Origin of the sequence: Deinococcus humi, from assembly GCF_014201875.1 — a bacterium.
Lineage (GTDB): Bacteria > Deinococcota > Deinococci > Deinococcales > Deinococcaceae > Deinococcus > Deinococcus humi.
This window is the reverse complement of sequence record NZ_JACHFL010000021.1, coordinates 1-57671: the sequence shown is the minus strand read 5'-3', so window position 1 is coordinate 57671 and position 57671 is coordinate 1. Positions and strand designations below refer to the sequence as shown.

The window sequence follows — 57671 nt, the reverse complement described above, 5'->3', positions numbered from 1 at the left end:
CGGCCCATCACCTCACTCAGGACGCAGACGATCTTGCTCTTGGATTCGTCTGTGGCTTCGGCAGGCCGAGGCTTGGCCGTGCGAGCGGTGTGGGGGCGAAGATGGCTGGGGATGTTCGTTGAACGTGTCATGCCTCCACCGTAATTCCCAGTGCGGGGTGAAAATCGGGCGAGAGGCTGGCAGGGACGAGGACTGATAAAAGGGTAAAAACGAGAGTGTATGACTTCACTCAATCCGGTTGGGAAAGGCCATGGGTCTTCCCAACGGGGAAGAGGTACTAGGTCTTCCCCTGTGGGAGGGTAATGAAGATCAGTCGTCCTGGTGGGCAAAAACCATGGCGAAGACCCTGGATTGGCCAAGCGAAGTCTTGAACTGGGAAAGAGCACAGGAGATCCAGTTCCGGAAGCAATCCGGGGAGGCTGTCTCGCCGAAATGGGGAAGTTAAGCGGTAAGTGTGCCGACGAAATTTAACGCTGGAACGTGGGCCTTGTGAGGCGCTGACTGTCGGATGCGAAGGAGGCTTGGTCAGCGACCGGAGAAGCTCGCATCAGGTCCTGTGACGGGCTGCCTGAGTTTGGCCTGGCAAGAGGGCCCCGAGACTGACCAGCTTGCCAGCCCTGGCCGTTGTGAGCCGCACAGTCATGCAACGCCCCTGTCATGACAGGCGCGTCTGGATTCCCATCTAACCAGCCGTGCGCGCCCCGTCCCAGTACGCACAGGCCATCCCCGTAGGCGTCCGGCCCCTGCCACCGGCTGCAGCTCACGCAGCGCCCAGGTTGGCCTTCCAGTGCGCCCGTGTTCAAACGTCCATCAGGATGCTGGCCGCGTTCAAGCCGGCGGACCAGCAGGGCACGGTGGGCCCGAATCGCCACCAGCAGCTCATCCGGTGGGGGATGATTCGCTGTGGGGCGGAGCCTGCCTTCTGGCGTTAGGGTCAGCACCAAGCCGTGCTGGTCAAGTTGAGCGCACAGGCGGGCCAGCGTCATACGTCTGCCCCTTGCCAGCCTGTAGAGGGACAACTGACCACTTTGACACTTTCAGAGCCATTTTTTGAAACTTCTGCCTTTTCTCCTCTTTGCGAGAGAGAAAGAGAAGGGTTTTGAGAAGGAGCCGTCAAAGTTGTCAAAGTGGTCAGCTCAATCTCGTCTGGAGTGACCTCGCCGGGGAAGTCGGCAGGCTTGACCAGTCGCCAGCCGCGTTCCTTGCCGTTGCTGTAACTGTCGAGACCTACCGACTTGCAGGCGCGGTTGAACTTCTGGACTCCCAGGGGCTTGACGCCGCTCTCCTGGCACCAAGTGTCGTACGCGCGCCGCATGGCACTCACGCTGATCCCGCACCTCAGCTCCTCCTGGGTGAGGCTTGGCCAAAAGTCACGCAGCGGGTCCACATCGTTCCAAAAGGCCCGGGTCGCCTCCTGACAGACTGCGGCCCTGTGGATCTTCCCGGTTCGGTACACCCGCTCTGCGCCCTCAATGGCCCAGGCAACGAACCCCTGAACTAGGGCGCTGGTGGGGTCCTGGCGAACCTCTTCTAAGCGCTTGCCCTTCAGCAGTGGCCCCCCCACATTCAGTGGATGGCAGAAAGGCATTGCCAGTACGCGAGCTTTGAGTGCGTCGTCGTAAGCGTCTACCCGTGGTGGATCGTTGGCCACCATGAAAAGGGCGTGGGAGGGGCGCGCCGTAAATGCTTCGGCGTACAACATGCGCACGCTGAGCCGGTCACCCCCGCTTAAGGTTTTCAGCGTCTCGGCGTCCAGCCCCGCATTCCCCGCTTCTGCGCAGACCACGACGCTTTTGTTGTAGATGCTTGCGCCCAAGCGCTCACGGCTCGCGTTGGCTGCGAGGTGCTTGGGATCGAGTGTGACCGCCTTTTCCCCGAGCACCGTGGCGATCAGTTCAGCCACGGTGCTTTTCCCCGTGCCAGGTCCGCCATAGAGCCAGGGCACCACACGTTGGCTGGACGCGCCGCTCATCGCGTAGCCACACGCGTCTTGCAGCGTGTGTGCGAAGTCTTCATCCCCACCTGTGATCCGGTAGAGGACCTCCTTAAATTCGCTCTGGTCTGCATCTTTCAGGTACGGGACGGCTGCCAGGGTCAACAGGTGATCGTCTCGGCGGGCTGGGCGGAACTCGCCCCGCTCCCAGGTGCCATTCGGAAAGCCAATCACCCATGGGCGCGATTCGAAGTCGCATACGTCTTTGACATGCAACGTTTGGGCACTGTTAAGAATGGCCTGTTGACGTTTGTCGGCTTCCGTGGCCTTGGCCGCGCGAATATGCATGTTGTATGCCTTGAGGAGGGCGTCTGCGCGACGCTCCATGACTTTCACTTCGCGGGCATCCACGCCGTGTTCAGCGGCCAGACGTTTGGTGGCCAGGTCCGCTATGCCGTACAGCGTCAGCAGGCGTTCGATTTCCCATTTCATGCTGATGCCCAAGTCTTGTGCGAACTGCCGCGCCCTCACCTGACCTGCTCCATGTTTGCCGCCGCTCAGCCACTGCTGCCCGTTCCAGGCCACGTAACCGCCCAACTCGGGCACGAAGGCCAAGTCACCCCGCGCGTTGTCGTGCAGCCGGTGGGCATGGGCCTTGTCGCTGTTGATGGCCGTCACCGGCCAACTGAGGCCCAACAACGCCAGCAGCTGGGCATCGCTGTAGGTGCTGCCCTCGCCCTCTGGGTCCGGAAGTTCTTCTGCTGGGGGCAAATCACCGCAACAGGACAACGTGATATGCGCTGTCGCAGAACCCTCCTCTCCGCCCTCCATGGGACCGCCCTGTTGCGCAGCCTCGGGCAGGACCGGCATCTGGTGCTGCCCGCCCTTCGCAGGTCCCGTCTGCTGTGGGGCTGGGCGTTTCGCGCTTGGCTTTGCGAGTCGTTTTTCCTGCTTCTCTTGCTCCTCCTGGTCAAAACGTTCCGGGTCAGCCGGGTCCTGAGTTCCTTTCTTGATCCCGCTGCGGATGGTGGGCAGAATCTCGCCGTCGTCCAGACCTGCCTTTTGGGCAGCTTTGACGAGGGTCTGGGTCAGTTCGGCTTCGCTCAGTTCACCATGTGGAAGGAAGCGTGCCAGTTTCATGGCTGCCACGTTTAAGCAGTTGTTGCGCTGGCCGGAAGGCGCAGTAGCCACCTTCTCAGCTTCACTCCGCACGGCCGCTGTCACTTCGGCGCGGCGGCGCTTGGCAGCGCGCTGTGCCCCAGCTGTGTCCCCAGTGGACATAGAATTCACAGTCACGCTCGGAGCTGCCAGCACAGGCTGCACTGACGCCTGTACCGCTGCAGGCGTCAGCGCCATCAAGGCGGAGCGTGTGATGTCCTGATTAGGATTCAGATGCCAAATTCCTACGGGCAGGGGCCGCTGAGGATTTTTGAGATTCAAACTCCCGGGCAGCCTGAGGATGCGCTCCGCGTTCTTGGTGCTGCGGTCCGCCCCCAGATCTTTGAAGTGTTCGTATAGGGTGTGATTCAACGCTTCGGTTTCGGCTGTAGAGGTGCAGTCTTTCCGCCGCCACAAGATCTGGAGACCATGTCCACTGTTGACCACAGCCACGGGCGGGAGCTGCAATACCTCGCAGCGACGCATCACCTCGCTGTAGAGCTGGACTTTGGCCACGTGCAGGGCGTCGGGTGTCATCTCCTCTACCTTTGACCCTTTAGGCAGATAGGTGGGAGCGATTTTCAAATCCAGATCCATCCATAGGAGTGGAGTGGGATGGACGCCAGCGTCGCCGGATCTCCCCATCGCTATGCGCAGGGAAATGCCGTAATAGACATTAAATCCCCTCTTCTGCCAGCCCTGCACGTCGTCGAGTTGAATGGCGCCGAGATGGCTCGAGAGGCTGGAAAAAGGCATCCATTTCTGTTGAACCCTAGGGTTTTGTTTTTGGATCAGGCGAAATTCGAGCCAACCTCGGGGATGGCACTGCCCTGATACAGAAGCTTCATCCAGTCCAGTGGCTCAAGGCGGTTGAGCGGCTGCTCGGGCGAGGGATTGAGGTGGGCGAAGTGAGGTTCAGCTGGGGCCTTGTCCAGTGCCGCGCCGAGAGGAGGATGCTCGGGACTGTGGGCCGCTGAAGCACCAGGCGACTCGGAAAAACGCTGCGGCGAGCAAACTGTCTGGGTGGGCGTTACGGTACCTGTTTGAGGCGGTGTATGCATACCTCTGAGCGTAAGAACACTTGCGGGGTGAAACCGGCCCGGGAGTTCACGCGACAAGATTTACTTGGCTCAGCTCCGACGTGAAATCGATCCAGGAAATGGTCAAAATGAGCGCCACGCCCACAGAGAAATATGCGACTGGGCGGGTAAAAACCTGGATTCAGAATTGTGGGTAGAAGAGGTCAAAATGAGCCACAGACGGCTGTCTAGTCTGCAGCTTGCTAGGGCGCTCCTTTTCGCGTCCGCTGACACGTGCACCTTTTGCGCTGATCTAGCCGCCCCGGCCCTCTCCCAGAAATTGCGCGGCGGGCACCTGGCCTGAGACCAGCAGGTAGGACGCGATCAGGTCATTTTCGAGCTCCAACAGCTGGTGCCTCGGCGAGTCGAAGATGACGGTCCAGGACGCCTGTAGTTCGGGTTCCAGCTTGAAGATGGCGCCCTGAACGTGCGAGGGCGCTTTGGCGACATGCGCGGTCAGGCGATCCCGCAGGCGGCCCTGGCCGATGTAGAGCAGAGCGCCTGTCACTCCCGAGCGGATCCGGTACAGGCCCACCGCCTGGGCAGGCACTTGTGAGGCGACTGTCCCTGCCGCCGTCCAGGGAGACCAGGCATGACCGCCCCAGGACCCGTCAAGCTCTGCTAACAACGGGCCCATCGGTGGAGCACTCCCCAGGTGGCTGGCGTCGTCCTGATCGGTGGGTTGTCCCCGCTGTCTCTCCCGGCGCTGGGAGGACATGGTGTATCCCTTGGGCATGCGTCCGAAATTGAGGGCCGGCGAGACGCCGAAGTCCTCGCGGTGCTGCGAGATCGCGTAGGCTTCCACCGCCTTGCGGTGGGGGGCCGTCCCTTCGACGGCTGCGACAGAGACCTCGAATTCTGCAGCGTGCAGCTGACGTAGGGCCCACAGCGCTGGAGCGACGGTGTGCGGATCCCGGTAAGGCATCTCAGGACCGTAAACCCCTTGCAGGTCCCGCAGGCGCTGGTGAAGTGCCCGCCCAGTCTGTCCGATGTACAGGAGCTGGGCCTGGCCAAAACTCCGGATGCGGTAGAGCCCTGGACTGGATGGGAGAGTCCGGTCAAGCCAGCTTCGCCGGAGGGGCTGCCAGGGGGTCCAGGCCAGCATGGGAGGTCTGGGGGTGGCCGAGGACATCAAGTGGATCCTCGATCCCACGAACAGGCCAGGCGCGGGAGCGCCTGTTGAGCTGCGACATCGTCTGACTCCCGCAGCATGCGGCGATGCGAGGAGAAGTGCCAGGCGATCATGGACAGGCCCACTGTATCCCGTCAGACGTTCTCTCCAGGACGCAAGTCCAGCTTCACCCCCGGGCATGGTGACCTAAACTCCGGGCATGCGGCTGTTCGTTGGGGTCACGGATGACCAGTGGTTCCATTTCCTCGCTGGGTAGGCTGGGTGCGAGGAAGTGAACTTCTAGCATCCCAACGGCACGGGCTTCCAGGCGTTGGGGGAAGGCGAGCTGTTCCTCTTCAAGCTGCATGCACCACACCACTTCATCGTCGGCGGGGCTTCTTCGCGCGGGCGCTGCAGTTACCGCTGAGCCTGGTCTGGGACTGGTTCGGCACCGCCAATGGCGTGCCCAACCTGCCTGAGATGCGCCGCAAGATCGCGAAGTACCGCCGTGAACTGGAGTCGATGCTGGGCAACCCGCCCATCACCTGCCTGATGCTGGCCGAACCGTTTTTCCTGCCTCAGGAAGAGTGGATCCCCATTCCGGCGAGCTTCAAGTCCAACATCGTGGTGGGCACGGGTTATCGCACCGAGCAAGAGGAGGGCCGCTGGCTGTTCGACGCGGTCACCGAGCGTTTACAGGCCAGGTTGCAGAGCTCAGCAGAAGAGCGTCCAGCCACGGTAGCGGCCATGGAGACGCCCCGCTACGGTGCGCCGCAGATCGTGCGGCCCCGGCTGGGTCAGAGCACCTTCCGTGCCCTGGTGACCGAGGCGTACGGCCGCCGCTGCGCCGTGACTGGGAAAAGACCCTTCCAGTCCTGGAGGCCGCGCACGTTCAGCCGTATGCCAGCGGCGGCCCCCACGAGGTCAGCAACGGGCTGCTGTCGAAGCCCGCAGAAGTGCCGGGGTGTCGGCCTCGGCGAAGTCGGCGAACCGCTGCTGCCGGCGCCTTCCACAGGACAAAGCGTCCAGCATTGTGTCCGGGTTACGCGCTAAAAATAAGCCGCACCGCCGCTTGCACCGGCGCGTATTGCTCCGGAGTCAGGTGACCCAGGAGGCGCGACACCCGTGACGCATCCAGAGCCCGCGTCTGGTCCGTCAGCACGACGCTGGAGACCCGCAGTCCGCCGGCCCCCGCCGGCAGCACGGGATACAGGTCAGGCGCCACCGTCACCCAGGGCTGCCCCCGGAACGTCGTGACTGGGGCGAGCATCAGCACTGGGAAACGGGGGCGCCCAGCCTTCGTGGGCAGCCCCACCAAAACCGCAGGCCGAGGCCCCTCCTGTTCATGTCCACTGGGATCGTGCTCAGGAAAGTCGGCCACGAACACTGCGCCGAGTGTTAGGGTTGGCGTCATTCGCCCCCGATGACAAGTTCGCCGTCTGGCCCCACCCGCACCGGCTCGCCCAGGGTGTACGGATCACTGCCGCCCCAATCGTACGGCTCGAACTCGCCTAGGCGAGAGGCGTCCCCATCCAGCCATGCCCGCGCCTCGCGGTCTGGCCCTGGCACCGTGACCGCGGTCAGCAGATCAGCTGGGCTAACCGGCTCGCCGGTCAACTCCTCCAGGGTGCTCATGACAGCCCCCAGGGTGCCTAGATCCACGCGGCTGGTCTCGCCACGTGCTAAGGCGTAGACGGTGCGCTCACTGACCCGGCCACGCGCGGCCTGCGCGAGGCGGTACGCACTCAGGCCATGAGCGGCTAGGTAGTGCCTCAGGGTGAACTGAACGGTTCGCATAGTGGCAACATCTTACCAGTACTGGCGAGGACCCTACCAACCTAACGGCTTTAAGTTGCCAGAGCCGCAGCAACACATTGCGGTTCGCGCAGCGGCCAGTTGCGGGTAGCCCCTCTCAATAGGCGAGAGGGATCTCCCCTTCTCAGGACACTGACGTGCTGATGGACATGGCTAAAGTTACGTCCCAGGCCGCGCAGCCAGGACCGACTTGGCGAGTGCCAAGAAGTCAGCGGGATTGTGGAACACATCTCCCGCAGACTCGGACAGACAAAGAGAAAAACATGCAGCACAAACCGTGGAATTTGAAGACGAGAGGTGACTGGTGGAACACAACGTGGGTTGATTGGCGCACCCCCCAACACCTAAGAGCGATGACGCAGCGGGCCGCATGCCCAGCTCAGGTCCACATCATTTACTCGACTGTCCAGACTGACCTCGACTGCCTTCAATGAAAAAAATCATGTCGAGAAGCTTTGCCTTTGGGTAGGGCCGGTTGGTGTGCGCGCCAGTCAGAAAATCGTGGGTGTGAATCCGTTGGGACGACAGAAACTCGTGGTGCTCTCTGGCAAACGCTCCAACGGCTTCGAGAGCTTTCTTTCCCAGACTAGACGTCCCGAAGCCTGCCTTGAACTGCGTATCGAACGCCGGAACGTTGCCAAAGACACCCAACATGATTTTCGTCAGCAGCGTATCGGTCGCGTTGCCCTTTAAAGCTTCTTTGAGCGTTTCATTCAAGTTCAACAGCTCGTCAATTGCGGTGGGGGTGTAGTGATCGACGTCGATGTCCCATATAGATTTCGGGGTGTTGGCAATAAAGGCAATGACCGGACTGAGATGTCGCACGCTGCGCTGGAGCAATTCGGTCGAGCCGCGGTACATGCCCCAACTCGCTAAGTAGAAGCCCAGGTGCAATGCACTGACTTGAAGATGCTCTTCGCAGGCGAGCGTCTTCAGGGGGCCGCGCTCCCGGAAGTCCTGGAAGTAGTTGTAGCAATAGTCGAACGAGGCGTAGCGGGCGTCCGGTGACAGGCCAGCTCTGAATGCCTGCAAGTTGGCTTGGAGTTGGTCGGCGTTTAAGTCACGCATCTGCTCTCCTGTGGTTGAATCCTGGCCGCGTTTTCAGGGAGTCCATGGGGATCACTGCAAGTTCAATCCTGGTGGCGAATTCAGGTGACGGTTTCCCAGAACTGCGTTTTCGTGATTGCGTTGCTGGCATCTCGCGCTGAAGGGAGAAATTTTGAAGCCATCACCAGGATCGGATTTGTAAGGCTTCCCGTTACGCCTCCACGTCGTCCTCCCAGTTCAGCGGCTGGTTCTCTCTCACGCCCTGAAAATAGGTCCGGAAGTCATGGGCCAGCGGACGCGACGGCGTTTGCAGTGGTAAGTATGTGCCGTAACTCAGGCCCACATCCAGCTTTTTGATGTACTTATCGAAGCTGCTGGCGGCTCCCTCCAGGACGGCTTGCACCCGATCAGGATCTGCCCTCACGTAACGTTGGGCGGCCTGTTGCAGCCGTGTAATGAAGTCGGCCTGCCACGCCTCGGCATGCTCTTTGACTAGTTCCCCCATGGTAGTGCGCAGCTCACTGTTGAGCTCCTGGAGACCGTCCTGAAAATTGTCGTGTTCTGCGACGGGAACAGCAAACGAGAGACTACCTTTCAGCTTGATGGCCTGACCGGTCCGGCTACTTTGCAGACGTTTTAGACCGGCCTGAAGCAGATCGATGCCCTGCTTGCGGTTTTTCGCTTGTACAAAGTCCACGCGGGCAGGCCGGAACCCTTTCGTCCGTTCGTGGATCGGAATGCCCACCTTGCTCTCGGTCAATTCAAACGATCCGCGCAGCATCTGGGTGTCGATAAGAATAACTACGACGCCGCTCTCGATCAGCTTTTGCGCGGCGAGATTCTCGCTGAGCCGTTCCGCCTTCTCTTGTTCCTGTATAAGACGTGACATGGTCAGGCGATGCTTGGCGGCCGCGGCCCAGTGGTGGGTGAGATCGCGCATGAATCCGATGCTGAAGGTCTCTGGACCAGTCATGACTTCGTGGTTATGACGCTCGCCGCTGAGCGTCAGATTGGCAGAACCAGAAAAGCCCACAGCCTCACTGCCATGCATGCGCAAGTACACTTTGGCGTGCAGTTTCGGGAGAATACGGACCTCAGCGCCTCCTTCAAGCAGGGCAGCGAGTGCCTGGAAGGTAGAAGCGCCGCTGGCGAGCTTCGCGGGATCAAGGGTGGTCAGGACTCGAGATCCATGGATCATTCTTTCGGGAGGCGTGGTGGTGATGAACGGCGAGACGATCCAGAGTGTTCCATCACGCTTCCTCAGAAAGTCCATGGCGGGTTCCCAGCCTTGCCAGCGCGTCTGTGCAGTACTACCGTTTGACATAAAGGACAGTGTGACCGCTACGGGGATCCAGCGCCGACGATATTGCGTACAGGATCCCGGGGCTGAGCTCAGGGGGTTTGGAAACCTCTCGGAAACTTTTTCGAGAGGGCATCTAGTGTAAACACGCTGCGCAGTTTGCAGGCGGAATTCTGGTTGGCAAAGAGCCCCTTTTCCCAGAAGGCTTGGTCAGCGGTCAGGACGTCGAGCCACTCCACGGCAACCACCCACTCGCACAGGCTATCGTCTGCCTCGTCATGCATGGTTTCGGCTTTAAACGCTAGATCCTTGAACGTCGTCTCCTGTCCGTTGATGGTCACCCTGGCCGCCCGAGCGGGTGCAGCGGCGGAGATCACCTTGCCCACCCCCACATACCCCCGTTGCGGGATATGAACGCTGACCCGGTCGCCGGGCTTCAGACTTTTGAGTGAGTTGCTATACCATCTCCCCTTTCCGGCACTGACAAAGCCGTATTTGAGGGCGTCTTCCCAGTGGCGCCATTGATCTTCTCCAAAAGAGACGTAGTAATCAACCTCGTTCCATAGGGCTTTGGGTGCGCCAGGTTCAGCTTTACTGTCGGCGCGCTGTTCAGCGGTATTTGGGTCAATCAGCCAGGTGCGTGCCAGGTACTGGGTACCCTCCTGTTTAAACGCCCGAAAGAACACGACGTTAACCGGCACACCGAATTCGGATAGGTAGGCCACGATTCGCTCAGTAATCGCATCTAGCGAGGAGGCGACAATGATCATGCGCTGCCTGACGTTGATCGCATCAGGGTACTGATCGTTCGTGCCATACACGTCGGCGTAGCCAGCCCGGAGTTCTGTACCATTGTGGGCTTGGCGGTAGATGTCTTCGATCTGTTCTGCGCTGAGGGTCTTGACCCAGGCGGCGTAGTCGAGGGTCTGGGTCATGACTTCGCGCGGCGTCATGTCGCGCTTCAACTCAAGGATAACAATGTCGCCCTGCCGGTCCATCGCCAGGATATCGATGCGTTTGCCGTGATCGGTCTGGAGCTGTGTGGCGAGCATCATCAAGTCCGGATCAACGATACTGAGGTCGACTTTAAGAGCGTTTTCAAGAGTGCTTTCCTGGTCCAGTCCAGTCAGCGTGACCGGTTCAGGTTGAGCACCAAGTTTCCAAATGGCTATTTCTACAGGCATGGATTTAAAGTAGGCCGGACGACCTGTACAGGGTCATACACAACGCCATCTTCACAATGCTGCCACTCCTGCTTGATGAGCAGGATGGCGCTGTGCTTGCTGGCCACGTTCGAGCTGCCCGAGGGGCATCGGCACCAGTCACTGAATCTCGGTACTGCTCTACGGGCCCCCGTAGGGTAGACCACTTTTCAACTTGCGACTCTTTAATCCCAATACCCAATATCGGGGCGATCCCAGGCCGATGTCTGCTGAGTATCCTTCGTCGAGGCGGCGTAAGCAGACATGCTGGCGCGAATCCTGTCCGCCAGGCCCGGGTCAGTCGCGGGTAAAGGGTCCGCCGGACCTTTCCATTCGTAGGCATCGGACCTGACCCTCCCACCCGAACTGGTTTTCCGCGTTTTCCGGTGCGCCATTTGTACTGTTTTCTTCGGGGCCTTGGAGTTTTTGGTGACAGGCTGCTGCGCCTTATTCTTCGCATTCTTTGTTTTCCGACTTTTCTTCGCGCTTGCCAGTTGAGAAGGCGAGGGGATGCGGCGCAAGGCGCCTGTCTCCGTGATTTCGCAGCCAAAAGGCAGCATGGCGCGCAGAACCTCGAAGACCTGTGGGCGTTGCTCGGGGTAGGATTTGAGGACGTGCTGAACCGTGATGGCCTGCACCTGCTTGCCGCGCCGCAATAATAGGCGGGGCTGGGCATCAATGAGCTGAATGTATACGAGCCTAGCGAACTCCTGCCGGTCGAACGGGGCGGGCTGATTCAAGAAGGATCCTCCTGATGAGTTGCTGTCTTGGCAGCATAAGGTTCTCACCCGAAGTGTCAAGCAAATTTGCGGAATCAGTGCGAAAATCCCCCAACGCCCCCGCACATCTATTGAGAACGGCATACGTTCGCATTGGTCTTCTCCAACCCTGGTCACGCCCACACTGTCAGGCAGGCAGATTGTGGACAGCGATCAAGAGGTCTGCACCGCCCGGATACGCCGAGCCACATCCGCGAGGTCAAGCTCTTCGAGCACTTGATAGCTGATGCCCACCTCGTCGAGTCGCCAGCGGGGGATCACATGGACGTGGTACTAAAAGACATCCTGCCCTGCCGCGGCTCGGTTGCTCTGAAGGACGGTGATTCCTTGTGGGGCAAACGTCAAGTCAAGCAGTGTCGCGACAGCCGCGACGATGTGATCGCCTGACCTATGCTCTGAGGATAGGCGCTCTGATGGGCCGAATGAGCACCCGAACTTTGAGCGGATCGCCTTGCTGCAGGTCATTTTCCAAGCCACGAGGGTTAGCAATCCTGCCCTCTGGGTCGTAAACAAAGCAAACAAGTTGATCGCACTTTGGATGGCTACGGTAACGCTCAATATCTAAATAGGTTGTGTTGCCTTAACTGGCTCTGCAGCAGGGCGGGAGCAGGGGTGGTTTGAATCTCAGATCACCCCTGCCGCGACGATTGACCACGTCTGAAACGCTGTGTTCTGGTTGTTTCTTCGGGTGGCGGCGGTGACGCTGGTGCGGGAATGATGGTGGAGGTTGGTAATCCGGGCGTGGAGGCTCAGGAATTCTTGAGCGCGTTTCCGCCGATTGAATCCTTGCTGGCATCGCTCTTGTCGTCGTGTCGATCGATGCTCCTGCAAGGTGACGTTATTAAACCTACCCGTGGAAATCACCTGTTGGTGGTCAACGATAGCCAGACTTAGGATCTCTCGAAGCGCGGCTCCGTCACTCCTGAGGCGGCTGGTGTGAATGACCTGCGGGACATCGCCCCTCTCTCAGCAAGTGGGTCAGAAAGGTCTTCGCGGCCTCGGTATCGCGGTGACGCTGGAGGAGGATCGCAAGCACGAAACCGTACCCCAAGGCGGCCCGCCTCAATCAATGTCGGACACCATCAACACTCGTGGACACCTCGTCGAGATGCCACCGGGATCCTCGCCTCTGTTCCCGGTGGCGCAAGTCTTCAGCGAAGAGGGGTCCGAACTTGATGCACCTTTCGCGGAGGGTTTCGTGACTGACCCTTTGGGCCGCGCTGGTGCAGCAACTCCTGCACGTCTCAGTCACTCAGGGAAAAGCGGTGGCAGCGCCAAATAGCATGCTGGATGATGATCATGGGGAAACCACGGTGGTAAGGCTTGGCGTCGGTCACGGCCGGTCACCCTACCCCACTCTGGTTAAGGCAACACAACCCTCTAGAGTCCTTCCGCCGCCCGCTTGCCCTCTTCATTCAGTCGGTAGGTGGCCGATCCGAGGTAGTCCAGATACGGGTATGGAGCATTGGAAATGTCTGCCCGCATCTGATTGCACACATGATGCTGAACAGTCTGGGGTTTGCCAGCCCATCCAAGGCCGAGGGCCACTTCTACGATCTGCTGCGGACTAAAAGTGGCCTGCCCCTGTGCATGAAGGGTCTTTGCGGCTTTAAGGACATATTGCCAAGCGTGTTTCATAGGACGACCTCCGTGCTGGAGAAAAAGCGTTGCAGGTAGCCATAAAACCCTTCCCAAACGCCCGCTGAGGCAATTGGGGTGCATGTCCTGGGCATGGCCTGAATCCCAGGCTAGTCTAGGGAAATCAAAGGCGACCTCCGGGTCGCCTTCTTCGTTGGGCTGCTTTATCTGCCTCCAACAAGGAGAGAAGCCTGCTCAAGCCCGAATCAAAAACATCACCCGTGTCAGCGTCCCGCGCCCGCCTTCTTCGGCGTAGCGGGCCAACACCTCCGGGTCTTGAGTCCAGTGCCCCACCCGATACATGCCGCTGTAGAACCAGCGGCCTTCCCCCTTCATCACCTCTGGCCCCTTCATGAACACGGGAATGGCTTCGGCCTGTTGACACAACATCGCCGCAGACCCTTCGACGCCCGCCCCTTCCCCCACCAGAATTTCACGCGGCGCAAATGGCCCCTTCTTGACGCTGAAGCACCCGGCAACAACCCTGCCATCTTTATGCGGTAGATAGGGCTGGGGACTGCCTCCCAGAATCTTTGAAATTTCAGCGCGAGTGTACCCGCGGCCTGTTTCGACGAGTGGATGTGAAAGGGTCATACCGCATCCTAGATGCCGTGCCACACGATGTCTATGCACAGGCAGCCTTCACAATCAAGTCAGTAATGCGTATATAAATCGATTCGTATACGAATTATTGACAACGGCAAAAGTCTCCACACTCGCTGGGCGCTACCGCAAGACCTGCTGGACGCTTCACCAGTCTGAGCGGCTGACGACAAAACGCAGTTCCCATTGAGACGTTGGTTCATGGGTGGCCACAGGTACGTTACAACCTATGCATGACCCTTCGGGAGTTGCTCGCCCCCGCCCTCACCCAGCAGGATCAACCCTGAGAGTGGCGTTCATACGTGCATGTTCGCTGTATTTCCCGGCCAAGAGGTGTGTCCCAGACGTGTATCTGTGTGCCTGGAAGCGCCAGGGATCGCCGATGCGGCCAGCCTATTTCTGTCCCAGAGCTTTCTTTACCGCCTCCGGCATCTTCCCCATCCATTTATTGATTTCTGCTTGTTCCTTATCGTTCAGGCCTCTGATCCATTTCACGCTGCTCAAGGTGCGCCCCAGCCGGGCCACATCGCGCTCGTTCAAGGCGGTGCGGGCTGGCCGTTCCCGCAGTGTGGCCAGTCGGTCCCTGAGTTCCCGGAGCGTGGCGCCGCCGACAGCCAACTCCAGCAGCTCAGCCTGGTGTTCAGCTGGGGCCCCCACCACCACTCCGCCGAGGGTGTACGGCAGGCCTGCGTCCATTGCGTCCAGCACCTGCTGGGGCCAGGACAGGATGCGGAGTTTGTTCGCGGCGAAACTCTTCCAGGGCCCGAGCGACAGCCGCGAGAACAGATCCTCCAGCACCTCTACATCCGGCCCGCCATGGTTCATGGCCTTGTAAAGCCGCCCCTTAGCGCCGTCGGCGTCCGTGTCCAGGGCCAGTGCGACGAGCTGCACCGTGCCCCTTACCTCCTCATAGACGTTCAGGTCCTCGCGCTGTAGATTCTCGATCAGCGCGGCCGCGAGCGCAGCGCGGTTATCGAGCTCGCGGACCACCACTGGCACTTCCTTGAGCCCGGCTTCCTGCGCGGCCCGCCAACGCCGCTCTCCTGCAATGATCTCGTAGCCGCCCTCGACCGAACGCACAAGGAGGGGTTGCAGCACGCCCTGTTCTCGGATGCTGGTGGTCAGCGCGGCCAGCGCCGTGGGCGTGAACACCCGTCGGGGCTGGAGCGCGCTGGGGCGCAGCTCGGTGAGCGGGATGTTGCGGGCATCCAGTCCAGGGCGAGAAAGCGCGGAGGCATCCCCAAGCAGGACTTCCAAACCGACCCGAGGCTTTGGTTTCTTCGGACGGGTCATGCGGACACTTCCAGGCCTAGCGCGCGAACGACTTCCGCGGTCAATCGCTGGATGTCCTCGTGAACCGGGCTACCCGGTGCGTAGACCCCCACGGGTTCGCCGGACATAGTGCTATCCAGCCATACGGCCTCCCGCTGCGGCATCGGCTCGCTGAGTGGCGAGAGATAGGCGCGCAAGGAGTCCAGGACTGAGCGGTCATGCGTGCGACGGGCGTCGTAGAGGGTGGGCACGTAGAGGGCCACGGTCAACTCCGGGCGCAGTCGGCGGTAGAGCGCGGTGGCCCGCTGCAGGCCGGGCAGGGCGTCCAGACCTTTCTGCCGGGTGGGCATCGGCACAATCAAGTGATCGGCGGCTAGGGCCCCCAGGATGGCAAGCTGGCCCAGGCTGGGCGGGCTGTCGATCAGGCACACGTCGTACTGATCGGAGACCGCCTGCAGGGCCTGACGCAGGAACAGCTGTCCGCCCGGCATGCTGGTGATGCCGATCTCGGCCTGGGCGAGGTCCACCTGCGCGGGGATTAGGTGCAGGCCATGAACGCTAATCGGCGTGGGGAGTGCGGCCCCCTCGGCGGCAACTGGATAAATGGTGGTGGAGAGGTCCACCTCCGTTACGCCCAGCCAGCTGGACATATTCCCCTGCGGATCGCAGTCGATCAGGAGCACACGCAGACCCTGGCGGGCGAGCTCATGGCCGACATTGAGGCACAGGCTCGTCTTCCCGGCCCCTCCGGCGTGGTTGAACACGGTGGCGGTGATCATTTGTGGATGGTAGCGCGGGAATGTGCGCAGAAGCACAGCACTGGGGGCAGGGTCCGTGGGGGGGTGGATTCCATTATGCTTCAAGGTGGACTCGTGTTGGACGTAAGTTCTTGGTGATTCGGGATCTAACTTAGCGCTAAGTTAGACGTTCACGTCTTAAGCCACAGCTCCTGCCTCTGTCCAAGTTGGCGATAGCCGTACAGGGGCAAATTCGTGTCCAGCTTTTGTCATCGAGAGGCACGCCCCACTCGTCCAGGAGGCTCAAACAGTCGAGCTCAACCTCGGTGCCCCAACGGGGCTTACTACCCACACCGCCTTCAAGCCTCGCGTGATTGCTGAAGGTCCGTCAACCGCGCGGCCACCAGTTCGCCGGAAAGAGCCGCGCCGTCCTCAAGTGCCAGTAGCTTGCGCTCGGCGTATGAGCCGCAATGGCCAGAGTTATTGAACAGCTTCGTGCAATCCTGAGTAAGCCGCGGTGGGCCGCGAGACTAGCCCAGCCCGCCGAGAACGGGTTCATCACGAAGACACCGGTCTTGCGGCAATGCGGGCAGCGGCTGGCCTGCAGCATGAGGCCGTGCAGAGCGTCTCCAGGCACACCCCGCTCCTGGCTGCTGCTGCGGCGGGCTAGCGCTACTCAGCAGCTCAAATGGCTCCCACGCGTCGAGTCCGGGGAATGGGGAGTGCGGGATGTGGAGCCGCGCTCCTGGTAGGAAGCAGCGATCCAGCACCTTCGGAGCTGGGTGACTTGGTGTAGGAAACGCGGCGGGTCTTGAAGTTGGCTGCGTGGGCGCGCTGGACGCCCGCAAACAGACCCGACTGAGGAAGTTATTGCAGGAGGTCGAGCAGCTTCTTGAGTAACAGGGGAGAGGAGGCGCGCCCGTTCGCAGGGAAGGGGTAACGGTACAGAGGTTGCCCATAGGACAGCCACTTAAAAAGCTACTCCAGCACCCTCACCAGTCACCCACAGGCTTCTTGCGGCCCGCCCGCGCGTAATCCACGTAGATCTCGCTGCTGTCGACGGTGCGGTGTCGCAAATGGTCCCGTACGGCCAGCAGATCTCCACTCTCGCTGTAGATCCGGGTGCCCGCGCTGTGGCGCAGGCCGTGAACCTCGCGGCCCCCGTAGCGTACGCCTGCCTCCTGACACAGCCGCTTCAGCGCATTCTCCACGCTCTGACGGGTGTGGATGGTCAGCACCCGGGGGCCGTAATTGGGCGTCGCAGCTAGCCACGTGCGTAGCGCCTTGACCGCAGTAGGGGAGAGCGCCACCTCCTGGCGGCGCTGCCTCTTGCCGGTCACGGTCAGGTACGGCTCGGGCGCATCCAGGTGCAAGTCCTTTCTGAGCAGTGTCGTCATCTCCGTCGCTCTCAGCCCCACGTGCGCGCCAAGCACGACGATCACCGCGTCCTGGACTCCCGCATGCCGCAGCAGCAATGCCACATCCTCGGTGGAGTAGGGCTTGCGCTTTTCCCACCGGGGCACCGGATCGCTGGCGGCCCGCACGTCCAGGAAGGGCGCGGCCTCGCAGGCTCCTGTCCAGCGCAGAGCGGCGTACAAGGCCTTGCCGGCGCTCAAGCGCACGCGCACGCTGCTGGGGGCCAGGCCTGCGCCTTCCAGATGCCGGACGTACCGGAACCCGGCATTCGGCCCAGGACGGAGCAGGCTGATACCCGCCGGACCTGCCCAAGCCAGAAAGGTGTCGAGGCCTATACGGTACGCCTCCAGGGTGTTGACGCTCACGCGCGCGCCTCGGCCGCCGCGCGTCACTAAATAAGCCTCGAGCAGCGCCCACAGCCCCTCGACGTCTATGTCGCGGGCTGCCCGCAACGCGGACTTCTTCAGGCTGTCGGAATCTAGGTGCGCCACCCGGTCGGCGCGCCCCTGAAGGTCGAGGTTGGCAGCCATCAGCTCCAGGCTCATGGCTGCATAGTACACGGCCCTATTCGAAGGCAACTGCCAATAGTTGTGGTTGCCTTAACTTGGTCTGGGGTAGGCAAAGACCAGGAGTGGCCTGAAGTTTAAGCCACTCCTGCTCCAATTTCACGCCAGGTCTGAAAGGCCTGCTTCTGAAGGGTTCGTTGGGTGTAGGAAGGAACGGTGATCCGCATGTGCTGGTGAAGGTGGGTCGTTCGAGCATGCAGATTCAGAAACTCCTAAGCGCTCCTGAGGCCTGAATCCAAGGTGACTCCGTTTCTGTTGTCGTGTGGGCCGGTAAGACTGCTCGGTCAGGTAGTTGCAGCGGGCGGTAGCAGCGACTTCGCTCCTCAGTTGGGCGGTGTGCAGGGCCTCTGGAACGTTGTATTTCCTCAGCAAACGGGTCAAGAAAGACTTTGCGGCGTGAGGATCGCGTTGCGCCTGCAGAACGATATCGAGCACAGTAACGTATTAATCTACGGCTCTCCACAGCCAATGAGTCACCTCACTGACTTTCACGCAGACCTCGTCTAGGAACCGGCGGGAACAGAGGCAGGGATCAAGGTGCTGTAGCTTCTCAGTTTGCAGGGGAGCGAACTTAATGCAGCCATAGCGCGTACATAGCGCGTATCAGATGATGGTCATCGGGAAACGGTGGCGGTAGGGATTGGCGTCGGTCACAGACGATCAGCGTGCACGAGGTCTCCCATGCGGCTCAAGGGGCGATCCGCAGGAAGTGAACACACTTTGAAATGCTCGGTTAGATCGATAGCGTAGAGGACGACAGGTCTCGTTAGCTAGAGGCTAGGGAACAGGAGAGTTCCAAAATAAGAGGGACGACTCTGCTGAGGGCAAAATAAAGGCATGAACTGCCGTGCATACCCAGCGATGTGGACGACGATGAGAGTGCCCCGTTTGCGGTGCCAGCCAATTTGCAACTTTCAGCTTACTTCAGCCCGCCTGTTCCAGGCGGGCAAATGCACTCGGTGGCCAGACACCGAGTGCGGTGTACGGACGAATCTGGTTGTAATCGATTCTCCAGGCCGACAAGATGACGCGGGCCTATTCCAGGCTCTGGAACCATTGCAGATTCGAGCACTCATCCCTCAGTCGCCCGTTGAAGCTCTCGATATACGTGTTTTCCACTGGTTTTCCAGAGCGGGTGAACAGGTAAGTAATCCCGGTTTCGTGCGTCCAGAGATCCAAGGCCTTTCCCACAAATTCCGGTCCGTTATCGGTGATGATTGCCTGCGGCCGACCTCGGAATCGGACCACCGCTGCCAACTCGCGAACGACGTCGTGACCCGTGATGGAGACCCCCACGTGCATCGCCAGACACTCGCGGGTGAAATGATCCACTACGTTCAGCACCCGAAATCGCTGTCCTGAAGCCAACTGGTCCGACATGAAGTCCAGACTCCAGCGCTGATTTGCAGCAGAAACCACGGGTTTTTTCTGACGCTCACCCATGGCGAGCTTCCGGCGCACTTTCCAGCGTACAGCGAGACTTTCGGCGCGATACACCCGCCCCAGATTGATGGGCAGTTCATCGCGCTTCAGGAAGAGGTGCAACCGGCGGTACCCGAAGCGAGGTCGTTCCGAGGCCAGAGCGCGAAGACGCTCGATCAGCACCAGGTCTTTCACTCTTTTGGGGGTGGTTCTGGAAAAGCTCAATGCCCGACAGGCCCGTCGCTCACTGGTGTTGAACGTCCCCTTGAGGACGGAAATCATCTGTTTTTTGAGCGGCGTTTGCGCCTGGGACGACGTCCCAGGCCCTACCACTTTCGCCCCACATCCTTGAGCATGGCGTTGTGCAGTGACAGATCGGCGACGAGCTTCTTCAGCCGACTGTTTTCATCTTCCAGCTGCCGACATTTTCGGGTGTCGTCTCTGGACAGGCCACCGTATTTTGCCTTCTAGCGGTAGATCGTCGTCATCGCAACCCCATGGAGTCGCGTCAGATTCGTGATGGCGGTGCCCGCTTCGAGCTATCCAACGATGTCGAGGATCTGCTGCTCGGTATACCGTTTTCCCTTCATGCGTCTTCCAGTGTGCCCCTGAATTTGCACTCAGGTTGGCACTGGAAACGGGGGGAGGGTCAGCAACCTGTCCTACCAGAAATCAGGGCCGGAACTCCAGCCCGGAAAGTATCGGGTACTGAGGTCACCCCAGCCTAATAATTTGCCACTATCACTGGAGGACAGGTCGGACGAGGTGACGGCGAGAAGGCCCTATCACTTAAGACGGGGAAGGAGAGCAAACGCTATTTGAGCGAGATCCTCCAGAGTTAGAGTCCGCGATACCACCGCAGCGCAAGCACATGGACCCCGATGCATCGCCCCAAAGTAAGCCCGTCCTCGATAGCCGCACGGAAATGAATTCCGCCGTATAGGCGTGAGAGGGCAGCCTCGCTTGCAGCCTGCCTGAATGATGTAAAGCTTCGGGCTGGAAGACTGCGCGTTTCGTGAGTGTGGTCAGTAAAGGCTCGAGTTGGCCCGAAAAGGTCAGTAAGCACCTCGGCCGCCGCCGCCGATTGCACTGAATGCCCGCTGGGGTACTCCGGGAAAGGGGGTGTGTTCAATAGGGGTAACCAGTCTGCATCCTTAACCCTCTGTATGTAAGTGACAGGACGGAGCAGGTCGTAGTCGTACTTAGCTCGCCAGCAGGCAATAAAGGCGTCTGTTACCGCGATACCGAGCTTGGCATACGCTTCGACTGCCATGCCGAGTGGCACTCGCTGCTCTTTCAAGATCTGCGTGAGCAGTGCAATCCAGTGCCCTGCAGGTGTAGCTGTCTGACCCGGATCGTCCGACCAAAAGAGTGCTATTTCACGTTGCTCAGGCGTGAGAGTACGACTCACAGCGTATACCTCCAACGCCTGAGTGTGGAATGCACTCTCCTCCGCTTCGTTGTAGGGGGGGGGACCAGGTATGCGGCAATCGGCAGAGGTCGTCGGGACGAACAGCTGGTTGTGCCCCCATCCAGGTAGAAGTGGTCCAGCGTGCCCAGGGGCAGTAGATTGCCAGCTCCCGGAAGCGCTTGAGGGCGTGTAAATGCTCGTATTCTTTGCGCCATCTTCGAGTGACCATGTGTAAATTGCATCAGCTAAAACTCTGCCGTGTTGCGCTGATCTCTCGAACGTCGCTTCATCCACAAAACGACGGTGGACGGTCTGCATGTGGGCATCGAGAACTGCAATTTTAGCTGATTGCTCTGGTCCAGCGGACGTGAAGAAGCGCCCCATTAAGTGGGCGAGCGCGCTGTTCGCCACCGTAGACCAATGGTAGGTCTGGCCTAAATTAGGCTGTGGCAAGGTGTTCAGCCTGGGGAGTTGCCCCACCAGCGAGCTACGCTCGGGCAGGGAGGGAACCACAGCCTCATACATCAGAACTCCCAAGTAACCGAAGACGCGCGACGCGACGGGCGGGGAGAAACCGGGGGTTTTCTGCACTAATTCCAAAGCGAGGGACATCCAAGCGGTGGCGACAGTGGCATCAGGTTTCTCTAAAGCGACTGTCGCGGCAAGCACTGGGGTGGTGGCAAGTGGAAGCATGCAGATAAGCAGCAAACGTCGTAGTACAAGGAAGAGCCGCCGTGGGTGGGGTCTTTTCAACATACTGCCTCGAGAAGGGTGGAAGATTGGGCCAGGTCACCAGAGGGTGCCAAGAACGAGTTCCAACTTTAGAGCTTCAGTTTGTTATTTGCGTAAAAGCTACAGCTGTACGGTCTTTTCCAATGATGGACTCTTCGCCTCAGGTCCAACTATGAGCACGTTTTACACGTTGTACTGCTCTGCTGACGGAGGGGTCTCACGATCACGTCAAATCATGCTGTCGATCTTCTGCTGTCCTACAAAGGCTTTTCAGCTTTTATGTTCGCTCCCAACAAAAATTTGTACTCTTATTTAAATAGTCATCTTGGCACCCTCTAAGGGCCTACACGTGATGTAGAGCTCTAATTATAGCTGGTCCGTTGGTTCGTTGCCTCTGTACCGGACAACTTGACTTCAAGCCGCGCCTGGCGCATGAAATGGAGTACTCAGCAGCCTGATCAGTGTGGGTAGCTCGGGCAGTCCCTATCGCAGCGCATGGCCGAGCCGTTCCACGCCTTACCGCTCCTGGTCGGCGTCGATATACGGCCATATGTAGGGCCGCCGTGACCAACACGGTTTCCAAGCGTTCATGCATGGCCCACCCCACAATTTTGCGCGAGTACAGATCCATGACGGTCGCCAGGTAAAGCCAGCCGTCCGTATACGGTAGGTACGTGATGTCCGTGACCCATTTCTGGTTCGGTGCGGAGGCCTGAAAGTTACGGTTCAGGATGTTCTCGGCCACTGAATACGAATGCTTCGATTGCGTCGTGGTGCGAAAGTTTCGCTTACAGCGAACCCTGAGGTTCGCTGAACCCATTAGACGCCCAATTCGGCGGCGACTGACCTGCAACCCGTCCTCTTCAGCAAGGCCGGCCTTGAGCCGAAAGGTGCTATAGGTTTCCCGGCTCCGGTCAAAGTAGAACTTGATTTTGTTGGTCAGCCTGGCCTCCTCCTGACACCGCGCACTGTCCAGCCTTCCCCCAGGCGTAATACCCGCTCAGACTGACTTCCAAGAACTGGCACATCCGGTTGACTGTGAATTCGTGCCGGTGTTCAGTAATGAACTGGAAGATCAGGGCTGTTTGGCGAAGAAGGCCAGCGTCTTTTTCAGGATGTCGCGCTCCTGACGGGTGACGTCAAGCTCTCGTGCGAGCGCTCTTAGGCGGGCTTCCTAAGCACTGAGCGCGGCGTTGCCGCGCCCAGTGAACATTGGGCGGCCGCCCCACTCCTGCTTGTTGTGCTGCTATCGCCAGCCGACGACGTAATGAGGGGGAAGCCCGAGGTCACACGTGACCTCAGCACAGCTCTTACTAGTCGTTTTGACGAGCGGGACGGCTTCCTGCTTGAATTGAGATGTGTAGATTTCTCTAGCCTTGAGCGTGATCACCTCGAATGTGGGTCATCCTAACTCTCCCTCCACCGAACCTTAGCAACTTCACAAGGCTCATGACCGAACGGCCATAAGCCTTATGCGGTACGGCTCGGCCATGCGCTGCGGTGGGGACTGCCCGAGCTACCCACACTGATCAGGCTGCTGAGCACTCCATTTCATGCACCAGGCGCGGCTTGAAGTCAAGTTGTCCGGTATAGAGGTCGTGCTCAACTTTACGTAATGTCTTTCTAGGCGCGTATGCTGGAGCATGACTCTACGCATCGTTTCGGCAATGGTAGCGTTAGCACTGGCAAGTTGCTCTCTGGCCGCACCGTGCGAGCCGACGTCGCCAGCAAATGCCGGTTACGTTTGCGATGAAGTACGCCTCATCATACGTAACCAGAACAATACGCAGTTTGTCATCACCGCGCCGCCTAAAGTGGTGATTGTTGATATGTCTGCGTGGGACGCAAGAAGCGTTACAAGGGTCGCTCTTCCACCAATAGTGACCGCCTCATTGCGGACAACGTGGCAGCAGGAGCTCAGGTTGATCACTGACGCGTTGGATGAGACAGATGCTCAATCTCAGGCTGCGCTGTTAAGGTGGGGCTCAAATGTTGAACGCGTCCTTGCCGCGCTGGAACGCCCTCTTTGGCAGGTAGCCGCGTACGCCTGCGATCGGCAAACCTGTACTGTAGGGGGTGGAGCACTAGTGGCCCACATGATGTACGTTGGATTCAACGGGCGTCCAGATGATGTAAATAGCATTCTTAAAGCCGTTCAAGCGGCTCGGGATGCAGTCAAGACTGTCGTCATTCAGAATCAATGCGACGTGCCGGTCGAAGGCATGGTGGCGACCGTGGCAGAAGGCAATGGAACACAATTGGCGAGGTATACCACGTACCGTCTCAACGCGAACACGACTCGATCTTCTCAATTGACGTGGCAGCCAGCTAGGGAACTCCTTGCGCGAGCGAGCTTCGTCGACGCGGCCAACGAGACGACCAACAGACACTTGCAAGACGTAAACGGGCAAGCATTGTCAAGCCCCACGATGCGTGTTTTGACTTTTAACAACTCTACGCTCGGATTCACGCGGCTGTCCACGGCGCCGAACGTAATCATCAAATGCCCAAAATCCAGCTGAGGGAGCGCGCCTCCACCCATGAGGTTCTCCCGGTCGGTCCAGTCTAGAGAGGGTCTACGCCATATTGAGTCATTCTCACAGGACGCGCGATTGAAAAAGCGACTGATAGTAGCTGGCCACTTGACCGTAGCCCGTTCCGGTAGGACAATTACAATTAGGGCAGCACCACGTCTAACGGATTCAGCGTCGCGTATCCGTCTCACACTTTCCGATAGGGACGGGAAAGGAAGAGCATGAGCGAACTTCTACCGCCAGCGACTTTCGAAGTTCACGCTCTAGACGTGGGACGTGAAAAATACGGTGACTGCGTCCTCGTCCGGTTCGGTGACACCTGCGTCCTCGTCGATGGTGGACACGCGAGCGACTTTCAAGGTCAAGGGGACACGCCGTCCATTCCACAGCAACTGCGGGAAGCGGTCGGTGGTGATAGCCCCGTACACGTGAACTTGCTCATCGTGACGCACTGCCATGCGGACCACATCGGGTGTCTCCCGCGCATGGTTGAAGCGGGTGACCTCACCGCCGATGTGGCGCTTGTTGCCGACGAGTACTTGGGATTCGGGCGGACGTTCGATGGCGCGGAACCCGATGCAGTCGATGATCTGTCCTCATCGGCGCTACGCGTGCTCGCTGCTCTGCGGGAAGAGTCGCGCGTAGACTCATCCGATGAGGCCCTGCGAGCGTTCCTGCAGGACGCGGTGACGCTTGAGCAGCGGTACACGCGCATGTTGCAGCGCCTTGCCACACGGGGCACGCGCGTCGTGCGGTACGGTCGAGATGACCACTCGGTTGTGGAAGAGGCCTTCGCAGAGGTGGAGTTGAAAATACTCGGCCCTAGCATCGAGCAACTCCTCACGTGCGCGGAGTTGCTGCAACGCGAGCAGGGAGGCGACGCAGCCGTGCTTGCCCGCCTTTCTGACGCTGGGACCGAAGAACTCGCGTCGTACCGTGCGCTGGTTGAGGAGCGCTTGAGCGACGGTGAGCCATTGGCCGACCGTGTAGCGAGGGGTGCCGTGATCAACAACCAAAGTATCGTCGTGCGGCTCGGTCCGCCCGGCCGGCGCGTGCTGCTGACGGGTGACTTGCAGTTCGCGCGATCGGAAGTACCCTCCATCGACGAAGAGATAGGTGACCTGCTGGAGCGGGTGCTGGCCGACGCACCGTACAAGTTCGTGAAGACTGCCCACCACACGGCTGAGAACGGTTTCGACATTGCTACACTCGAGGCCCTCGCACCCGCTGTGGTTGTCCATACTGGGGGGAGCGATGACCCTAAACACCCCAACGCGAAGGTCCTCGCGCAACTGCGGCAGGCGGACGCGGCGTTCAAATTCGCACGTACCGACCGCAACGGCCGCGTCCGATTCGACGGTGACTCTGTAACTGTAGAGCGCGGACGCGTCGACGACTTCACTCCAAATTCGAGCGACGAACCGCAGTTCAATTCGACCTCCCCGCAGGAGGTGCACGTCCACGTTGATGTACCGAGTGGCGTCTCGACGGTACACATCCACGTGCACTTCGGTGAAAGCAGCGAACCCGCCGCCGGACGAACGTCGATCGCAGCGGATCCGCCGAGCGCGCCTCACCGAGAAGAGTTGGCGCAAGGTCGCGCGCTTCCGCACCTCATGTTCGTGACGAACCCCAGCAAACTCGAGCGGCGTGTGGGAGTGGAGGCGACGACTCGGGCAATGCGGCTCGTCGAATCGGCTGGGCATACCTTGCTGCGTGTTGGGAGTTTTGACGAGGCCATCACAGCGTTACGCGCGCACCATGACGTGAAGGGGGTCGTCCTCCTCGGCGGATACGAAGTGCTGCCTGCCAAGCGCGTGGACGTTCTCAGCGACCGCTTGCGCGCCGATCGACGCCTCGACCCGCGCGACGACGAAGACCAGTTCATCGTGTGGTCCGACGATCCGTACGGCGACCTCGACGGAGATGGGCTGCCGAGCGTTCCTGTCTCACGTGTCCCGGACGGTGGCGACGCCGCGACGCTGCTCGGCGCTCTTCTAGGGGCTCCCGTCGGTGGCGCGGAAAAATTCGGTGTGCGTAATGCCGCGCGTCCATTCGCAAACGCCATCTGGCAGAGCATTCCCGGGCAGCTCCCTCTGCTTGCAAGCCGACCGACAGAGGCGAGACACATTCGAAGTGCGAACGTGAACGCGAGCCTCGCGTACTTCATGCTGCACGGCAGCGATCGAGACACGACGCGCTTCTGGGGTGAAGCGGGCGGCGAGGTGCTCGAGGCGTTTAACGCAGCCCTCGTGCCCGACACGTTCGGGGGGGTGGTGTTCACCGGATGTTGTTACGGCGCGTTGATCGCGCAGCGGCGTGCACTTGAAACGCAAGGTGGCGTCGCGGACCTGCCGGCCGATCGTTCGATCGCCCTACGGTTCTTACGGGCGGGTGCGCGTGCCTTCGTAGGCTGCACGGGCACGCACTATTCGCCAGGTGAACGGCAGCTCGCGTACGGCGGGCCAATGCACCTGGCATTCATGCGGCGCCACCTTGATGAGCGACTCGCGCCTGCAGAGGCGTTGTTCCACGCACGGGGCGATTACCTTGCGGGGATTCCGTACGTGGACGGCGACGACGTGTTCGACCGCGCCGTGGAGCGCAAGATTTGGAGTCAGTTCACCTGTTTAGGACTCGGGTGGTAGTGCATACTACGGCTAGGAGGTGCGTCAATGTCTGACAACAAGCGCGAAGCGGAAGCAGTAGTCTCCCGGTCAATGCCTGGGTGGCGCGTCGTTTCAGAACGCCCGACGAGCGACACACCACGCCAGGCGGACGTGGCGTTGCCGAGCATGGCGACGTTGCGTACGAAGTACCTCGGCGCGCCGTCGCCTCGCCCGAGTGACTCGAGTGGCGATGGCACGGTGACCCAGGTCGTTACGGTCGAAAGTGACGTGAGCAGCGACGGTGAGGTACGAAAGCTGCGTGAACGCGTCGGCGTTCGAGGCGGCAAGGTTCGCTGGAAGACCGGCTGAACTTCAAGCGAACGGGGAACGCGTTTAACCGCGCGTTCCCCATTCGAATGTCGTCACAACAGTGCGGGAGCTGTGCGCCACCTCACGCCATCTCGTGCAGGCGCGTCTTCTGCTGCGCTCGTGGTGGTCAAGGCTGAGCGCATCGATTGGACCGCAAAGACCGCCATGCCGACAGCGATGACTCCCAGCGCAACTTTCAAAGCGGTTTCGCCGTCGTTCGCCGCCGATGCGTCCACGCCAAGTGACCGTACGATTCCCGAAAGCCGTGAAGCCAGGAGGAACGCCACCGTCAAAGCGAGCGTCGCGGCGGCGATGGTGATGCCCGAAGCGAGCAAAAAGGCGAAGCGAGGCGCGGACCCATTACGCACGAACGCGCCGTACACGAGTGGCGCGAACGCCAGCAATGCCACGACAAGCGCTCCGACAATGAGCAGCTGAACTTTATTCGCCGGGTCGAGCGCCAACTGTCCGACAATGGCTGAAAGGAGCGTGCTGATGAACGTGAAGCTCGTCAGCCAGGAATCCCCACTTCTCACCTCAGCCGCTTGCATACCGCCTGCTCTCGCGGGTGTCGTCGTCGCGACGAGAATGACAAGCAGTAGGGCCGCGAGAGGTGGAACCCAGTACAGCGAAGGTGAGCTGCTCAACACGGCCGCCTGCGCATGTACGGTCGTGGGCATGGTGCTGAGCAGCACGACTTCCTCTCCACCCGTTGGAGTGTACGAGAGGCGCGTGACGAGTTGGGCACGTAGGGTCGTCGCGCCGTTCACGTAATTCGCCTCCGGAACCGTCAACTTCACAGGAACGACCCGCACGGATTGCTTGGGAACTTCCTTGCTGGACACGAGGGAAAGGTCGAGGTTCTCGCCGACCAACCTGATCGTTGCAGTCAGTGGCACCGCTTGATCGTTGTTGATGGTCACTGTGACCAGTCCGCCCTGGTAGACTTCCGCCGTTTTCGGATCGGTCACCGTTGGGGCTGCGAACGCGACGCTCACCGCCGCAAGGACACCGAGCCACGTCCCCTTGAGCCATTCTTTGCGCATTTCTGACCTCCTTGAATGAGGGGGTGAAGGGGTTTTACGAGTCCACGAGTCTACTGGCAAGCCAGGCGAGTACTTGCGGATTCGTGGAGAAGCCGCCGTGCGAGTACTGCTCGATGACTTGTCCGTCGACGATGCCGGGCACCCAGGACACCTGTTGAAACAGGTCGTGTACATCATGTGGCACCGGAGCTTCCCAAAACTTCTGCATGCCGAGTATTGGAAACGCGGGCTGGTCTTCGAGGGCATTGGAGATGAGGTAGAGCAGGGTGCGCGGGTACAACGTCCCAAGCAGAGGAGAGAGTTCGTCAATTTCTTCGCGTTCCTCAGCGTCAGTGAGGCCCATCAGAAGCGCCTGGGTCCATACCGTACCTTGCCAACGGTGCACACGACGGAAAGACGCTAGCGAGTTTGCAGGAGCGAGCAACGCGACCGTGTCGACGTGCAAGTCGTTACCGGTTTCCCCGGCGCACGCGAGGTACGCTTCGACCCAGATCCCACCGAGGCTGTGGCCAATCAAGGAGACGCGTGCGTCAGGCTGGATGTGACGTACGCGCTGTACGGAGGCCACGATCGCCGCACCGGGATGTGGCGGTGCGAATGCGGCGTGGACACGTCGCTTCATTTCTCGCCATGCGGAGACCGGCGGTAGTTGGAAGCGCCGAACGACTTCTTCGACGAGGTATGCATCGAACTCGTTGCGACTCGCAGGCACTGGGCTCGCACTGTCGCGTCGCACTCGCCCTTTGACGACTACTCGCGCCGCTGCGCGCCTTTGCACGGCTCTTGCTACCTCGAGGAGGGCAGCTGCGACCTGTGGCTCAGGCAGTTGCAATAGTTTATTTGCGACCTCATCCACGATGCTGTCGGTAAGCGAGCGACTCTGAAGGCGGCCATGCAGCTCACGTGCGCGCTTAACTGCGACCTGGCTCGCATCCTCACGCACTTCGGGTGAGCCATCGTGTTCAGGCAGGGCGCTCGCGTCCTGCAAGGCACTCAACACGCTCGTTACGGCGCGGGCGAGCCACGTGAACGCGCGGGAGTTCGAGAGCTGATCGAGCGTTTCGAAAAGACCCGTGCGATTCAGGAAGCTGACATGGCAGATGTTAGGAGCGTTTGCAAACAAGCGCTGCTCAATGGTGTCGATAATGCTGTTTCCGACGGCTTCGCTGACGAGTCCGCCGTGGGCGTATACCACGATGTGCGGTGGCTCGGACGCTTGAGCGACGTGGCTTTCCCAAGCGAGAAGTTCGTTGTGGTCGCGTCGATCATGCCACCCGCCGTCGTCACCGAGGCGAACGCGAATGTTGTTTGAAGCTGTCGGTGAAAGTGTCACGATAACTCCTACGCGCGATACGATGCTCAAACAGGAACATCAAGCGGGCGGGAACGGAGTCTTCAGTATCTGACGCGTCGGTAGAAATGTCGCGGTTCGTCTCGCAACTACCCTCTCACATACTGATACGTTCGCCGTATAGCTTGAGAAAAACTCCTTTGTCAATCGAGAATACCAAGAGCCGTATACAACCAGGGGTTGAGTTTGCGGCAGATGCCGTTTAAGACTTAGGATAGGGGGCAACAGTGTACCCGATTCATAATAATTGAGGCAATGCGGATGCATATCGTCTTTATTACTATTTAGATTTAATAAGAGGGCTATTTGAAAAAGAGAACAACATTCTGTTGATCTACTCCCCATAATCGGATCTTAAAATGATTGAAGGAGTCTAGCACACTCAGGGAACACGTTCCCAGGATGATCAGCATCTGTGAAGTGTAAGAAGTTGCCATTATAAACGAGTAATCTCAGCAGATACATGGCTGAGACGCGATATGTTTAGTGCCCGTCATATCTCAAAGTGACAAAATCCTGCTACAGGCTGTCTTTATAACGGGCAATCTTTATGTCATTATTAGTACCTACACGTCCAAAACCCACAGTGACTATCTTATTATCAGCCGTAACTTTGGCAGAGCAAGTCACAAAGTCGCTGGAGGTAATCAAGCCCGACGATCCAAAGCTGGTATCAAGCCGACCATTACTATTCAATCTAACAATCATCTGATTACGACTCTCTCCGTCTTCGATCTCACCAGCAACGACTACCTTACCATTGCTTTGAAGCCCAACTGTGTATGCATAAGATTTCAAATTATTAATCAAAGGAGCCGCTATTCCCTGAAAGCCAAATGATCTGTCTAGCCGTCCATCTTCGAGTAATCGCAAAACAGAGATCTTGCTCCCCATACTACTTTCTGCAAATCCCGCAATAACAATCTTACCATCTTTCAGTAATACCAACTGATCAGCAGTATCGTTAGAAATATTGAATCTTGCAATTCCATCCTTTCCAAACATCTTATTCAAAGTGCCATCATTATTGTATTTTAGCACCGTAAAGTCGGTGTCAGTACCATTAAAACTCTTACCCGCTACAATTATAGCATTGTTGCTTAATACATCGACGGCACTAGCTTCATCAAATCCACTACTAACTGCAGTTAAAACGATACCTTGCTTGCCAAATGATTTATCAATTAATCCCTTAGAGTCATATCTAGTAACAAGAATATCCCTGTCATTGCCATTATTACTCCCGCCTACTACTATAATTTTACCGTCTTTCTGAATGGCTACATCAATTCCATAGTCTTCCTTCGGGCCAACATTAGTAGTAATAACTCCATTTTTCCCAAAGCTTTTGTCAATAGTACCATCCTTATTATAACGAACAAGCGCCACATTATCCGCAGTGCCATTCCTACTGCCATAGCCTCGTACTGTACTTGCATATCCAATAACAACTATTTTTCCATCTTGTTGTAGAGCTATGTCCATAGCAATGTCGTCACCGGGGCCAACACTAGTTACGCTTATTCCAGATGAACCGAATGAAGTATCAAGGACGCCCGAGGGAAGATATCTTGCTACAAAAAAATCGAAATCTGAGCCATTGTCGGTTTGTCCAGCAACATATATTAAACCTTCAGGGTCAATATATGTTGCGTTGCCACGGTCATCTCCTGATTCATCGCCTGAGATCGCAAGTGCACCTTTTGATCTATTATCTGACTTACTTAGTGCTGTGACCGTGAGTCCTCCTTTACCAAAGGTGGTATCAAGGTAGGATGACGGCGCCTGTACTTGCGCAATACTCTGAACCCAAAGAGTAGAGAATAAAACTGTTATATATAACAGTTTACCATTGGTTATAGTACCTGGCTTACTGTAAATCATGTTTGTCATCTATATCCACTCCTTCCCAAAAGCGATATACACTTCACCAAGCTATTGGTTTAGATACGCTGCTCGCCTTTTAAGCGAGTTGGAATAGCCGACTTAACAATGTTTATCTCATATTTATCACAAATTAACAACTTTGTCAATGTTGAAAAAAGAGCTAATTTGGCATGGTTGTCCAGTACGGATGACGTCATGGACAAGACTGGCTTTGCCAAGTATCTCCGAATAGGGGTGAGTAAATAGATCTGCGGTGCCTAGAGATCATCCGGAAATCCTACGCAACAGGATGAGGATGCAGGCGAGCTGGACAAAGCCGAGGAAGTTCTGAGCTTTGCGTTCGTCGCGGGTACGGACCCGCCGGAAAGACTGCAACCAGGCAATGGTCCGCTCGACCTTCCAGCGCCGCTTGTAACGGCGCAAGGGGCGTCCGTCTTGCGTTTTCCGCTTCCTGTTCTTGCGCTTGGGAGCAATCATCTCGACGCCCAGTGCAGCCAGCTCGGCGTCCAAGGGGTCACTGTCGTAAGCCTTGTCCCCGATCAAGCGTTTTGGGAAGTCCATACCGAAGGACGCCTCCAGGGTGGCGTGAACCAAGGTCACTTCACCTGGACTGGCACTCTCCGTGTGGACCGCGAGCGGCAGACCGCTCGCATCCACCATCAGCATGATTTTGGTGCCCTTGCCCTTCTTGGTGGGCCCGACATCGGCGCCCCCTTTTTGGCGGCACTGAAAGTGCCGTCAATAACGCTTCTCGCAGGTCCAGCAGTTCCTGCTCTTCCAACAGCTCGTACAGCTGTCCAAGAATGTTCGGAAACACCCCGCGCTCATTCCACTCCTGAAAACGCTTGAAGCAGGTGGACTTGGAGGGAGAGTCCGATCGGGGAAGGCGCGTCCACTGCGCCCCTGTCCGCAGGACCCACAGGATGCCTTCCAGCAACTCTTTGTCAGCCCGACGTAGTCGTCCACGTCGGGTCTTCTTTTCGGGGAGAGAAAGCAGGGGGGCCAGGATCGACCATTGCTCGTCTGTCAATCGCACCTTTTTATCGTGTCAGCCGTATCCCAACACCACCGTGACCAATTTCCGGATAGTCTCTAGCAGTCACCATGACGAAGACGATGTCCACGACACACTGCAGCGTGTCGTGGCGTAGAAAGGGCGCGCAGGCTTTGAAGTGGCGGGTGAGTTCGGTACGCTGGAGGTCGGCGGGTCTTGGCTTGGTCACACACCCAAGACATCGCCATTTGTCGTGTTCGTTCGCAACCAGTCATACGTTTAGGGGCTTGCCGTCTAGCACAGCATCAATGTGGATTTGTCCGATACAGAGGAGCACGACACAAAATTTACTTGTTCATTGCTTCAGCACCTGACACTTTAGGAAATTGATGTTCTAATTACAGAAAATAACGTCCGCAGGAGGTGTGATCTCAACGGCCCAGTGCAACAACGTCACGTTGCAGGACTATCAGTCCACCCGGCGATAGGAGCGAAGTCAGTAGAGAATTAAGAGACGGAGACGTGTTCAGGAATTCCTGAGCTACAGGCCCGCACTACAAATCTTCACCGGCATTTTCGGACGAATGTTCCAGACGTGGCCAGCCGTCGCGGTGAGGCAGGCATCCTTGACCTCCGTTTAAGGCTGCAGGATTGCTTTCTCCTAGGCTGCGACTTTTGCCTAATACCTGTTATGGAAATGAATCTGATCGAGCATTTCGAGGAGTGGATCAATTAGTGCAACTCGCAAAACACAGTTGGCACGACATGAGCAAATTCACGGTATGCTGAGCACGTCCCGGAGGTCACCGAAAACATGACCAAAGGGAACACCCCCCGCGCGGCTGGCAGGCCGTTTTTCGCAGAGGGTGTCCGTGACAGAAAACTAAATTTGTTTTGCGAACTGGGGAGTTCGCAGGCATCGCCCTATGCACAGGATACGCGCCTGAGCATGTCCGGTCAACAGACCAGAAGGCCCTGAGGGGCCAGGAAGGCGTCGGAGCTTCAAGATGAGCATCGATGGATTCGTAATCGCTCAACCCGCTGGCCAGCGCACATTGGCCTTACGGGAGTCCTACCTAGCGATTTGTGATGGGGACGCCTGCGAGGCGCACCTGCTCAATGCCCAGGAGCGCTGGTACGCCTATAAACTCAAGATCCGCAATGAGGCCCGCGGCCGCAACAAGAGCGCCCGTCAGGGTGCGGTGGCCCCCGACGCCGATGAAGCCCTGTGGGTGCGCATGAGCGCCACCCAGTGGGCCGAAGAACTGCTGGGCATCTACAACGAGAAGACGATTCGCACCAAACTCGCCAGTCTGGTTGAGCGCGGCCTTGTCACCACCAGGGCAAACCCGACAAGAGGCTGGGACCGAACCCCACAGTGGCTGTTCAATAGGGCCACAGTGCAGGAGGCAGTCAACCAGTGGGAGGCCTCTCGCCCAGTTCCAGACCTCGATCCGAGCGAGGCAGACGCTGAGGAAAATAGTGTTGGGAAGCACTTGGAAGATGAGGTAGAGAGCATTCGGAAAAATGTCCGAATGCAGTCGGACAAAGTTCCGAATGGAGGCGGACAAAGTTCCGAGTCCATTCGGACAAATGTCCGTAGCAATAACACAGGAATCCTTAACAGGGATCTTTTACAGGAATCCCCTACAGGTGTAAGTCACGTAACTAAAAACGCGCGCGAGAAAATTTCGCCTGCCACGCCAGTGGACGAGCAGAGCTTGGCAGCTCACACCACTTCTAAAGCTTCGCTTTTAAAAGAGCCAGAGACCATGAGCCAACCCAGGGCAAGCGTGGCCGTGTTGCCGCCTGACGGCGGGGCCGCTGGCACGGCCATCACGGACTCTGAATTGGAATTTCTGTTTGGCGCCGATGTCGAAGGCCTCCAGGAGACGCAACAAGTCAAATCTGGGAAAGAGGTTCCGGGCGGCGCGGCAGGTCTCGTGACCCAGCCGGTGGGACGCGGCAATGCCCTGCATCCGGTGGACCGGGAGAAGTTGTTGGAGCGCCCGCTGGCGCTGCCCGCAGACATCACGTACCGCTTGGTCAAAAGCCTGATCGGGGGCAACAAGGCAATCGACGATGGCATTCTCGACACCCTGACGCCGGCAGGAGCGCTGCCCCGCCGCGACTGGCTACGCCTGACCGAGGAGGAACTGATCGGGGCCCGTCGGGTGGCTCAGGCCGAGGCGCAAGCGGAGAAACTCAACTTCTATACCTGTGCGATCCGGGCACTGGATGTGCTGATCGGGGCGCCCGTTGGGCAGACTGGTCAGCGTGGGGCACTTACGAATGCTGTGGTGGCCAACGCTGGCTGTCACGCGGCGGCGCCGCACTTCGAGGAGACGGACCGGAGCGGGGACGTCGGCAAATTCGATGCGGGGGCCGACTGGATCCGCAAGGCGGACGGCGAGGTGGTCACCATCGAGCGGACGGAACTGGTCAAGCGGCGCAGTACAGAAGGACTGGTTTACCATCTGAGTGATGGACGGAACTGCAACGCCCTGCAACTCATGAACGGGTACGAATTTCAGGGGACGTGAACATGACCAGGCTAAAAGAGTTTGGCGAATTTTTGCGGGGCAATTGAGGGCGTGGCGAGGGTATGGACAGTGAAATCGAGTGATTCAGGTTCAATCAATTTTGAAGTCTAGGACGTGCCGCACGCCGTCCCGGGTGAAATCCAGCCTACAGAAACTGGCGTGGGCAAAGTCTGGGGGCCAGGACGTCGGCCCGTGGATGTCGTTCAGCCGCACCACAGCAGTGTGCCCCCGGTGAGGCGGCACACTGCCATCAAATTCCCGGATCACCCCTAAATCACCACAGACCCGCTTAGTTGTGCCCGTCTAACAGATCCTAGGTCGTCTGCGCGTTAGCAGCCTTCGACAGGTAACACCCGCCTGCCCCTCCCCCTTCGGCGTACATTCTTTCGCACTCGTTTTTCGTCGACATTACTCAAACTGCCTGAGAACGCCTCGGATGTCATTCATGACGTGTGTATCACTTATCGATTTCTCCTTGGGCACACAGACCGTCAGCAGCATCAGCGCCAGGAGGCTCTACGGCCTGACGTTCATGACTTCACGCTCGCCCAGATGGTTTTGAGGCGCCAAGACGAGTGGGAGCTTAGTTCTCTGGCCTCCACAAAGACCCGTACCATTGCTTCACTTTCACCAATTACAGAGGTGACCCAGCCTCAGCAAGGTGAAGCGTTTCGAACCCTTGGGCGATGTCCGTTACGGCTCTCTGTACGTCTTCCCGACTCGTGTTTTTGCCTAGGCTCATGCGGAAGGTTGAGGAGGCGATCTCTCCCGACAATCCAAGCTCCGTCAACACATACGATGGTTCCAGAGCCCCCGAGTTACAGGCCGAACCGAGACTGAGGCCGAGGTTCGGCAAGTGCATCAGAAGTGCGTCGGCCTCCACGCCCGGCACAGTGACACTGCTGGTATTGGGCAGGCGCTCTGCTCCGCGCCCATTGAAAGAAACCTGGGGCAGCGCCTCGCTTAAGCGCCTTTCGAACTCGTCCCGCAAGCCACGCTGGCGCTCGGCTTCGGCTAGCCCCTCCCCCGCCATCAGTTCGCAGGCGAGGCCAAAGCCCACCAGGGCAGGGACATTCTGCGTTCCTGCCCGCAGCTTGCCTTCCTGCCCGCCCCCTCGAGTCAGCGGGTCAAGCTTGCCCTGCCTGAGCGCACGGCGGGCGAGCAGAGCACCTGCCCCCTTAGGACCATAGATTTTGTGACTGCTCAGGGACAGCAGGTCGGCGGGCAGGCTACGCCAGTCGAGCGCTACGCGACCCACCGCCTGGGTGGCATCGGTGTGGAAGTAAGCCCCCACCGCGCGGGTGAGCGCCCCGATCTCCGCTAGCGGTTGCAGCGTCCCGACCTCACTGTTGGCGGCCTGAATGGAGACTAGCAGTGTGTTAGTGTCCACCAGCTCCACCAGCGCCGCCAGATCCACCTGCCCGTCCCGGTGCACAGGCGCGTACTGCACGTCGAAGCCCAGCACAGCGAGGTCGGCGACAGGCTCCAGCACCGCCTTATGCTCTGTGGGTAAGGTCACGATGCGTTGGCGGCGGTCGCCTTCCCGCAGCGCCGCGCGGGCCACGCCGTAGAGGGCGAGATTGTTACTCTCGGTTGCCCCCGAGGTGAAAATTACGTCCCGCGCACTGGCTCCGAACAGCCCTGCCACCTGCTCCCGCGCCTCTTCGAGAGCGTCCGCTGCCCTCCTTCCCGCCGGGTGAGTGGAACTTGATGGGTTAGCGAAATGTTCGGTGAAGTGGGGCAGCATGACCTCCAACACCCGGGGGTCGCAGGGCGTCGTGGCGTTGTAGTCAAGGTAGATGAATTCGCGCCGAGTCATTGTTAGGCCTGCTTGATGAGGGCTTCGTACTGCCGGTACTCGCTGTCGAGGCCGTACAACTCATCCCAGATGCCCTGCCGCAGGCGAATAGCAGGCTTGAAACAGTAGGCGTAGAAGTCCTCAGAAGAAACCTCGCCGTGCGGAAATTGAATTTTCATCAGCCCCGCCGCCATGCTGCGCACCGCTTCCTCGTTGCGGCGGTAGGGCATCTTGCCCCCGAGTTTGACGGCGCGGGACGCATAACTCTCGGCGGTCAGGTCTTCGCGCAGTGCGACGAGGGCGTCACCGAAAAAGTCGGATTTGAGGCCCACCGTCAGTGGCGAGTCGAGGCTGACGAGCAGACGGGAACTCAGCTTGGGCAACTCCCAGCCCGGAACCAACGCCTTGATGCGGTCGAGGAAGGCCGTTTCGCGCAGGAACTTCGGCAACTCCTCCACCAGCGAGTTTTTCAACGGGCGCTGCTCGTCGTCGAGCGTGATGTTCGCCAGCATCACGAAGCCGCAGTCGCTCGCCGTCTCGTGAAGGCCGCCGCGTGTGAGTTTGCCGTTGGCGAGGTAGCCCTTCAGGCCGCCCACAATTTCCTCCGGCTTCTCGAACTTTGAGGTCTGCACCTCGTCGAGCACGACGACCTTAAAGCGGGCGAGCAGCCCCCAGTTACCGCTGGCGTTGTTGACGAAAAGCACAGCGGGCGAGATGTTGCCCCCGCTGATCAGGCGGACTTTGGGGCTGATATTCTCGTACATAAAACTCTTGCCCGTGCCCTTGGGGGCAAGTTCCATCATGTGCATGTTCTTCTGAACGAGTGGCAGCAGGCGGCACAGCAGCCAAGTCTGCTGGGTTTCGCTGAAGGCCGAGGGGTCAAAGCCCAGTGTGGTCAGCAACACCGCACGCCACTCATGCAGGGTGAATTTCTTGCGGGCTTCCTTGTAGAGGTTCAGGTTGATGCTTGCCTGCATCGGCTGAAAGGACAGCACCGCGACACCGTCCGGTAGGGCACCGAGTTGCACCACGCCCCACATCCCCTGGCGCAATAGGTCGGGATACTCATCGAGCAGGGCGTCGGAAATGTAGGCGTCCGAGATGCCAAGCAGACTAAGTTGCGCGACCCGTTCTGGTTCCTTGCCCTTCTTAATCTGCACTTCGGCCTGAAGCGGGGTCAGCACCTTGACCGTTTGTCCCTGCGCAAGCCTGTGCTTAATGATGTTCTGCTCACTCGGCCCTGGAATGACTTTTGCCGCCCATTCGAGCACTTTGGTCGCCTCGGCGGCAGTCAGTTCACCCTGGCCGGGCACCACTTTTTCCAGCACCCACTCGGCCACGTACGCCGGAATGCCGCGCCCGCCAAGCTGACTGGCAGGCAGACGGCGCTTATCGATGGCGAGAGACTTGAAGACGGCGGCTACTTTTTCGTTCAGCGCCCTGAGTTCATCCGCGCCCAACAGACCTGCTTGAGGCGCGTCCACTGGGAAAAAATCCGTTTCAGAGAAAGTCACAGCAAACCGTCCAGAATGTCATCGGTGGAAGAGTACAGCTCTTCGCTCTCCAGATGGACTTGTGCACTTACGTTTTGCGCCGCGGCCTCACCCGCGCGAACACTCAAGCGCAGTTGCAGGGCGGCGAGTTCGGATTTTTTGGGCCAACTGCTCAGCGGGACTTCCAGTTCGGTGACGTCGTTGGCCGGGAGTGTCCAGGGGAGGGAGAGCGGCAGGCGCTCCGCCAGCATCCCCGCCGCTGCGGAAACGGTCAGTGGCAAGGCGTTGGCGTTGATGGCCCGGATTCGCAGCTTCCCTACTTCCTCTGCCATTCCCTGCCCCGTTACCTCGAAGGTCGGCAGACGGAAGGAGAGGTCACGGGCGTAAACAGCCCACGGAATTAGCACTTCTTCAGGGGTAATGCCACCATGCGGGCAAATCTCGCCGCCCGTCGCGCCATTTGACATCATGAACATCTCGTTTCCCCACATTACGGCTGCGTCCTCGTTCAGACCGAAACGGGTGCGCCCCAGCAAGGCATACTCCTCCCGCAGTTCAAAGCCAGAAGCGGGAATATCCTGCCACTCCCCAGAAGCGGCGCGGCCTTCAGGCTTGAAACCTGCGGGCGGAGGAGTAGTACGCCTCGCGGGGAGTAGCAGGCGACCGTGGTCGCTAGTGATGACCAGTTGGGCAGGCATGTTCTTAGGAATGGCGTTGAGCATCAGGCCTAGAATTCGCTCGGCCAGCCCCAGCAAGGTGGCATTGGCCTCGGTACGGGCCTGACTGAGGGTGCCAGCATCGTGATAGAGCTTATCGGTTCTGACGTAATTCCAGAAGACGATGTCGCCCTGCTTGCCTTCGCGCAGTGCCGCCTCCACCTTGGTCTCCTGTGTGTGACTCGGGCCGAGTGGCTGGGCATCACTGCTCAGAATAGGGGCAACTCCCCCCACCAGCGCAGGTTTGGCCTGATGTGTGATGGTCGGCAGGGCGGGGAACGCCACCTGCACGCCGCAGTCGCTCAGGCGTTGGTCAGTGTCCTGCTGGGCCAAGTGGCCTTGCAGCGTGGTGAGGTCGTAGAGGCTCAGGCCATCGGCAATGACCACCAGCGTCAGTGTCTGACTGTGGCGCAGAGCGGCGGTGCGCTGCCACACCAGATGCTCAGCGTGGATGCCGATGTTGAGCGCCGCAGAGTAGGACAGCAGGAACTGCTCGGCGAAGCTACGAAGAATAGGCGAGAGAGCCAAGAGGTCGGGATTTTGCGAGGTACGGTAAGGCAGATATTCTCGCGCCATCCACTCGCTCCACGCAGCAGGGTCGGCGGGAGGCGGAGCGGGGAGGCGCACAGGCAGACGGGCCGCGAGGTCCTGGGAAGTCTTAGTGGGCAGGTAGTCGCGCAAGCGTTGCAGGGCGGCAGGGGTGAGCTGTTCAGGGTGCTCTCTCAACCATTGTGCCGTGGCCACCGCGCCTAAGCGCAGCACCTGCACGGCTGCCCCATCAGCCTGCCAGCGTTCAAAGGCGGTCAGGCCTTGGGCGGCGACAGCGTGAGCGATGAAGTCTTTTACGCGCTGCTCGGCCTCGCCTGTGAGGGTGGCAGGAAAGGGAGCGGGCCAGTCTCGAGACATGCCTCCCAGGCCAATCCACGAAAACAGCAGGTCAGCGGCCTTATCAGGGGGGGCGAGATATACCGGACGCCACTCTTCCCAAACACTCTCGGTCAGGGCTGGCCCCAGACTCTCCAGCAGACTACGTTTTTCCGGTGCCGAGTTGATCCGCTGCAGGAGCCAGTGCGCGGCATGCTCAGCAGTTCCGAGCTGCAGCTCGTCTGCCAGAGCAGTTCCCAGCGTAGCGAGGCTCTGGCGGGTGTGCGGTTGAGCGAGGCTGGGCCACTGCACAAGTAGTTGCTCAGCGGTTTCACTGCCTATTCCCGGCAGAAGTTGCTGCAACTCGCTGGCCGGGGACTGAACCAGCAAAACCGTGATGTCGCGGCCCTCGGCAAACGCTTCGGCCCAGGCCGTCACCCTGCCACGGATGAGTAGCGGGGAATCGGTGAGAGCAAGGCGGAGAAAGTCGGCCTCTGTGTCCACCTCAACTGCCCCTTCGGGAAGGGCGGCATCTCCAGCCTTATCCAGAAAGTAGGGGCCGCTCACGCTGTCTCTGCCACAAGTATCTGCTGAAGGCGGGTGAGCAGGGAAGCGCGGCGTTGGGGCGACTCGATCTTCTCGAAGAGGGTTTCGATCTGCAGGGCCTGGTCTTCTTCCAAGCGGGCTTGCAAACCAGTACGCAGAGCGTCGAAGCGGCCCTTTTCAGTAGCGTCAAGGAAGGGTTGAGGCTGAGCCAGTTCCTTTTCCAGTTGGCTCAGGCCTCGGGCATTAAGGGTGGGCAGCGCTGCCTCATGCTTGCTGAGCCACGCCGAGGCCTGCTGGCGCTTGCCTATCAGATTTTCCACCAGCAAAGCCCGCTTATCGCCTACCAGTTGACGCTGCCGTTCAGACCACGCGGAAGCCTCAAAGAGAGCAGTGTACTTGCGCAGCAGGTCCTGTGCTTCCCCAATGTCGCGCCAAAGCTGCTGGTCCAGCGTGGCGAGCTCGCTTAGAAGCGGACGTAAGGCGTCACGCTGCCCTTCCAAAGCTTTCAGCTGGCCCAGGCGGTCTTCAGGCAAGCCCGCACGGGGAAAAGTGCCGAGTTCGACCTTGTCCAGGTCGGCCAGCGACCGCACGGCATCTAACTTGTCCTGGAAGGTGCTGAGGCGTGCATCAAGTTTGTTTATTTCCGTCTCAAAGAGTTTTGCGGTGTGTGCGGCGTCATTCGTCAGCAGTTGCTGTTGCGCGGGTGAAAGGGCTGGGTCGCCGCTCAACTTTTCTTGCTCGGTTCGCCGCTCGGTCAGGTCGCGCAGGCGCATGGAAGTGCTACCCCGCAGGTCGTCTGCCCGCCGCAGGATGCCCTGCACAGTTTCCACCCGTGTTGTCAGTTCCGTTACCGTTTCCTCGTCGCTTGTGCCACGCAGATAGGCTTCCTGACGGGTCAGGTCCTTGGCGAGACTACTGAGGGCCTGTACCGTCGTCGCCTCGCTCAGTACCGCTGTCCATTTAGCGGGTAGGCCACGCAAGCGGGCAAGTTCGGCCTCCGTTTTCTCGCGCTGCTCCTTCACCACGTCTTGCACACCAGTAGTCACTGACGTGATTTTTCCCAGTTCGCTTAGGTTGGCTTCTAGGGCAGATATGCTGCCCATGGTAGCGAACGAACGAATCAGCCGGAGTTGCTGAGCTTCTTGTTCTCCCTTACTGGCTTTGTCAATCAGGAGGCTTCGCAGTTCGCTGAGCGCTTCTTGTCCAGCGTCACTCAGGAAGCGGGGCGGCGCGTTGAGGACTTTGTCCAGGCCCTTGGTGTCCTCTGTGGCAAACCGTGCCTGCTGCTGTGAGAGCCACTCGGCCGCTTTGGCTTCCTCGTTGGCTTTCTTTTCAGACAGTTTGCTGAGGGCCGAGCCGACACCCTCCTGCTGGGCGGGCGTGAGTAGCCCGGCATACTCCTCTGCCAATGCCTGCAATTCTACCGAGCGCCGCTCCACGTCGGCGGGGTCATATAGTGGGCTGTTCTGACTGAGAATAGAGAAATAGCGACTTAGCGCTGCGGCCTTGCCCTGCAGTTCAGTGACGCGCTCGGCCTCGGGCGTGCCCTCGTACTTGGCGCTCTGGGAGAGCAGTTCATTGTTGAGCTTAACGGCACTGGAGACGTCTACGACGCGGCTGATGACTTCATCCCAGGCAGTCAAGTTACTTTCCAATTGTAAGATGAGATGCTCTACAGCTTCAAGTTTCTGAGCGAGCAACTCCTTTACTCGAAGAGTCGTCGGGGGGAAGGTTCGCAGTTTCTGACGAGTCGCGCGCAAAGTGTCAAGGGTTCCAGAGGTGGGATAGCTGTTGACTATCTGCAGATGGGCATTTTCTGCTTTTTCTGCTTCTAGTCCTGCTTTGGCTTGAATGAGTTCATTCACTGCCACATCAGTTTGAGCCTTCATTTCAGTTAGGCCCAACTTATTCAAGGTCTTGGCGACAGAAGTGATACTGTCTAGGTTCTTTTCATAGGACGATATGTCATGCAGCTTTATAGCACTCTTCAGAAATTCATCCAGGAGTTCTTGAGTCCTATTAATCAGCTTTTCGCTAAGCTCCTCAAGCCCCGCATTTTTGGACTTTACTAGTGTAAGCTCTGGCACGCCATTTCTGAGACGCTCATGCAAGCTACCTACATTGTGGATAGAAGCTTTGTTTAACTCGGCGATAAATTTATTAAAGAATTCGTCATGCTTTGCCATATTTGACAAGCCATTTTCGAGTTTTTCAATCGCCTTTTCTATCTTTTCAATATAATTAGAGTCATATTTCGGATTTTTATCTAAGAAATCTCTAAATAATCTGAGAACATCAAGGACCGCTGCTTCGCTCTGCTGATTTCTCATCCTACTAAGAAGTAGATCAATGTGTGCCCGTTCTTCCTGAATATCTCTTTTCTCAATAAAGGCAGTCGAGATTATTTTGAGAAAGCTCCCCGGATTCTTGTAGACTTTCCTATCGCTGAGAGCCGCACGGCTAACGTTAGCCCCAGACAGGGTAATGCTGTCGCTGTTTACTCCATACCAGGCAGAAAAAATAAGCGATAGGGTATTCTGATCATAGCCATAAGGTGGGCTTAGCAGTTCTCGGAACACCTCTTCTGACGTTTGCCTCTTGAGTTTTGCTGAGAAGACGTTATCAAGCCTTTGCCAGGCGTGTTTCAGCTTCGTGAGTTCAGGAACGGCAAGTTGCTTGTTTAGCGTAATGACCTTCCACTCTTTTTGGAGCATCTTTTGCAGGTCTTCTGCCACCTTCTTGGCCCCACCAGTAATAATTTTCTCTTTGTCGAGAGAATTCTCCATTAAATCCGCTACGAGTATCATGGTTGCGGTGGACAGATTATTCGTAGACAGGCCGTATTGCGTGAAAAATGCATCCGGGTGGTACGGGTAGGCCAGCTCATACACGAACTTCAGCGCCTCGCCCAGCCGGTTGGCAAAGTTAGGTTTGGCGCGGGCAGCCCAGCCTGCAGTCATCATGGGGGGCAAAAGCATGGCGCTGTTGGCCCGTAAGGCAGTCAGCGTCTTTTTGGCCCGCCCAGAGAGACTCCCAGCCAGCTCAGTCAAGGCACTCGGGCCTACTTCGGACTGCGCCCGAACCTTGAACATTGGGTCCCCCAGCACTGCCAGCTTGAGCAGTTGCGTGTGCAGGTCGGGTTGTGCCTCCTGCGGAATCAGGAACAGCAATGGCGCGGTCTTGTCCTTATCGGAGGACGATAGAAGCTCGTTGATTTTCCCTGCAGCTTCATTCGCCTCTTTTTGAGTCTTGGGGATAACCAGCACTACCGCGCCGCGTCCTTCTGGAGCCTTGTCCACCTCCACCGCGTACTTGGTGCGGAGGGCAGCCAGGAGTGAGGCATTCACGGCACTCGCCGGGACAAGGATCTCCTGCGCGGCCCAGTCGTCTTCGTGGCCCCAAGAAATAGAGACTTTGTGCTTGTTGGTCAGGCCCAAGCGGTTGACGGGATTGGTGCCGCCCGTAAACGTCTCAAAAAGCTGGCCTATCGTCTTCTTCTCCTCGCGGTGGGTAATCTCCTCGCTCAGGAGACGGTCGAGGGTCATAACATCGTTGGAGCCGACGAAAAATGAATATGTTTTATTGACGCTATCGTGGCGGATATAGTGCTGCTTCTCCAGGCTTTCCAGCGTCTCCTGCGCTTCCTTTTCACCTAGCCCGGCCAGGGTAGCCACCACCGAGACATATCCCCCAGCCCGCTTGGTCGGCAGTTCGGCCACGTCCAGCAGCAGCATGGCCTTCAGCACTGCTTGTTGCTCATCCATCAGGTCGGGCTTAAAGACATTCTTGTAGTTCTTGAACTTCTCCTCGTGGAGCGCCTCGCCAAAGTAGTCCACCAGTCGGATGGGCAAGACCCAGTTGGGCTGGCCATCTTCCCTGACCGCTGGCTCGTCGAAGCGCGGCATGACGTAGCCTTCCTTGTCCTGAATAAAGCCCAGCACCGAGCGCACTGTTCCTGTGGAATGCAGAGTTACGCTGGCGAGAAAAGCGGTGGTAAGCGGATGCAGCGGGAAACATTGCTTGGCGACCTTCTCCATGATGGTGGTCAGGTTCCAGTTCAGTTGCTTGGGGCCATAACGTTCAGCGAACAGAGCGAGCGCTGTATCTGCTGCGCCACTGATGGTCATACCGATATGCGGGTCAGTATTCAACGTCTGCCATCCCCGCTCATCGGTCTTGAGTACGCCACCCAGCACATCTTCCAGCATCGTTTGCATCACGTGACGGTTGGGATGAGGCAGACGGTTAAGTTCTTTGACGAGTTCTTCGCCCGCGCCATAGCGCTCAGCGATCACGTTCGGGTCGTGTTGCGAGAGGCCGACGAACAGCGCCTTGCCGCGTGCTGCCTCGCTGCCGATGCCACTCAGGAGTTCTTGTAAGGGCGCACCGACGGGGTTGTTCTGGATGTAGTCCTGAATAAAGCGGCTGAACTCGTCAAACAGAACCAGCAGCCCGCCAAAAGGTTTTCCCGGCCCGCATAGATCGGTCACAATCCAGTTCACGGCGTCTGCCAAAGATGTCTCGCCGCCGAGGTTGGGCTGGACACCGTGGACGGCAGCAATAGCCTCCACGGAAAGGTGATAAGCCCGCGCCTGACGTTCGCGCACCAATTGGCGCAAGCTGGGCAGATCAAGGTCATGCGCTGCAAGGAATTTGTTCACGGTCTTGGTATCAGCCGCCTTGCTTTCCAGTCGCTCCAGAATCTCGTCGGCGCGGTCAAACCAGAAAGGCGGCTTGAGGTTTTTCGCCTTCTCGCTGCGACCCAGCGCCCGGTCAAGGGCCTGAAAAAAAGTGTCGCGCAGGCTGCCCGGTTTGTCGCCGCGCAGAATCAGCACCAGAAAGGGAGCCTTGCTTGCACGGTAGTCGCGCAGCATCTGAAGTTGATCGGCGGGAAGCGAGTAGTCCAGCTTGCCGAAAATAGATTCCAGCTCTGGCGAACCTGCTTCGGCCCCAAAAAAGTTGGCGAGGCTCAGACCGAAGTGACTCTTGCCGTGTCCATACGTCGCCATGAACACGAAGCGGTTGTCTTCCTTCTGCCCTATAGGCGTGACGCGCTGGTGCAGCAGCTTGAGCAGCTCCGCCGTCCCCTTGCGGTCGGCCCGCCCGCCCGTGCCTTTGGTGAACATGAACCGCTGCATCAAGTCGCGATTGAGCTGCAGCGCATCGTGGAAAGTGGAGAGCTGCACATCACTGATGAACTGGGTGGTGGTGTCGGGATGGGCGATGTCACTGACTTTCAGGGAACCTTTCATCAAGCTTCTTTTCCTTCTGTGGTGTAGAGGAGACGAATATGGGACGCTTACTGCTGAAGTAACCGAATCAGAGTGACCAGGCAGCCAACCGTCCCTCCGTTTGCCAACCTTCAGCCTCAGCAGGGAGGGCGAGAGTGGCCGCCTCGGGGAGAGCCAGCAGCAGGGCGCGGGGCCGCTTGCTAAAGCCCCCGCAGAAGAACTGCCAGAACTTGCTGCGCTCGGCGGGGTGCAGGCGAGTGAGTGGCAGATCAAGCAGCGAGACGAGGAGGGTGGTGTGCGGGTGGGACTCCAGACACAACTCGTCCAGCTCACCCAGAAGCCGATCGGCCGACAGGAGCAAAAAAGACTGGGGAGCGGGCAACTGTGCCGCCTTCCAGCCTGCGTAGTTCACATGCGAAATGCCCAGCCGCGCTGCCACCTCGCCCTCACGGCCCAGCCACTCGGAGGGCAGCAGCAGAATTCCTGTGCGGACATACTGCCCCCCGCTACTCAACAGCTTGACTAGGGTTTCGGCCTCCGCTGTCCCTGGATTGGGAGGGAGCGGCTCCTCAGGCTCCCAGAAAGCGGCGTGCCCTGACTCATTCTGCTGCATAGATGCCCTCCAACAACTGCTGCGGGGCGGGCGGACGGGTCACCTGGTAGGGCGGCGCGGCCATCCATAGCTCCAGCACTCCGCGCTGCGCGAGTTGCCGCAGGGCGCGGTTGAGGTCAAATGACCCCAGCAGCAGCGCACTGCTAAAGCCGCCCGGTTCGCTCAGCGTCTCTAGCGAGCAGGTCTGCTGCCCCAGTAGCTGTCCCTGCCAGTAATGTGACAATGCATACCCCACTACTCCAGCACTCGGTGCTTCGGGATAGTCGAAGGCGTACCCGTTCTCCTTTTCTTGCACAATCCCTAGCGGTCCCAGCGCATCCGATTTGGCGTAGCTGCCCAGAAACACCGTTGCCGTGCTTGCTACGCCGCGTTCCTTGAGTGCCGCGCCGTCGGTCCGCGTCGTCTCGGCAATCTGCACCGCCACGTCCTCCCTATCAAACCCGTCTCCCAGTTCGGGGAGCCGCTGCACCAGGTCATGCCAGAAGCGGGGGCCAGGGCCGTGCGGTGCGCTGAGGTGGTAGTGCATCAGCCACAGCGTTTCGGGCAGGTGGAGGTCAGGGTCGTGGGCGAGAACATGCTCACCGAGGGGGGTAAGGTGGGTGGAACCAAAGTCTAAGAAGCCGCAGCCTCGCGCATAGGATGGAACCGCTTTGGCCCAGTTGCGTCCCAGGTTTTCTTCCTCTTGAAGCCGCTCAACAAGCTCTTTGTTGCCAACTGTTTCGCTTGCCTGCCTAAGTGCCGCCGCAACCCCAGGACGGCTCAGAGCGAAAGTCTCGTGAAACAATGTGCCAATTCGTTTTGCCACAGGAACTCCCCTGCCTTCATCTTGTATAAGCATGAAAGAAATGCACCGAAGCTCTGAGCAGGCACAGCCTGCATCAAAGCTTCGTAGATGGAATCTTCCAGATAAGCAAGCTCTATAGAGCGTTTAACTCTGATTGAACCGCCGCCCAAAGTGGTTAAAATTGCGTAATAATCATTCTCCCCTGCCGTGAATTTACGTTTACGAATCTTGGAGTTTCTAAAGTGAAAAATGGACTCAGAAGGTTGGCCATGGTCTCTTGCATACTTGTATTGGCGAAGCCAATCCGTGAAATCCTTTTTTAAGCCCTCGACAAAATAAATTTGATTTGTCGTGATATAGCCCTTGCACATGCGATTAAGCACCGCTAGCCAGAGCAAGGGTTGATGTGGGCTCGATTGCTTTGCCCATGCGCTGCGCTTAAGCGTTGAACTGACTTTGGCAACCGCTGCTTCGCTCACTTCTAGCCTTACAGATGGCACACAAGGCAGGACATTTCTTCGTCTTCTTCGTCCCCCAAAATGTCAATCAGGTTGCTAGAAGCCGCTTCCTTTTGCCGCAATTGGGTTTCCTTGATAGCCGCCATGCGCTCGGGCTGCTCGAGTTCCTCCAGGCTTTCCTTCTGTGACCAAGTAAAGCGTTTGCCCGTTACCTCGTCGAACTTCTCAAATTCTTTGGCCTGGTCGTAAAGGTCTGGGTGGCGTTCCTTGAGGCCTACCCATTCGCGCCGCTGCTGAAAAAAGCAGAAGTAACAGCCTGAGCGTGAGCGCCATTCGTAGTATTCAGGCGCACCCATGCCGCTCTCATCCAGTATCTGAAAGACGTCCGCCTTAACAATGCCAGCATCGATAAAGGGGTACACGGCGTGCAGATTGGGTTTAGTGGAGATGTAGCCTTTGCGGTGTGTTTCGTCGGCGCGAATGGCGATGTAACTGATGGCCTCCGCGTTGCCAACATACTTCTCAAACGGCTTGATCTTCAGCATGCGCGTGCACCAGCGTGTACGGCTGTCAGGCAACACCCCCCGGTACAGTTCCAGGTAGTGCGAAAAGGGCCGGTCGGGGTTGAGCCTTACGATCGGTTTGCCCAGGTAGGCTTCCAGTCGGTCAAGGTACTCGTAGGTCTCAGGGAGCTCTTCGCCAGTGTCGCAGAAGATGTACTCCATCTCGGGCACTTTGTCGCGCATATAAATGGCGAGCGCTGTGCTGTCTTTCCCTCCAGACAACGAAAGGATGTGGCGCGGGGGAGGGGATGTCGACTCAGTCATGTTTGGCCTAACTGTAAACGCGACGTCAAACTCTTTTCATACATATTCCACAATTGAATCATTCGTCGTCCAACTCTTGAAGCAGCTGTAACAGGGCCAACTTCACGGCGTCCTTCTGCCCCGCCGAGCTCTGAGCTGATAGAAACGCGCGCAGTTGCGTGGCCACCATGCGACTCGCTTCCTCCGCCGCGGGCGTGCTGTACCCGAGTTGGCGCGCAGATAAGCGGTACATACGGCCTAAATCGGCCACTTGAGAGGGGTACCGCGCCGCGTCAGCGTCCGTCCACGAGCGCGGCGACCGGCCGGCCACCAGAGACAACACCCCGTCAAGGACCGCACTTGGTTCACCGACTGTACACAGGCGGTTTACAAAGACGACCAACGCGGTGGGCAGCGGACGCCCCTGGAGTGCCTGAGCCTGTTCGGTCAGTTGGGCCCAGCCTTGATCCGTCGCCGGAAAGTCGAGGGCTTCAAGCAGGATCCGCCGAGCCTGCGTGACTTGCGCAGGGCCGTGCGCTGCCCAGGTTTGCAGTGCTTGGTTCAACGCTTCAAAGAAGACCGTGATTTGCTCTCCGTCCGCCGGGCCGCTGCCAATCGCCGGTAAACCCAGTGCCTCGGGCACGTCCTGGAACAGCAGCCGCTCCGGACTTCGGGCCCGTTCAAACGCGTCCCGCAGCCGTACGACGGGGTCTGGCAGGCTCCGGGTGCGCCACGACGTTTCCGGCAAGCCCTTGACCATGCGGATCAAGGCCCGGACGACTGGCACGAGCGCGTCAGGCGTTTTCAAGCTTCCGGCCAGTCGGGTCAGCACGGCGGCCCGTTCGCCCCGCACCGAACTTCCCACCACCGCAAAGAGTTCCGGGCGGCGTAGCAGCACCTCGAAATCCGCAATGTTCGGTTCCGCGACAAACACGGCTTCGCGGTACATGCTGATTTCGTGCGGGTGCACCTGTAAGAACGCCACAAGTAGGACGGGGGCAAGTCCGGCAGTTACGCCGAACGGTGGAGCCGCCAGCGCACTGAACAAGGTGTTGATCGCGATCGGCTCGTCGGCTTCGAATACCAAGCGGCTCAGCTCGGCCCACGCGGGGGCGAGATTTGCGCTTCCTTCCTCCTGCGGGGCGCGGAACTCCCATGGCCCCGCCTCATCGTCAGGGTCGACCGGGCCGTGCAACTCCGCAAAGCGCAGCACACTTTCATACATGCTTCGCTCCGGCGGGAACAGCTCTGGATCCAGGCCCAACAGAGCCTCGTCGCCGCGGTTCAACATCAGCTCAATCAACGACCGCCGGGCCGCGGCGGCCGCCGACGACAACATGCGGCGGTTAATCAGTTCATTGATGACGTGCGGTGAAGCGGGGTACACCGCGTCCAAGGCGTCGGACAGCAGTTGAGTCGCCTGGCGCGGCGTCCGCACCGCCTGGGCAACGCCGCGATGCCAATACTGCGTGCCGCTCCCCACCGGGACCGGTCGGGGGTCGAGGAGGTGTTCAGTTGCGCTGATTAGCACTCCTTCCAGGTAGGCGAGGCGTTCGGCCACCTCGCGGCGCGCCACCCGGTCGTCCCGCAAGTCCGGGGTTGACTCCCTTAGCCAGTAGAGCGCCCTCAGTTCTGTAGCGGCCTCACGTAGGGTCTGCAAGCCAAGCGGCACAGCTAGAAGCAGGTTAGGCCGTTGCGCCACGCTCTCGTCTTGTGCCCAACGCGCAAAGGCCTCTGCCTGCTCCGGCGTACTCGGCAAGGCGCAGACCAGAATGCCGTCGGCGCCCTCTGTCGCTCGGAGCTGGTCTGCGGAAACCGGGGCATCCACATACCGCACTTCGACAAACCGCAAAGAGCCAGTGTGAAAGGAGTGCCGGCGCGCCACGAGGGGGCGCCGAGGCAAGTAATTCTCGAGCACCTCCGATAGCGCGAGCTGCGCCCCGATGGTCCGGCGTCCTTCTTCTAACCGCTCCTCAATATCAATGTCGCTGCCCTCCCACACCCGATAGGTGCGGTTGTAACGGCGGTACACGATCAACGACCGGTGCTCCAGGTGCTGCAAGGTGCGCAGCACTTCAGCGTCGTCCACCGTATCAGTTAGAGCCACTGAGACGAGTTCGGCGCTCGCGTGCAAGCCCGTCATGTCCCCAAGCACACCCAGCAGGCCCACCGTCTTCAACGCCTGCACTTCAAGCAGGCTCAGATCTGGGTAACGCTCCACAGCGTCCACCACTTCCAGCCACCGCCGCGCGAACGCTTGCCGCGACAAGCTCCCCAGCAAGTTAATACTGAAGTAGTCAAACAGGTCATGCATCCGGACAAGGGTGTGCCCCGCCGTCCACTGCGCAGGAACCGCATGCGGTTCCCCGCTCAGCAGGTAGGCGAACAGCGAGCGCTCATTCTGCGCGAATCTCCTGAACAGATACGGCAGCGCCATCAGCGCGGCCGGATGTAAGGGGGCCGCCTCGACCGCTACAGTTTCGAACTCCGCAGCTTCGAAGCCTAGAGGCGCCTGCTTCAGCTTGATCAGGGCCTGAGCAGCGTTCCGCGCGGACGCCCGCACGTCCGCGCCAGGTAAGGGGTCAAGCGTGGCTGTCGCGTGCGCCGCCAGGCGCATCTGCTGCTCCGGAGGCTCAATAAAAGCGATGTCAGCAAAGCGCCCCTGCACTTTCGCCCACTCTTTGCGAGCGCTGGCCAGCAATGCCTCACCGTACTGCTCGAACGCCTGATGCAGTACCCCTACGAACAGCAAGGGCTGTGCCCCGCTGCGCGCCGCGCTTTCTGCGAGTTCCTGCAGCAGGTAAATGTCCGCCCCCTCGAATCTCGCCTCGTGCTCCAGAGCTTTGCCCAGCTCATCGAACACAATGGCCACCCCGGCATACCCAGCGGCTTCAGCATGTGTCTGAACGGCTTGCACGGCCTGGAGAAGTGCCCGGGTGTCCAAAGTCTCCAAATCTGCGGCCGGCATCACCGCCTGCAACGTCTCCAAGAGCGCTGCAGGATCCGGCAGGCTCTCTGCGGCGGCAACGAGCCCCTCATGCAGCGTCACGCCGAGGCGCGCGCGCCGCAGCGTGAGTGGAACAGTCAGAAACGGGGCCTGCAGCACGCGCTGAACCTCCAGCGCAAGTGCCCCATCCACCCGCTCAATTAACGCGAAGGCCGGCCCAACCGGATCATGCAGAAGTTCAGTGAGGAACAGCGCAAACGCCGATTTCCCTGTCCCATACGGTCCTGTTAGCGTCAAAGCGCGTTCGGTGCCGCCCTCACTCAAGGCCGTCAGGATGCGGCGCAGCACGATCCGTGCCTGAGGGGTCAGTATGTACCCCTGCAGCGACTCTGCATGCCCAGCGTCGCGCTCTAACCGCACGGACCGCAAAAACCGGCCGGCAGTGGCTGCCGGCACCGTGAGGCTCATGCGTTCTCCTCGTAGAACCGCTCGAGCAGCTCCGTACCATCAAGGTCTTCTCGTAAATACAACTGTTTTAGGCCAGCCGTGTCATCAAGTTCAATGGCACCACCCGTAAGGACTTGCACCGCCTCCACAAGTTCCACCAAGGCATTTTCGGACAGCTTGAAGGCCAGTCCTGGGCTTCCGACGCCGTAGAGCGTGTCATGCAGTGCTACCGTACGCCGCTCGCCCCTCACTGCATTCATGTATTCCACCAGGGCGTAGCCAAAAATCGCTGCAGGCAGAGTCCGTTTAGGCCCCACCACAAACGTATACCGGTCTCCATCTTGAAGAGGACGCAAGAGGCCCAACTCCACCAATGGGCAATCGAACGACTCCTCCGACACGCCTTTTTTGCTGCTTTTGCCGGGCAGGTATGTGCGCAGCATGCAGTCCACATCCCGCCCAATGGAGGAGCGCGTGGCCCGCACCGCTGCACGTTCTGCCCATTCCAGCAAGTGATCGGTCAACTCATTCTTGCTGAATTCCTGCCGTGACCACCGAAAAAACACGTAATGCCACGCGGCAGCCCGAGCAGGATTTCCTACGAGCCACCAGTGAATCAACCAGAGCGAGCCAATGTCTTCCAGATACGGGTCCCACCCCTGCAGGAGGCGCTGCCCGAGATACGTTGGAGCCACATCTGTGCGGCTCACATCCTGCAGGACGCGTGTAGCCAAGCCCCAATGTCGGATGCTCTGCACCATGTTCTTACCTACTCCCAGGGTGACGAGCGCCAATGGACGGCTGAAGAACTGGCTGCTGACTTCGGTTCCGATCATGGCTTTGCGGAGCCAGCCATAGCGGAACGCAAATGTTTCATGACCTGAGAAGCCAGGTTTTTCGGTGTTGGCATGAGCAGGGAGCACAAGTTATTCAATATATGGGATGGCCCGCCTCTTTTTGTGTGTTGTGGAGAGGCTTCGGGCGAGGAGGCAATCATGACACGATAGATGTGCCCTCCTGCTGTATTTGTGCCTCGAATAGCCCCACGTACACTTTCGTGTTCCGCCAAGTGAGCCGATCATGATTCACTGGATGTCGTCGCACTAAAGTGCGCCTGAAAAACGTACTGGGGCATGTCTTGCCTGCGTGAAAAAGAGCGGACGATCAGTCGAGAGATGATCCGGCGATGAAATCGGTCCGCATATCCAAACGATCTCACCGCTGAGCGGGAAGCTCAACTTATCCCAATACGAACGAAGGTGGTCCTAGCTGCCGGAATGAGAGGGGGCTCAGCCTTGGGAGGGCCGAAAATCTGACCCCCGAAGCTTGGCAGGCTGGAGCAGCATCGATGCCAGGACTATCTCGGACATGCGAGCTGTTGCGGCCTATGCTGGTGCGCTGCGTAGACAGGGCCTCAGCCTCCGAGCGACGGCGGCCCATCTCGGGACCTAAGGCTTCAGGACTTGTCCGGGGGAGCCGTGGAGCATTGTGCAGGTCAAACAGGTGCTGGACAGATAAAACATGTTCTGGGATTGCCTCGATAATGTGTTGTTGAAGTTAAGCCACCGCAGCTGACCCTAAGCGCAAGGAAGCACTGTACCAAGTAGGCGCTGAAGCAGCACGCACAAGCATGGTGTTGACCTGTATGGCCCCACTCTCTCAGGGGAGGCCATTAAGGACGAAAGGGGCCCAGGCACTCACCGGTTGTTCCTCTCCCAGCATCCGCAGTTTTTCCTTCCGGACTGCGTCCTGCCACGACGCGCCATCCAACCGCGCCTTATACACATTGCCCATCCATTCCGGCGTCGTGGCATCCAACACCGGCCACAGCGTCGTAATGGTCCGCTGCGCACCCGCCAGGAATGCCGCTTGCGACAGACCCGCCACCCCCCGGCCGGCCGTCATGTCCCCCAGTCCCGAATTGCACGACGAGAAGATGACCATTTCCGTGCCGCGCAGGTTCAGGCTACCCAATTCCCAGGCCCGCAAGACCCCCTGGAAGTTACGCCGGGTGTAGCCGTCGAGCAGCACCACGGCCTGTGAGAAGGGATGGGCCGGATCATACCGGGGATCAGCCCGCTCAGCCCGCTGGTACAGCGGGCGGGTCTGTTCAGTGTCCCACACGTCTGAATGCGTCGAGAAATGCAGCATCCAGGGGGCCACTCCAATGTTCAGCAGGGTCTGCTCTGAGGCTTCAGGGCTTAAGTGAGAGACCACGGAGCGCCCGCGCTCTGTGAGCAGCGCAGTCAGCATGCGAATCTCTTGCTCAGTGCCGCTCAGGTTCCCGTACCTGGGCAGACTGTCAGCTCCACCAGTCGTCATGACCGCGCTACGCGTTGCGAACCGGACTGGTGCGGAGCGCAACTCCGGAGGGAGATTCATGGCCCCGGTCTCGGTTGCATCCTTATCGCTGTCAACGTGTTCTTCGAAGGACTGAACGCCCAGCAACACAGCGGGATTCGTGTCGATTGCTAGCACCGACGGAAGACGGTGCAGGCGCAGCAGGTCCCAGGGGGTGGGCACCAGGCGGATACTGACCTGGGCCAGCAGGGGACGGGCACCGGACGCGTCCGGTGCGCACAGCAGGTCCCATGGCAGACCGTACAGGAAGCCGTCGCCACTGATGACTAGTCGTTTGAGATCCTCTCCCAGCCCCAGCAGCCCAGCGAGGGGAGTGATCAGGGCCACGTACAACCCCTGCAGGGGGTGCAGCAAAGGAGTTTCGTGCAGCAGGAGGCATGTATCAGCCAGGACCTGGCGCAGGTGGCCCACCTGCGCTTCGAGGTCTGATGCGGCGTAGCGGTGCAGGTGATGCCGGCCGTCCTGGTGCAAGATCTGGGCGTACACCGCGTCTCCTGAGACGAACAGGTTCAGCAGCGCTTCGTCGTCCTGCAGGGCAGATTGCACCGCGGGGGGGGTGATCATGCGCAGTTGCAGTTCTTCGGCGAGCCGGGCCCCTTCGGGATCCGTGTGAATCTGCTGTTCGAGCTGCTGGAGTTGTGCGGTGACCTCCTGTATTCGCAGGAGGTCCTGGACATCAGTGCTGTATTGAAGTCGGGCGACGTCGGCCTGAAGGGCCTTGAGTTGAGTAATACGATCTTTGAGGGGGCCGGTGGCTGTGACGTGCAGGATGCTGATGAGACCCTGCTCAATGTCGGCATTGCCTTTAAATGTAAGCAGGGCAGTCACCGTGTTGGTAGGGAGCTCAGGGGCCTCAGGATGGGTGGCAAGCTCCAGCAACAGTGCCAGGGTTTCGGGCACGGACTCGTCGACTTCAGTCACATCCCCCCACAGGGTCTTGCTGATCTGCGGGAACTGCTCGTTATTCAGCAGGATGTTCAGGGCTTCGGTGGTGTGGGGAAGGCCTTGCGCCGGCTGGTCAAGCTCACCGAAAACGCGGGCCAGACGGTGCAGCACTTTGGCAGTGTGAGGATGATTGTCAGGGAGGGCCTCTCGCCGGATCTCGAGGGCCTGCTGATAACTCTGGACAGCGTCGTGGTGGCGGCTCAAGTCCGTGAGGACGCTTCCTATGTTGTGGAAACTTGATGCGATGTGTGGATGTCCAGCCGGCAGGGCTGCCCGTTGGCTCATCAGGGCTTCGTCGTGCTTTTCGAGGGCCTCATCGAAGCGGCGAAGAGCGGAAAGCACATAAGCCAGATTGTTCAGGCTGGTAGCGATGTCCGGGTGTCTAGCGGGCAGGGCCGCCCGTTGGATTGCCAGGGCTTCCTCGTGCTTTTCGAGAGCCTCATCGAAGCGGCGAAGAGCGGAAAGCACATTGGCTAGGTTGTTCAAGCTCATTGCGATGTGTAGGTGTTTAGTCGGTAGCGCCGCGCGCCTGATATCTAGGGCTTCCTCGTGCTTTTCAAGGGCCTCATCGAAGCGGCGGAGCTCAGCGTGCGTACTGCCTAGGCCCATTAAGCTGGAAGCGATGTCCGGGTGTCCAGCGGGCAGAGCCGCCCGCCGAATCACCAGAGCTTCCTCGTGCTTTTCCAGGGCCTCATCGAAGCGGCGGAGCTCTCTGAGCACAATGGCCAAGTTGTTCAGGCAGGTAGCGATGTCCGGATGTGCAGCGGGCAGGGCCATCCGTTTGATCGCCAGAGCTTCTTCATGCCAGAGGAAGGCCTCGTCGAAGCGGCGGAGCTCAACGAGTACATTGGCCAGATTGTTCAGGCTGCTAGCGATGTCCGGATGTGCAGCGGGCAGAGCCACCCGTTTGATCGCCAAAGCTTCCTCATACCAGAGAAGGGCCTCGTCGAATCGGTGGAGCTCAGTGAGCACAATGGCCAGCTTGTTCAGGAAATTCGCGAATACAACACCTCGGCGCAAGTGGCGGCCCTGCAACTCCAAGGCGACTGCGAAGACTGTGAGTGGTTCTTTTGCCCCTTTAATGGCGTGTTCTGACCACAGCAGGGCCTTGAGAATACATTCGTGTCCTGGATAGTTTCTGGACTCATTCCGCAAAGACAGCGTATGCAGATTCCGGTAGGCACCCACCTGCCGGTCCAGTGTCAGTCGGCTGATTCGTTGCAGTTCTTGGTCAATCCGACTCATGCAATTCCTCGCTGGTGGGCAGTTGGGCTTTGGCGGATCGAGACCTCAGTTCAATGTTCGGTTGTTGTCCAGCACGGGCACGGTGTCCAGCACGGTCAGTTGCGCCACGTCCACCACTGTCAATGCGCGCAGGCGTTCCTGCGCTTCATGTGAGACGCCCATCACACGCAGCTGAGCGTCCTGGACGTCCAGCTGCCTGTGGGGCAAGTCCCCACTGAACGCGCCATCCGTGGTGGATAGGCGCACGACGGCGTCGGTGGACAGATGCGGCACCGCACCCTCCACGGTAACGATCCAGGTGTCGCCGTCCAGAGTGACGTCCGTGAGGTTCAGAACCTGAACCTCACCGCTGCCCAGATGGGTAACGGTCAACACCTGGGTCAGGAACGTGCCGTCCCAGTCGAGGTCCGCGTCCAGCACTTGGTCACTGTCCACCTCGGACAGGAGCTGGCTCTGCGCGCTGTCGAGCGCGCTGTATTCAGCGTCCACAGCCTGGAGGGCGTCATGCAGTTCCACCCAAGCTTCCAGTTGGGGGCGTACGGGACTGTCGGCAGGAACCAACCAGCGATTCAGGACACTCACCTCACCCAGCACGCCAGGATGCAGGGCAGGGACGGTACTGATGGCGGCCCGCCGGGTGGCGTGGTGCACCGGGTAGCCTTCCCGGGCGTAGCCGGGAAGGTACAGATCCAGCACGTCAGCCACCACTTCGGTGGGTGCACTCAGGGTCTGGATTAGCTGATCGAGGTCAGCAGCCAGCTGTGCCTTAGCCGTGTTGACGTCATCATTCCCGGAGCGGCGCACGTTAAGCAGGGACGTGCCAGCCTGGATGTTGGCGACATGCTGACGGACCCGGGCGCAGACCTCATCGATCTGCTGTTCCATGGCATTGACCGGTACGGTCTGGGGACTGCTGCGCAGTCCCGCCTGGAATCGATGGAGCTGGCCAATTTCCTGTTCAAACAGCGATGACATAAGGGCTCTCCTTGGGATCAGATATAGCGATGGGACTCATAACTGCGTTCCCAGAAGGAACACCGCATGTAGGCTGGCAGATTCGGGGCAGCAGGTGTCAAAAGTGGGAATTGTTCGGGGTTTGGTCTCGTGCCGGACAACTTCACTTCAAGCCAAGTCTGGTGGGAGAGACGGAATACTGTGCAACTTGATCAACATAAGCAGCTGCGCCGAGCGGCCACCGCAACACATTGGAGAGCCGTTTCACACCCTGCCGCACGAGAGTGATGGCCGTTCGAGCACGGGCCTTCACTCTGATCGGGTGCTGTGCTCGGAGTCAGATCCCGTTCCGCAGGCCACGTCAGTTGGTACAGGTGATGCTTGTGAGTTTCAGATCGCCCCCACAAATTTTGGGACTGGCAATGTGCCCTATATCGACAGGCAGACTGTCCCTCGAGCGGTATGACAGGCAGAATGCGCTCGCGCCGCAGCCGTTTATTCAGGCTATCGCCCGCGCGGATCTTGTTGCCGTCCAACAACGGCGTGATGTCGTCAATCCGCTCCCCGTGGTCCTTGACCTATTACACAGCTGCCCAACCCTGGTACTGAATCTTGAGTTCCTCGAAGGCAGGGCCATGTTCTGGTAGAGGGCTGGGCAGGCTGGCTTCTCGACCGAAGCGGCGCGAGAAGGCCTGTATCAGGTACGTCATTTCTGCGGCGGCTAGGCGCTTCTGTCGGGACATTCGGTCGTTGCAGAGCGCGTTGGATTCTCTGCTGAAAGGATTAATTCGGCGGGAGCAGCCACTGGTGCGAGTTAAGTAGATCGCGAATAAGAAGTAGAATTAGGGATGGGTCGTCCCGCACGACAGATCGAGATCAGCGAAGCCGCCGACCAACAGCTCCATGCAC

The 57671-nt window shown here is 59.0% G+C and carries 39 protein-coding genes and 2 pseudogenes (1 of these 41 running past the window's edge); 5 read left to right on the top strand and 36 right to left on the bottom strand.

The genetic code is table 11. The features are described 5' to 3' along the window. The 4 genes from HNQ08_RS23570 to HNQ08_RS23555 form a co-directional block, all read right to left on the bottom strand. Positions 1-131: the start of a helix-turn-helix domain-containing protein gene (locus HNQ08_RS23570; protein ID WP_184137505.1), read on the bottom strand. 181 nt of this gene lie to the left of the window's left edge; 131 of the gene's 312 nt are visible here — the first part of the coding sequence; its start codon is at positions 129-131; its stop codon lies beyond the left edge, outside the window. Between the two features lie 851 nt (positions 132-982). Further along, entirely contained in the window at positions 983-3847 is a 2865-nt protein-coding gene (locus tag HNQ08_RS23565) for a phage/plasmid primase, P4 family (protein ID WP_184137503.1), read from the bottom strand. A gap of 35 nt (positions 3848-3882) precedes the next feature. Beyond that, entirely contained in the window at positions 3883-4152 is a 270-nt protein-coding gene (locus HNQ08_RS23560; RefSeq protein ID WP_184137501.1) for a hypothetical protein, read from the bottom strand. Positions 4153-4423: 271 nt separating this feature from the next. Then, on the bottom strand, positions 4424-5302 hold the full coding sequence (locus HNQ08_RS23555) for a hypothetical protein (RefSeq protein WP_184137499.1): 879 nt from the start codon (positions 5300-5302) through the stop codon (positions 4424-4426). A gap of 459 nt (positions 5303-5761) precedes the next feature. On the opposite strand from HNQ08_RS23555, the gene HNQ08_RS23550 reads away from it, so the two are divergent. Then, positions 5762-6334: a hypothetical protein gene (locus HNQ08_RS23550; protein WP_184137497.1), complete on the top strand. Its 573-nt coding sequence runs from the start codon at positions 5762-5764 to the stop codon at positions 6332-6334. On the opposite strand, the gene HNQ08_RS23545 is transcribed toward HNQ08_RS23550, so the two are convergent. From HNQ08_RS23545 to HNQ08_RS28355, 16 genes and pseudogenes are all read right to left on the bottom strand, one after another. Continuing rightward, the gene (locus tag HNQ08_RS23545; protein WP_184137495.1) at positions 6324-6695 is read right to left on the bottom strand and encodes a type II toxin-antitoxin system PemK/MazF family toxin; all 372 of its coding nucleotides are present in this window, start codon (positions 6693-6695) and stop codon (positions 6324-6326) included. The two genes, HNQ08_RS23550 and HNQ08_RS23545, sit on opposite strands and share 11 nt — an antisense overlap. After that, positions 6692-7078: a helix-turn-helix domain-containing protein gene (locus HNQ08_RS23540; RefSeq protein ID WP_184137493.1), complete on the bottom strand. Its 387-nt coding sequence runs from the start codon at positions 7076-7078 to the stop codon at positions 6692-6694. Before HNQ08_RS23540 ends, HNQ08_RS23545 begins: the two co-directional genes overlap by 4 nt. A gap of 408 nt (positions 7079-7486) precedes the next feature. Beyond that, positions 7487-8164: a hypothetical protein gene (locus HNQ08_RS23535; RefSeq protein WP_184137491.1), complete on the bottom strand. Its 678-nt coding sequence runs from the start codon at positions 8162-8164 to the stop codon at positions 7487-7489. Between the two features lie 190 nt (positions 8165-8354). Continuing rightward, positions 8355-9467 (bottom strand): phospholipase D family protein, encoded by a 1113-nt coding sequence (locus tag HNQ08_RS23530; protein WP_184137489.1) that lies wholly within the window; start codon positions 9465-9467, stop codon positions 8355-8357. A 68-nt stretch (positions 9468-9535) separates the two neighbouring features. Continuing rightward, a complete protein-coding gene (locus tag HNQ08_RS23525) occupies positions 9536-10627 on the bottom strand; it encodes a PDDEXK family nuclease (protein WP_184137487.1) in 1092 nt (363 codons plus the stop codon). Between the two features lie 203 nt (positions 10628-10830). Beyond that, entirely contained in the window at positions 10831-11385 is a 555-nt protein-coding gene (locus HNQ08_RS23520; RefSeq protein WP_184137485.1) for a hypothetical protein, read from the bottom strand. Between the two features lie 427 nt (positions 11386-11812). Then, the gene (locus HNQ08_RS28365) at positions 11813-11983 is read right to left on the bottom strand and encodes a PD-(D/E)XK nuclease domain-containing protein (protein ID WP_184137542.1); all 171 of its coding nucleotides are present in this window, start codon (positions 11981-11983) and stop codon (positions 11813-11815) included. Between the two features lie 65 nt (positions 11984-12048). Next, positions 12049-12761 (bottom strand): annotated as a pseudogene (locus HNQ08_RS23510) (IS6 family transposase). 43 nt (positions 12762-12804) lie between these two features. Beyond that, positions 12805-13062, bottom strand: a complete 258-nt coding sequence (locus tag HNQ08_RS23505) for a hypothetical protein (protein WP_184137482.1) — start codon at positions 13060-13062, stop codon at positions 12805-12807. Positions 13063-13257: 195 nt separating this feature from the next. Further along, complete coding sequence (locus HNQ08_RS23500) at positions 13258-13656, bottom strand: hypothetical protein (protein WP_184137480.1); 399 nt, start codon at positions 13654-13656, stop codon at positions 13258-13260. A gap of 402 nt (positions 13657-14058) precedes the next feature. Next, positions 14059-14958, bottom strand: a complete 900-nt coding sequence (locus HNQ08_RS23495; protein WP_184137478.1) for a ParB/RepB/Spo0J family partition protein — start codon at positions 14956-14958, stop codon at positions 14059-14061. Then, positions 14955-15716 carry a ParA family protein gene (locus HNQ08_RS23490; protein WP_184137476.1) on the bottom strand — a complete coding sequence of 254 codons (762 nt, stop codon included), beginning with the start codon at positions 15714-15716 and terminating at the stop codon, positions 14955-14957. The genes HNQ08_RS23495 and HNQ08_RS23490 overlap by 4 nt, the downstream gene beginning before the upstream one ends. Before the next feature lie 950 nt (positions 15717-16666). After that, positions 16667-17635 carry a site-specific integrase gene (locus HNQ08_RS23485; RefSeq protein ID WP_184137474.1) on the bottom strand — a complete coding sequence of 323 codons (969 nt, stop codon included), beginning with the start codon at positions 17633-17635 and terminating at the stop codon, positions 16667-16669. Positions 17636-18691: 1056 nt separating this feature from the next. After that, positions 18692-19273, bottom strand: coding sequence for a DDE-type integrase/transposase/recombinase (locus HNQ08_RS23475; protein WP_184137471.1), 582 nt, complete (start codon positions 19271-19273; stop codon positions 18692-18694). Positions 19274-19916: 643 nt separating this feature from the next. Next, a complete protein-coding gene (locus HNQ08_RS28360; RefSeq protein WP_425321374.1) occupies positions 19917-20351 on the bottom strand; it encodes a vanadium-dependent haloperoxidase in 435 nt (144 codons plus the stop codon). A 1213-nt stretch (positions 20352-21564) separates the two neighbouring features. Then, positions 21565-22197, bottom strand: a complete 633-nt coding sequence (locus tag HNQ08_RS28355; protein ID WP_221284439.1) for an IS3 family transposase — start codon at positions 22195-22197, stop codon at positions 21565-21567. Between the two features lie 667 nt (positions 22198-22864). Here HNQ08_RS28355 and HNQ08_RS23460 point away from each other — a divergent pair. The 3 genes from HNQ08_RS23460 (at position 22865) to HNQ08_RS23450 (ending at position 26733) form a co-directional block, all read left to right on the top strand. Further along, entirely contained in the window at positions 22865-23743 is an 879-nt protein-coding gene (locus HNQ08_RS23460; RefSeq protein WP_184137468.1) for a hypothetical protein, read from the top strand. A gap of 233 nt (positions 23744-23976) precedes the next feature. Then, on the top strand, positions 23977-26403 hold the full coding sequence (locus HNQ08_RS23455) for an MBL fold metallo-hydrolase (RefSeq protein ID WP_229790221.1): 2427 nt from the start codon (positions 23977-23979) through the stop codon (positions 26401-26403). A 27-nt stretch (positions 26404-26430) separates the two neighbouring features. After that, entirely contained in the window at positions 26431-26733 is a 303-nt protein-coding gene (locus HNQ08_RS23450; protein ID WP_184137464.1) for a hypothetical protein, read from the top strand. Between the two features lie 53 nt (positions 26734-26786). Here the strand turns inward: HNQ08_RS23450 and HNQ08_RS23445 are convergent, their stop codons facing one another. The 4 genes and pseudogenes from HNQ08_RS23445 to HNQ08_RS23430 form a co-directional block, all read right to left on the bottom strand. After that, positions 26787-27779 (bottom strand): hypothetical protein, encoded by a 993-nt coding sequence (locus tag HNQ08_RS23445; RefSeq protein ID WP_184137461.1) that lies wholly within the window; start codon positions 27777-27779, stop codon positions 26787-26789. Positions 27780-27813: 34 nt separating this feature from the next. Next, complete coding sequence (locus HNQ08_RS23440; RefSeq protein ID WP_184137459.1) at positions 27814-29112, bottom strand: lipase family protein; 1299 nt, start codon at positions 29110-29112, stop codon at positions 27814-27816. A 537-nt stretch (positions 29113-29649) separates the two neighbouring features. After that, positions 29650-31023 carry an NHL repeat-containing protein gene (locus HNQ08_RS23435; RefSeq protein ID WP_184137457.1) on the bottom strand — a complete coding sequence of 458 codons (1374 nt, stop codon included), beginning with the start codon at positions 31021-31023 and terminating at the stop codon, positions 29650-29652. A 258-nt stretch (positions 31024-31281) separates the two neighbouring features. Further along, positions 31282-32053: pseudogene (locus HNQ08_RS23430) on the bottom strand (IS5 family transposase). Between the two features lie 965 nt (positions 32054-33018). Between HNQ08_RS23430 and HNQ08_RS23425 the strand changes: the two are divergent. Continuing rightward, positions 33019-34554 (top strand): hypothetical protein, encoded by a 1536-nt coding sequence (locus HNQ08_RS23425; RefSeq protein WP_184137455.1) that lies wholly within the window; start codon positions 33019-33021, stop codon positions 34552-34554. A 634-nt stretch (positions 34555-35188) separates the two neighbouring features. On the opposite strand, the gene HNQ08_RS23420 is transcribed toward HNQ08_RS23425, so the two are convergent. From HNQ08_RS23420 to HNQ08_RS23365, 12 genes are all read right to left on the bottom strand, one after another. Further along, positions 35189-36373, bottom strand: a complete 1185-nt coding sequence (locus tag HNQ08_RS23420) for a cysteine desulfurase family protein (RefSeq protein WP_184137453.1) — start codon at positions 36371-36373, stop codon at positions 35189-35191. A gap of 2 nt (positions 36374-36375) precedes the next feature. After that, the gene (gene brxL / locus HNQ08_RS23415; RefSeq protein WP_221284434.1) at positions 36376-37866 is read right to left on the bottom strand and encodes a BREX system Lon protease-like protein BrxL; all 1491 of its coding nucleotides are present in this window, start codon (positions 37864-37866) and stop codon (positions 36376-36378) included. Continuing rightward, positions 37863-39992, bottom strand: a complete 2130-nt coding sequence (locus HNQ08_RS23410; RefSeq protein WP_184137451.1) for a hypothetical protein — start codon at positions 39990-39992, stop codon at positions 37863-37865. Before HNQ08_RS23410 ends, brxL begins: the two co-directional genes overlap by 4 nt. Next, complete coding sequence (locus tag HNQ08_RS23405; RefSeq protein ID WP_184137449.1) at positions 39989-45223, bottom strand: coiled-coil domain-containing protein; 5235 nt, start codon at positions 45221-45223, stop codon at positions 39989-39991. Before HNQ08_RS23405 ends, HNQ08_RS23410 begins: the two co-directional genes overlap by 4 nt. 67 nt (positions 45224-45290) lie before the next feature. Next, complete coding sequence (locus tag HNQ08_RS23400; protein ID WP_184137447.1) at positions 45291-45815, bottom strand: hypothetical protein; 525 nt, start codon at positions 45813-45815, stop codon at positions 45291-45293. Continuing rightward, positions 45802-46653 (bottom strand): DUF4007 family protein, encoded by an 852-nt coding sequence (locus tag HNQ08_RS23395; RefSeq protein ID WP_229790222.1) that lies wholly within the window; start codon positions 46651-46653, stop codon positions 45802-45804. Before HNQ08_RS23395 ends, HNQ08_RS23400 begins: the two co-directional genes overlap by 14 nt. After that, positions 46575-47078: a hypothetical protein gene (locus HNQ08_RS23390; protein WP_184137443.1), complete on the bottom strand. Its 504-nt coding sequence runs from the start codon at positions 47076-47078 to the stop codon at positions 46575-46577. The genes HNQ08_RS23395 and HNQ08_RS23390 overlap by 79 nt, the downstream gene beginning before the upstream one ends. A gap of 8 nt (positions 47079-47086) precedes the next feature. Then, positions 47087-47884 (bottom strand): phosphoadenosine phosphosulfate reductase family protein, encoded by a 798-nt coding sequence (locus HNQ08_RS23385; RefSeq protein WP_184137441.1) that lies wholly within the window; start codon positions 47882-47884, stop codon positions 47087-47089. 58 nt (positions 47885-47942) lie between these two features. After that, positions 47943-51278: a hypothetical protein gene (locus HNQ08_RS23380; RefSeq protein WP_184137439.1), complete on the bottom strand. Its 3336-nt coding sequence runs from the start codon at positions 51276-51278 to the stop codon at positions 47943-47945. Continuing rightward, a complete protein-coding gene (locus tag HNQ08_RS23375) occupies positions 51275-52180 on the bottom strand; it encodes a DUF4007 family protein (RefSeq protein WP_184137437.1) in 906 nt (301 codons plus the stop codon). Before HNQ08_RS23375 ends, HNQ08_RS23380 begins: the two co-directional genes overlap by 4 nt. Before the next feature lie 736 nt (positions 52181-52916). Next, entirely contained in the window at positions 52917-55808 is a 2892-nt protein-coding gene (locus HNQ08_RS23370) for a CHAT domain-containing tetratricopeptide repeat protein (RefSeq protein WP_425321373.1), read from the bottom strand. 45 nt (positions 55809-55853) lie between these two features. Then, positions 55854-56783 carry a hypothetical protein gene (locus tag HNQ08_RS23365; RefSeq protein WP_184137433.1) on the bottom strand — a complete coding sequence of 310 codons (930 nt, stop codon included), beginning with the start codon at positions 56781-56783 and terminating at the stop codon, positions 55854-55856. Positions 56784-57671 lie beyond the last annotated feature (888 nt).

What these genes read in the sequence shown, in the direction of transcription:
- HNQ08_RS23445 (WP_184137461.1), bottom strand. Translation starts at nt 27,779, where the DNA reads ATGCGCAAAGAATGGCTCAAGGGGACGTGGCTCGGTGTCCTTGCGGCG.
- HNQ08_RS23505 (WP_184137482.1), bottom strand. Translation starts at nt 13,062, where the DNA reads ATGAAACACGCTTGGCAATATGTCCTTAAAGCCGCAAAGACCCTTCAT.
- HNQ08_RS23485 (WP_184137474.1), bottom strand. Translation starts at nt 17,635, where the DNA reads ATGAGCCTGGAGCTGATGGCTGCCAACCTCGACCTTCAGGGGCGCGCC.
- HNQ08_RS23550 (WP_184137497.1), top strand. Translation starts at nt 5,762, where the DNA reads ATGCGCCGCAAGATCGCGAAGTACCGCCGTGAACTGGAGTCGATGCTG.
- HNQ08_RS23455 (WP_229790221.1), top strand. Translation starts at nt 23,977, where the DNA reads ATGAGCGAACTTCTACCGCCAGCGACTTTCGAAGTTCACGCTCTAGAC.
- HNQ08_RS23555 (WP_184137499.1), bottom strand. Translation starts at nt 5,302, where the DNA reads ATGTCCTCGGCCACCCCCAGACCTCCCATGCTGGCCTGGACCCCCTGG.
- HNQ08_RS23420 (WP_184137453.1), bottom strand. Translation starts at nt 36,373, where the DNA reads ATGACTCGGCGCGAATTCATCTACCTTGACTACAACGCCACGACGCCC.
- HNQ08_RS23535 (WP_184137491.1), bottom strand. Translation starts at nt 8,164, where the DNA reads ATGCGTGACTTAAACGCCGACCAACTCCAAGCCAACTTGCAGGCATTC.
- HNQ08_RS23495 (WP_184137478.1), bottom strand. Translation starts at nt 14,958, where the DNA reads ATGACCCGTCCGAAGAAACCAAAGCCTCGGGTCGGTTTGGAAGTCCTG.
- HNQ08_RS23385 (WP_184137441.1), bottom strand. Translation starts at nt 47,884, where the DNA reads ATGACTGAGTCGACATCCCCTCCCCCGCGCCACATCCTTTCGTTGTCT.
- HNQ08_RS23540 (WP_184137493.1), bottom strand. Translation starts at nt 7,078, where the DNA reads ATGCGAACCGTTCAGTTCACCCTGAGGCACTACCTAGCCGCTCATGGC.
- HNQ08_RS28360 (WP_425321374.1), bottom strand. Translation starts at nt 20,351, where the DNA reads ATGGCAGTCGAAGCGTATGCCAAGCTCGGTATCGCGGTAACAGACGCC.
- HNQ08_RS23435 (WP_184137457.1), bottom strand. Translation starts at nt 31,023, where the DNA reads ATGACAAACATGATTTACAGTAAGCCAGGTACTATAACCAATGGTAAA.
- HNQ08_RS23405 (WP_184137449.1), bottom strand. Translation starts at nt 45,223, where the DNA reads ATGAAAGGTTCCCTGAAAGTCAGTGACATCGCCCATCCCGACACCACC.
- HNQ08_RS23370 (WP_425321373.1), bottom strand. Translation starts at nt 55,808, where the DNA reads ATGAGTCGGATTGACCAAGAACTGCAACGAATCAGCCGACTGACACTG.
- HNQ08_RS23425 (WP_184137455.1), top strand. Translation starts at nt 33,019, where the DNA reads ATGAGCATCGATGGATTCGTAATCGCTCAACCCGCTGGCCAGCGCACA.
- HNQ08_RS23450 (WP_184137464.1), top strand. Translation starts at nt 26,431, where the DNA reads ATGTCTGACAACAAGCGCGAAGCGGAAGCAGTAGTCTCCCGGTCAATG.
- HNQ08_RS23545 (WP_184137495.1), bottom strand. Translation starts at nt 6,695, where the DNA reads ATGACGCCAACCCTAACACTCGGCGCAGTGTTCGTGGCCGACTTTCCT.
- HNQ08_RS23565 (WP_184137503.1), bottom strand. Translation starts at nt 3,847, where the DNA reads ATGCCTTTTTCCAGCCTCTCGAGCCATCTCGGCGCCATTCAACTCGAC.
- HNQ08_RS23400 (WP_184137447.1), bottom strand. Translation starts at nt 45,815, where the DNA reads ATGCAGCAGAATGAGTCAGGGCACGCCGCTTTCTGGGAGCCTGAGGAG.
- HNQ08_RS23500 (WP_184137480.1), bottom strand. Translation starts at nt 13,656, where the DNA reads ATGACCCTTTCACATCCACTCGTCGAAACAGGCCGCGGGTACACTCGC.
- HNQ08_RS23525 (WP_184137487.1), bottom strand. Translation starts at nt 10,627, where the DNA reads ATGCCTGTAGAAATAGCCATTTGGAAACTTGGTGCTCAACCTGAACCG.
- HNQ08_RS23490 (WP_184137476.1), bottom strand. Translation starts at nt 15,716, where the DNA reads ATGATCACCGCCACCGTGTTCAACCACGCCGGAGGGGCCGGGAAGACG.
- HNQ08_RS23560 (WP_184137501.1), bottom strand. Translation starts at nt 4,152, where the DNA reads ATGCATACACCGCCTCAAACAGGTACCGTAACGCCCACCCAGACAGTT.
- HNQ08_RS23460 (WP_184137468.1), top strand. Translation starts at nt 22,865, where the DNA reads ATGACTCTACGCATCGTTTCGGCAATGGTAGCGTTAGCACTGGCAAGT.
- HNQ08_RS23395 (WP_229790222.1), bottom strand. Translation starts at nt 46,653, where the DNA reads ATGCTTATACAAGATGAAGGCAGGGGAGTTCCTGTGGCAAAACGAATT.
- HNQ08_RS23530 (WP_184137489.1), bottom strand. Translation starts at nt 9,467, where the DNA reads ATGTCAAACGGTAGTACTGCACAGACGCGCTGGCAAGGCTGGGAACCC.
- HNQ08_RS23380 (WP_184137439.1), bottom strand. Translation starts at nt 51,278, where the DNA reads ATGAGCCTCACGGTGCCGGCAGCCACTGCCGGCCGGTTTTTGCGGTCC.
- HNQ08_RS23365 (WP_184137433.1), bottom strand. Translation starts at nt 56,783, where the DNA reads ATGTCATCGCTGTTTGAACAGGAAATTGGCCAGCTCCATCGATTCCAG.